Source organism: Paenarthrobacter sp. PH39-S1 (assembly GCF_030063245.1).
Taxonomy (GTDB): domain Bacteria; phylum Actinomycetota; class Actinomycetes; order Actinomycetales; family Micrococcaceae; genus Arthrobacter_M.
Genome location: NZ_JASISR010000010.1, coordinates 57,672 through 115,342 on the forward strand (window position 1 = coordinate 57,672; position 57,671 = coordinate 115,342).

Genomic DNA, 57,671 nt, shown 5'->3' on the forward strand with positions numbered 1-57,671 from the left:
GCCGCGTCCACCGCGCGGACGAAGTAGCGGTTTTCGCCGCCCTTGGGGAGCACTGCACTGGTGGCGTAGGTGGTCGCAACCACCCTGTCGTTGCGCAGGATCTGGTAGGAGACGGTGCCGCTGCTGTCGCTGGATGCCCCCCAGGTGAGTTTGACGGAGGTGGGTCCATCGGCGGAAGGAACCACGTTCGACGGCGTCGTAGGCGCCACCGCGTCGACCTGCGGGAAACGGGCAAAGCCGCCGGACCACCGGCCGGCCGCCGTCCGGGTCGCGACGGTGGTCATGTCGCCGCCCGCCCACAGGGTACCCTTGCTGTCCACCACGGAGGCCCAGATGCCTTGGCCCAACCGGAACTTCATGCTCGGGTTGAACGCCGGAATGATGTTGCCGCTGGCGGTGTCCCACGCTCCGACCCATTCGAACGAATCCGCTTCCGTCCACCCCGTTCCCACGTTGGACCAGGTGAAGGCGTTTGAATAGTTCCAGTCGTGGCCGTGGGATCCGGCGTACAGGACGCCCGTGGCGCTGGTGCTCATCGATTGGAAGTCGCCGTTGGCCTTACCGATATTGCCGGAAAGCCGGTCAAATGAGGCGGTCGAATAGCTGAAAAGGCTGTGCTCCGAACCGCCAACCCAGACACGGTCCCCGGCCTGCCCAATGGTCTGCTGGTAGTTGTTCGTTGAACTCCACACCGGGCTCCACGCTGGGGTGGCCAAGGGGGCTCCGGGTGCGGATTGCACGGCCGCTGCCCGGTAGGCCGCCGCGGTGCCGGAGGTGGAGAAGTACCCGGCCGCATAGAGCCGACTGCCGTCGTCGGCGGCATCTATCGCCACCACCGTGCCGTTGAAATCGGGGTTCCAGCCGCCGTCGGGCGTTCCGTCCGCCAATGCCACCCGTGCCGCGCCCCTGGCGTATACGGTCGAGTCCGGTTTGCTGCCGCCCGACAGATGGGTGAAAGCGCCGCCGAGATACAACCAGCCGCCGCTGACGGACAACGCACTCACGCGCAGCACAGCGCCGGTGAGCCGATTCTCCATTTTCAGGGGCCAGCTGCCCACCGTGGCACCTGTGGCCGGGTTTAGGGCAACTATCGCCGTGGCCGGCGCTCCGTTGGCGGTGCTGAACATGCCGGCCGCAACGATGTTTCCATTGGGCAGGGCCGCCAGGGCCATGACCGAGCCGTTGAGCTGCGGGGTGAATCCGCGGAGAAGTTCACCGGTTCCGACGTCGAAGGCTGCCAGGAACGGCTGCGTGACATTGTCGGTTCCGGTGGCGGTGGCGCTGCGCTGCACCGTGGTGAAGTTGCCGCCGACGTACATCACGTTGCCGCTTTGCACGAAGGCCTGTGCCTCCACGTCACCTTCGCGGGTAGGGGCCTTCGGGCCCGCCAGCCCCCAGGGGCTGTCAGCCGCGAGCGAGGCCGCCACCGGAGTGTTGGTTTTGGGAGCTGTTCCCGTGTCGCCGATGCGGACAAAGCCGGCGTCCACGGAGCGCAGCTGCGGGCGCAGATACACCTCCGTGTACGGCCGGGCGCTGCCAAGACCATCCGTCGCGGACCACAAATAGCTGGTGCTGCTGCTCGTGCCCGTGATGCTCTTCCCGAAGGAAAAACCGATGGTGTAGCCCTGGTCCTTGGCCTCGGACGTATTGGTGTTGATCCTCTTGTACGCGTCGTCCGGACCGAAACTGGACGTCAGACCGCCCGTTCCTCGGGCGCCGTCGAACGAATACCACGCCACCTTATGCTCGGCTCCAAAGGTCCACACCCAGCGGTCCTCTTTGTCCGTATTAAAACGAGACTCCTGCCATTGCGTCCCGCCGGCGTTCATGGCCCGCTTCAGCCGGATGCCGTCCGCCAGGGCGTCGGGGCGGCCGCCGTTCAGGAGCCCGCCTATGATCTTCGATGAGTACTGGCTCGTCAGGCCCGACATCGGGCTCAGTCCCGCGGTACGCAGGGCGCTTTGCGTCCCGGTGCCCTCGTAGTGTCCGCTCCACCCCTCCCGGCCCTTGCCGATCAGCACCCAGCCGCCGCCGTCGGTGGTCATATCGCAATAGAACTGCGCCGGCGCGTCCATGGCAGGCGTCAGCAGCCAGTACGTGCCGTCCGGCGCCGCTGCGTTGTTCGCCTTGATCTCCCAGCACGACGCCGCCGCCACGGCTGCCGCCGAGCCGTCCCGCAGCGCGGGCGCGGCAGCGGCGGGGGGCGAGACGGCAGCCAGCGCGGCGAGCACCACGACGGCCGTTGTCAACGAACTAATGACTTTTGTGACAATGCGATCGACGGACATGGCTTGCTCCCTGATGAAAATTAGCGCCGGTTCCGTCCGTGGACGGGTACCTGGAGACCCGGCGTTTGTCTGCCAAAGCCCCCCATGACATCCCCCAGTGGACATCGCCGACGAATGAAGAGTACGTCCCCGAGGGAGCCGCTGAAAAGAGCATTCCGCCGTGTCCGTTACCCGTCTTTGGGGTGCCGCTACGCGTTAAAAACCGGACACTACCTGCTCCGGAAGTAGCGGCGGGAGCGGCCGGCTTTTCCGCCGGACGCTCCCGCCCTCACGCACCACCCTCAAGCACCCTCCGGAGGTCCGGTACCGGCTATTTGGTGGTTGCCACCGCGTTCAGGTCAAAGCCCATGTCGGCGGTGGCGCGGTAGTTCACGTGCGTCTCCACCGCTATGGTGTTGATCCCGTCCACCAGCAGCGACGTCGGCACGTCGATCGTGAGCGGATTCGCTGCCGCCGTCGCGGAGCGGATGGCGGTCACGGCATACGTGCCGAAGGTCGCCGGCCCGGCGGGCATGTTGTTGCGGCCCACCTCGGTTCCGTTGACGTACACGACGACGCCGTCGTCGGCTGCGGTCTTCAGCGTCAATTTGGCCAGCTGCGCGGCCGAATCGACGTTGAATTGGCCGACGAAGTACGCTGCCAGCGGACGTGTGCTGGGCGCCCCGGCCACGTCGATATTGGTGCCCAGCCCCGCTGACCCGAAGCCCAGCGTTCCGGCGCCTACCGGCCAGGCGGAGGCGTCAAATCCGCGGTTCTTCCAGGCTGCGTCGGGAGCCCCCGCGCTGTAGCGCCAGCTCCACGATGACTTGGCCGGGACCACCACAATATCCACCGGACCGGTCGGCGCTGCCACCGTCACCGGTGCCGTGGTCACCGAGGTGGCGCCCTTATTGTCCGTCACGGTCAGGGACACCGTGTAAGTGCCGGCCGCCGCGTACGTGTGCTGCGCGTTCACCCCGGTGGCCGAACCCTGATCACCGAAGTTCCAGGCATAGGCGGCAATGGTGCCGTCGGGGTCGGTGGACGTCGACCCGTCCGCGGTAATACCCAGTCCCTTCACGGTTGTGGTGAACTTGGCCACCGGGGCCTGGTTCTCCACCGGACCCGGGGCGTCCCCCACCGTGGCGGTGGCGCTCAGGTCAAAGCTCAGGTCCTTGGTGGCGCGGTAGTTGACATGCGTTTCCGCCGCGATGGTATTGACGCCGTCGGTCAAAAGTGAAACCGGGACGTCCACGGTCACCGGATTGGCATTGGCTACGGTGGTGTTCGGCGCCGAGGCCGCGTAGCTGTTGAAGGTCACCGCTCCCGCCGGCATGTTGCTGCGCCCCACCTCGGTCCCGTTGACGTACACCACCACGCCGTCGTCGGCCACGGTGCTCAGGCGCAGCTTCTGCACCTTGGCGGCGGAGTCAACGGTGAACTGGCGGAGGAAATAGGCCGCCAGCGGCCGCCCGCTGGTCGGACCGGCGACGTCGACGTTGGTTGCCAGCCCCGCCGTACCGAATCCGAGCACTCCGGAGCCGGTTTTCCAGGATGATGAGTCAAAGCCCGGGCTCTTCCACGCGGCGGCCGAAGCCGTTGTCTCGTACCGCCAGGCCCAGCTGGATTTGGCCGGTACCAGCACCACATCCACCGACCCACTGGATGGCGCGGTGACCGTCACGGGGGCGGTTTTCACGCCCGTGGCACCCTTGTCATCGGTGACCGTCAGCGTCACCGTGTAGGTGCCGGCCGCGGCGTAGCTGTGCGTGGCCGTTGCGCCGGCAGCAGTACCGCCGTCGCCAAAGTCCCACGCGTAGGACGCTACGCTCCCGTCGGCGTCGGTGGAACCAGAGCCGTCCAGCGCCACGTTGAGATCCGCCACGGTTACCGTGAACGATGCGGCCGGTGGCTGGTTCGCCGCCGGCGGGGCCGTGACGGTGATCCGCTCGGTTTTGATCGCCGTGGCCCCCTGGTTGTCGGTGACCGTCAGCGTGACGTCATAGCTGCCCGCTGCCGCGTAGTCGTGCCCGGCGGTCGCCCCGACGGCCGTGGAACCGTCGCCGAATTTCCACGCGAACGCGGCAATGGTGCCGTCGGGATCGGCGGACCCGGACCCGTCCACCGCCACGTGCAGATCCTGCACCGCGGCCGTGAACGCGGCCGACGGCGGCTGGTTGGCCACCGGGGCCGAGGTCCCCAACTGGTAGTGCTTCGCCACCTGTCCGGATGTCAGGGCCGCCGGGTACACGGCCGCCTCATCAAGAGTGCCGGCAAAGTAGGGACTGGAGGAGCCCCAGGTGGTGTCCCCGCCGATCCGCCAGTAACCGGTGTAGGCCTGCGCGCCCTTCTGCGGATTGGTTCCCGTCTGGACGCCGTCCACATACAGCACCATGCCCGCGCCGGACTGCGTGGCCACCATCTGATGCCATTTGCCGTCATTGTAGGCGCTGGGGGTGGTGATGACGTTGCCGGTGCCGGTCCACGTGCCGAAGACCAGTTTGCCGTCGTCCTGCATGTACACATGCCGGTCGTAGTTGTTGGACTGCGCGGTGGCCTGATCCCCGAAGCCGATCAGCTTTCCGCCGCGGGTGGTGGTGGTGTTGAACCACAGCTCCAGCGAATAGGTGGACGGGTTGTCGTAGCTCTTCCGGCTGCTGACCAGGCCGGAGCTGCCGTCGAAGGTGGCCGCGGTATCCGCTACGCCGGGCAGCGCGCCGGCGACACCCTGGGTCACCGTGCCGGAATAGGTTCCGGGGCTGGCCGAGACACCGGCGTCATTGGCCGTGGAGCCCGTTGATTCACCAAGACGGTAGTAAAAGGTTGGGCTGTCACCGTAGACAGCCGCGCCGTAGCCGTCCGTGGGGGCCGGCTGGACCATGCTGACCTCATGCGTCACGGCCGCTTTTTCGCCGCCGTTGTCCGTCACGACCAACCGCGCGGCGTAGGTCCCGGCCGCGGCATAGGGATGCGAGGCCGTGGCCCCGGAACCGGTGGTGCCGTCACCAAAGTCCCACGCGTAGCTGGCGATGGTGCCATCGTCGGTGGAGCCGGCAGCGTCAAACGTTGCCGTGAGGCCGGTGACCTTGGAGGTGAACGCCGCCGTGGGTGGCAGATTCGCCCCGCTTGCCGTGATGACCGGCGAGCTGGCGGAGAGATTCCCGGCCGCGTCCACCGCGCGGACGAAGTAGCGGTTTTCGCCGCCCTTGGGGAGCACCGCACTGGTGGCGTAGGTGGTCGCAACCACCCTGTCGTTGCGCAGGATCTGGTAGGAGACGGTGCCGCTGCTGTCGCTGGATGCCCCCCAGGCGAGTTTGACGGTGGTGGGTCCATCGGCGGAAGGAACCACGTTCGACGGCGTCGTAGGCGCCACCGCGTCAAGCTGCGGGAACCGGGCAAAGCCCCCCGCCCAGCGACCCGCGGAGGTGGAGGTGGCCACCGTGGTCATGTCGCCACCGGTCCACATGGTGCCGTTGCTGTCCACCGTGGTGGCCCAGACGCCCTGCCCCAACCGGAACTTCATGCTGGGAGTAAAACCGGGAATGAGGTTGCCGGTTGCCGCGTCCCAGGCTCCTATCCACTCAAAAGAGTCCGCTTCCGTCCAGCCGGTCCCCACGTTCGGCCAGCTGAAGGCATTGGAGTAGACCCAGTCATGGCCATGCGAGCCGGCGTAGATCACACCTGTCCGGCTAACGGACATGGCCTGGAAATCGCCGTGGTTTTTGCCGATGTTGCCGGAGAGGAGGTCGAAACTGCTGGTCGAGTAACTGAAGAAGCTGTGCTCGGAGCCGCCGAGCCAGACCCGGTCCCCCACCTGGCCGATGGTCTGCTGATAATTGTTGCTGTTGCTGAAAGTGGGCGTCCACGCGGGCGTGGCCAGGGGCGCGCCGGCAGCAGATTGCACCGCGGCGGCTTTGAGGGCCGGTGCGGTGCCCGAGGTGGTGAAATAGCCTGCCGCATACAGTCGGCTGCCGTCGTCGGCGGCGTCTATCGCCACCACGGTGCCATTGAAGTCGGGGTTCCAGCCGGTCCCCGGCGTACCATCCGCCACTGCGACCCGCGCGGCGCCTTTGGCATAGACGGGTGAGTTCGGATTGGTACCGCCCGAAAGGTGAGTGAAGGCCCCGCCCAGGTAGAGCCAGTTGCCGTTGATGGAGAGGGAACTGACGCGCAGTACACCGTTGGTCGTCCGGTTTTCCACCTTCAGGGCCCAGTTGCCCACTGTTGCCCCCGTGGCCGGATTCAGCGCCACAATTGCGGAAGCGGGCGCGCCGTTGGCCTGGGTGAAGATACCGGCGGCCACTATATTTCCATTGGGCAGCGCCGCAAGCGCCTGAACCGGCGCGTTGAGCACCGGCGTGAAGCCGCGCATGAGCTCCCCCGTGTTCACGTCGAAGGCTGCCAGGAACGACTGGGACACTTTGTCTGCCCCGGTGGCGGTGGCACTGCGCTGCACCGACGTGAAGTTACCTCCCACATACATCACATTGCCGCTTTGCGCGAAGGCCTGAACCTCCACATCGCCTTCCTTGGTGGGGGTCTTGGGACCGGAGACGCCCCACGGGCTGTCGAGGGCCAGCGAGTTCGCGACGGCGGTGTTGGTCTTGACCGCGGTTCCGCCGTCCGCGATCCGGGTGAAGCCTGCGTCCAGGGAACGGATCTGTGGCCGCAGGTACATTTCGGTGTAGGGCATCGCATTGCCCAAGCCGTCCGTGGCCGACCACAGATAGCTGGTGCTGCTGCTGGTCCCCGTAACGGCACTGCCGTAGGCGAAACCGATTCTGTACCCCTGTGCGCTGAGCTCGGAGGCATTGATCTGCCGATAGGCGTTGTCAGGGCCGAAGTTGGAGGTCAGGCCGCCGCCGCCGCGGACGCCGTCAAAGGAATACCACGCGACCTGATGCTCGGCCCCGAAGGTCCATACCCAGCGGTCACCCTTATTGGTGTTGAACCTGGATTCCTGCCAGGCGGAGCCATCGGCGTTGGTGGCCCGCTTGAGCCGGATGCCGTCCGAGAGCGCATCAACCCGGCCGTTGTTGAGCAGGCCGTCGATGGCGGTCGCCGGAAGCTGGCTGGTGGCGCCGGACATGGGGCTCAGGCCCGCGGTCCGCAGCGCGGTCTGCGAGCCGGTCCCCCGGTTGGCCTCTGTCCATCCTTCGCGGCCCTTACCGACCAGCACCCAGCCGCCGCCATCGGTGGTCATGTCACAGTAAAACTGGCCCGGCGCGTTCATGGCCGGTGTCAGCAGCCAGTAGGTCCCGTCCTGCGCCGAAGCATTGTCCTGTTTGATCTCCCAGCAGGACGCGGCGGCCGATGCAGCGGTGGAGCCGTCGCGGACGGCGGATGCTGCGGATACGGGGGCGGCGATCGCCACCAGAGCGGAAAAAGCCACAGCAGCTGTAACCAACAAACCGAGAACTCTGGAAACGATATGAACCCTCGACACAGGGACCCCTCAGAAGTATTGCGGAGCGCCCAATCGATATGTTCACTCCAAGACCGTCATCCTGCAAAACTGCAGAATGAGGTAAGAGTATGTCCGGCACCAAGGGATGAGAAGCAGAATCGGCCGGTAAGCGTACCCGACTTATGGCCTGCCCTACGCGTTTCCGTTTCGGGGGTACCTGCCCGGGACGACGGGCCTGCCCCATGGTGCGCGTTCTGGCTTAACCCGGGCAGGAAACTGCGCCGCCACCTGACCGGCCGGATCGTTCCGCAGGGCCAAGGCACCGGCAACCATCACTATCACCAGCCCAGCGCCGAGAATGCCGTAATAGAACACCTCGACCAGGGACACAAGGATGATCGTGTTGCAGACCAGGCCGACCACGTCCGTGCGGCGCATTGTCTTAAGAAACAGCATCACCAGCCAGCCCAGGAACAGACCCAGACCGACGAACCCATGGGAAAACATCACCATCCAAATCTGCCCCTGGGTCCCTACTGAGGGCTGTCCCGCCCGTTCGGAAGGCCGCGGGGCACCATACCCGAACACGGGCGATTCCAGCGTCCTGTCAAAAGTTTCGACATACAGATTTCCACGGTCAACGATGCTTTCGACCTTGGCCGTGCGTTGATCCAGACGTTCCTGAACGGGAAGGACGTTGACAGCGATGCCCGCAATGGCAGTAATGCCGATAATGGCCATAATGATCTTGCCATGGCCTTGCAGAGCGGCCCGGATGCCGATATACACCAGCGCCACTCCGAGACCGAGGAACATGCCTCGGTTCAACGTCAGGAAGGCGGGAACGAATGATATCGGCAGGGCCAGCACCAGCAGCCAGAATTTCCGCTCCCGCCGGACCATTGATGCGTAAGCGATGACCACGGGCGTGAGCAGCGAGTACACGTTCCCCCAGCCGTTCGCGTACAGGAACGGGGCGCTGGGTCTTGGAGCAGCAATGACGTAGGCGTTCGGGTCGGGGTTGAACTGGGTCAGCCGTCTGAAAGCCATGTCATGCACATAGGAATTGTCCAGCAGCACCTGCGGAAACACATACGCCAGCGGTGTCTTGAGTTCAAAGACCGGGAACGCAAGTCCCGCATAACCGCCGACCACCACCGCCAGCCAGAATATCGTCAGAACGCCGAATATCTTGCGTTCGCTGAGTGAGTGGCGTGCATTGTAGACGTAGACAAACACGATCGTCGCGGCCAAATACAGCCCGTAACGGTAGAAAAAGCCGACAATCCGGATTGGCTCATCGATCTGGATCAGGGAGCAGAGCATCCACAGCATAAACAGCAGCCAGACGCCGAGCCCGCGTGGGGCTTTCACCTTTGAGAACCGCGCCAGAACATACACCATGACCGCGGCGAAGACCGGCCATGCCATGTCGCCCAGGCCCAGGAGCCACCACAACGGAAAACCGGCGAAGGCGACCAGAACGGGCCAGCCGGGCAGGTGCTCAGTCCGGAGCCGTCGGGCACGGCGTTCGCCGCCGTCGTTCCGGCCGGCAGCCGCCGGAGCATAACGATGAGCATGGGGCCGGGCTTTGGCCCGCGGCTGAACAGCCATCTGTATCCTCAAGGTAACGAGACCAGCCCGGTGAGCAAAGCACAGCCCGGGTTCCATTGTTCGCATTGTACCCACATCCTGGACGAAAGGCCGCTCCATGTCCTACCGGGCGCCCCGGCACGTCGTTTCCGCTACCCGGACGGGCCGATCCGCTACGCGGCCAGGCCCATCCGCTACCCGGAGGCAGGAAACTATTTCGCTGCTAGGCTCGCCCCAATATCATCTTGATGGAAGGGGGAATTGTGAGCAGCAACGCTGATGCCGGGGGGCACAGCCCGTCGGAGACCGACATTCCCGCCGGCGTATCTGGGCCGCAATTGCCGCATGTCGGCGTGGTTCTGGTGACGCATAACCGCCCCGAGCTCATGCGCCGGGCGCTGGATTCGATCCTGACCCAGGACTATCCTGGCCCCATCACCGTACACGTGGTCCATGACCGCTGCGCATTGGATTTCGGTCTAGTGCGGCAGGATCCGTTCCGGGAGGTCCGGGTGCAGGAAAACTCCAGGACCCCGGGTCTGGCGGGTGCACGCAACACGGGCATTGTCAGTTCGGTCACGCAATTGGTAGCCTTTTGCGACGACGACGACAGTTGGCTTCCGGGCAAGCTGCGGCTGCAGACCATCGCCCTGCTGCAGGTGCCGGGGGCTGCATTCGCCTCCACGGCAATGGTGGTCGATTACGGTGCTCATACGGCGGTCCGTCTGGCCGGTTCAAAAGCCATTCGGCACGAGGACCTGCTCCGATCCAGGATGTCCATGGTCCATTCCTCGTCATTTTTGGCCGACCGTGAGGCTTTGATCGGAATTGGCATGGTTGACGAGACGATTCCGAACAGCATGTGCGAGGACTGGGATCTGCTCCTGCGGGCCACCCGCCACGGGGCCATAGTGAACGTCGACCAGCCGCTCATCCGCGTCCTATGGGGCGGTTCCTCGTACTTTTACCAGCAATGGGAGGTAAAGAACGTCGCCCATCAGTGGATGCTCGATCATCACCAGGACATTCGCACGAACGGCGTTGGTGCCGGCAGGGTGTATGGTCAGCTTGCCTTTGGTCATGCGGCGCTGGGACAACGGCGCGCTGCCCTGCGATGGGCGGGACGCTCAATACGCGCCAACTGGCGCGAGCCCAGAGCGGTTCTGGCGTTGGCCGTAGCGACGGGGGTTGTTTCGGACAAACGTGTCCTGGATGCCCTGCAGCGACGCGGGCACGGGATCTGAACAATTGCGCAAAGGTCAGGGCGACAGATTACAACACGGCCACTTTTTGCCTCACGAGGACCTTCCTCGGAGATCTGGGCCATAGTCTCGTAGCAGTACAGCTCTGAAAGCTGGAAATGAGTTTTAGCTGGGGAAATTCCTGACTTCGGTCAGCGGCAGAATGAGGATGGCATGAATGAGAAACCTTCGGTGGGTATCGGCCACTATGTTGTAGTTTTGAAAAGGCAATGGAAGATCATTGTTGCCATGGCGCTGTTGGGCGTACTGGCAGTCGTCGCATTCCTCTATCTGGTACCCAGCAGAGTCATGGCTTCGACGCTGGTGAATGTTAACGTGATTGTTTCCGATCCGTTCAACCCCTCCCGTCCGGCGTCCGGATTGCTTGATGCCGCGACCGAAGATCAGCTGGCCAGTTCCTACGTCGTAGCGCATAATGCTGCGCAGACGCTCCAGGGCGGTGACGATGCTGCCGCTTTGCGCGACGGCGTGAGCGTGACCGCTGGTCTTAACGCCACGACCGTGCGGATCTCTTATACGTCCTCCTCGGCTGAACGCGCGCGGGCTGGTGCGGATGCGCTCGCCAATTCTTATTTGCTGTATAGGCAGAGCGAAGCGGACGCCCGCAAGACGAAGATGATCAACCAGCTCCAACAACAGCTGACCTCGCTGAACGCGGTGTTGGGCGCGACGGCACTGGCGGACCGGTCGGCCCTGAGCGGGCGTATCTCCAGCGTGGAGTATCAAATCAACCAGCTCACTGCCATCGACACGACGGGCGGCTCGGTTCTGACCCCGGCGGCGGAAAATCCTGTCTCGGTCCAGCCGCAGACATCAACGTTTCTGGCATCCGGTCTGCTGGTCGGCCTGGTGCTGGGTGTCATTCTTGCCTTCATCCGGAACGCCTTCAACCGGAGGATTTTGGACGGCTATGACGTCGGATTGGTCGGTGCAGGTCCCGTACTCGCGGAATTGGACGGATCCAGGGGCACTATCCCGGCACGCGGCGATGACGTGAACGAGTTCCGGATGATCCGTGAGCGGATGCTTGCGTCCGCCGGGACAAGTCTGGAGGCCCTCACCGTCATTGACGCCACCCAGGGCGGGCTCTCGGACGTTGCCCCGAATCTAGCCGTCGTCATGGCGCAGACCGGGGCCGACGTCGAACTCGTTGTCATGGGGACATCGGAAAAGTACATGACACTGCTGCGCGATGGGCTCCAGTTGGTCCCTGACACCACCGACTCGGACGAAGAAGCCGAGATTCTGGGGTCGCTGCGGATCCCGCATCTGAAGGTCACCAGGCCGGACCGGACGGGGACCCATGACGGAGCCGATGATTTGGTGACGGGAGTTGTGCGCCGTCGGACGGCGGGCCGCAAGCCGGGAACGGTCATTATCCTGGCGCTGCCCGCCGATGCTCCATACGCCAGCCGGCTGGCCGCCGGAAGGCTGGCGGGAGCGGGCGTGATGGTCGCGGAACGGCTGCGCAGCCGCGCGGATGACCTGGCTGCCGGAGCGGCGCAACTGGACGAGGTAGGTGCCGTCCTGCTCGGCGTCGTCCTGCTGCAGCGTGGCAGGACCATCACTGATACCCACGAGACATCACACCCCGCAACGCTGGAGGTCCCGGGCCGGGATGCGGTTTCTGCCCGGCGCTGAGGTGCCAGCGTTGATCCGCATGGGGAACACAGATGGGGGCTGCACCGATGAGCGATAGAAGCGCGGAACAGACAGTGGCTGGGAATCCCGGCAGTTCGATGCTGTCCTTCCGGATCGCACTGTCGGCGGCAATTGTCCTCGTGCTGCTGGCTCTTGTTCCGCTGGCGGCCGGCCGGGTAGGTTCAGCTCCCGCGGCATCGGTAGCCCCACCGGCTCCGTCCAGCGGGATTAACCACGTCTTTGTGATCAATCTGGAGAACAAGGGCTACAGCCGGGTCTGGGGATCGGATTCCGGCGCCCCATATCTTTCCCAAACACTCCGCAGCCAGGGCGTGCTGCTGTCGTCCTACTATTCGATCGCCCACAGTTCGTTGCCTAATTACATCGCGCAGATTTCGGGCCAGGCCCCCAACACCCGAACGCTCAAGGACTGCGCCGTATATTCCAAATTCGCTGACACCGGCACCGTGCCGCCGGGTCAATGGGTCGGCACCGGATGCGTCTACCCCGCAGCCGTTCCCACCGTGGCCGACCAGCTTACCTCAGCCGGGAAGACCTGGAAGGGGTATATGGAGGATATGAAAACCCCCTGCCGGCACCCCGAGCTGGGTGCGGCGGACGACACGAAGAAGGCCGTGGTGGGGGACCAATATGCCGCCCGCCATAACCCTTTCGTCTATTTCGCCGGGATCACGGGGTCACCGCAATGTGCCGCCAACGTTGTTGATCTCGATGCACTGACCGGCGATCTGGCCTCCGCCGCGACAACCCCCAACCTGTCCTATATCACGCCGAACCTGTGCAGCGACGGCCACGACAAACCGTGCGTGGATGGCCGCGCCGGCGGTCTCCAGGCCATCGACACCTGGCTCAAACAGTGGGTTCCCCGGATCACCGACTCCCCCGCGTTCCGACAGGACGGTGTCCTGGTCATAACCTTTGACGAATCCGATGAAAAGGACATCGTGGATCCGGATGCCTATACCTGCTGCACGGCCAGTTCGACCCCGGTCGCCACCGTGCCCGGCGGCATCGGCGGCGGCCTGGTGGGCGCGCTGGTGCTCTCACCGCACATCAAGGGTGGCACCACCTCGGACACGGTCTATAACCACTACGGCCTGCTGGCCAGCATAGAAGACATTTTCTCGCTCCCCTACCTCGGTTATGCGGGAGCTTTTGGACAACACCGGTTCGGCACTGACGTCTACAATTCGGTACCCTGACGGTCCCCCATGCACCGCGACGGACGAAGCGCAAGACAGCGTCAGCAGCGCAAGGCAGCCCAGGCAGCGCTGCCAGCGCAACGGGCTGACGTCAGCGTTGCACTGCCTGCCGTGCAGGTAATCGGGTCAGCGCATGAGCGTCCGGGCCGCAGCAAGAACGTCCATCAGGTCCTGCTGCGAGATCCAGGAGGAGGGCCAGCCGCCGTTGTGCACGGCAAGCGTCCAGGCACGCTCGGCGACCACCAGCGCGTACACGGCAGCGAGATCGCCCTCCGCCGACTTCGGTACACCGGCGGCCCGCAGGTACAGCGCCGAATCCTCAAGCGAACGCGCCAGGTTTCCTGCCACCGTGCCGGTTCCTGCTTCTCTGCGGACACTGATCGCCCAATGCAGAGCGTCGAGTCCCGCGATGGCATCCGGCTCCGCCGATTCCCAGTCCCAGCACCACAATTGTCCCCCGGGTTCGCGTGCGGCATTCCACGGCACCAGGTCGCCGTGCCAGCGGCGGGTGATGGGAAGGGTGGCGTCCCTGGCCAGAACCATACGCTCGGTCTGTGTTGCCGCTGCCCGCAGCGCCTGCTCCGCACCGTCGGGAAGAGCTCTCAGGCGTTGACTCAGCGCGCGGAAGTGACCGGTCGACGATACGGTCCCAATGCGCTCCACCGGGGTGAGCGCAAACATCTCCGCCGGCGTAGGTCGGCCGACGTTTCCGCGGACCGCTCTGACGTTCTCCGGCAGCGGTTCGGTGATCAGGTACGGAAATCCGTCCCACTTTCCGGTACCCAGAAGTCGGGGAACTCGGGTCGGGCCGGAAGCGGTCGCCAACGCTGTCAGGGCGACTTCCTCCGTCTGGATGTACTCGCGGCTTGTCTCATTCCACGCCAGCTTCGCGTAACCGGCCGGCCGGCCGTCGCCGTCGAAAAGCTGCAACGTCGGCTTGCGGTTGTCGCCCAGCCGGATCCCTATGGCCGCGGACAGCGGACCCAGTTGCAGGCAGGAGGTGATTTCCTCCAACGGCAGGCAAGCTTCTGCCCGTGGTGATCCGGCCACCACGGGCCTTTGAACGGAAAGCGTGTGCAACGCCGGCGGCAGCCCCGCTCTGGCGACCAGGCCCAAGGCGTTCCGCGCCCACCGGACCTTCGGTGGCCGCAGTGCGCGATAGCTCCTCAGTGCTGCCGCTGTGACCCGGGGATTGCGGCGCGGTATCAGCAGGCGTGCCTTCGCGGGCGACGGCAGGACCCAATACGTCTCCGCATCCGCCCAGTGGCTGTTCGGCGCCGCATCGACGACGACGCGCGCCTGCCCGGTCCGGACGGGTGTGGACCACAGCTGTTCCACCAAAGAATCCAGCGGTGTTCCGCCGGCGCCTGTGATAATCCGTTCCGTGCCTTGCATTTTCTGCATTTTCTTCTCCTGCCGGATCGGCGGCCTTGTGTTGCGGGTGGCTGACTCCGTGGCCGGGACCAAACTTCGGCGGCGCTGTTACGGAGCGGGGATTGAGCTGTTCAGCCGAAGCCGGCCGTAAGCGGGCGGCCCGTCGGCCAGGTAGCGACGGGCCAGCCTGCGGGGTTCGTGCACCAGCCGCCAGACCCACTCGAGACCGTGGCCGCTGACCCATTGGGGGGCCCGCGCCACACGACCGGCGAGAAAATCAACCGCGGCACCGAAGGCCAGCAGGACGCGGGCGCCTGTCAAGGCCCCGTACTGGCTGATCCACACTTCCTGCCGCGGCTTTCCTAATCCGACCACCAGGATGTCCACCCCCGCGTGCGAAATCTCCTCGGCGAAGCGCCGACAGGCCTGCGGATCGGAGAGCTCGGAACGGGCAGGCGCCCACCATCCGGCGACCACCAAATCGGGGCGGATAGCCGCGAGTTTGCCTTTGAGGAGTTCATGGGTTTCCTCGGTCCCGCCCAGAAATCCAACCCGAAGGCCCCGCGTGGCCGCCCGATCCAGCAGTGGTTCGATGAGGTCGCTGCCGGCCAGTCGGGGCCAGTTCTGCCCCGTCATCCGTTTGGCCTGCGCGACCAGCGGCGCGCCGTCCAGGAGGCTGAGCCACTGGACCGCCGGCTGGTCGGCCGGTCCGGCACTGGCGCGGGTCCCTCCGTCTCCGGTTCCCAGGTTGAGCGTGCCGCCGGCACCGAAGTGCTTGATGTGGTCCAGATTGACCGAGACGACCGCCATCGGCAGAGGGCCCGGAACAGCAGCCCGGTCGGACACCATGTCCACGGCGGCGTCAAAGGACATCAGGTCCACCTCCGCGCCGCCGAGAATGACGCGGGATGTGGATATTACTTTCACCATGGTGCTGCCCCCTGCTTCGATATGGTGCCAAATTCGAGCGTGTACAAACTTAGGGAGTGTCCCCTAGGCGTGCACGATCATGCCGGCACCGACGGTGTTGTTGGTGTGTTCGTCGATCAGGACGAAACCGCCCGTTTCACGGTTGCGCCGGTACTCATCGGTCAGCAGTGGTGTCGTGGTGCGAAGCCGTACCCGCCCGATGGAATTGAGCTTGAGCTCCGCACAGGATTCGTTGCGGTGCAGCGTATTCACATCAAGCTCGTACTGGACCGATTTCACCAGGGCCCGGGTGTTGCGGGTGGTGTGTTTGAGGGCAAGTTTTTGACCGGGCCGCATGGGTTCATCACTCATCCAAGCCACCATCGCGTCGATGTCCTGGGTGATTCTGGGTTGGTTATTCGGGCGGCAGATCATGTCGCCGCGGGAAATGTCAATGTCGTCTTCCAACCGGACCGTGACGGACATCGGCGCAAACGCCTCGTCCACCGGGCCATCAGCGGTTTCAATGGAGCTGATCCGGCTCGGCAGCCCGCTGGGCAGGACGATGACTTCGTCTCCCGTGCGCATCACTCCGCCGGCGATTTTCCCGGCGTATCCGCGGTAATCATGAAATTGGCTGGAATGCGGCCGGATCACATGCTGGACGGGAAAGCGCCCGTCCACCAGGTTCCGGTCACTGGCGATGTACACGTTTTCCAGGTGATTGAGCAGCGCGGCGCCCTCATACCAGGGCATGTTCTCCGAGCGGTCCACGACGTTGTCGCCGTGCAGCGCAGATACCGGAATAACCGTCAGATCTGCTATCTGCAGCTTGGCCGCAAATTCGGTAAATTCCCGCCGGATGTTCTCATATACTTCCCGGGAGTACCCCACCAGATCCATTTTGTTGACGGCCAGCACGAGGTGCGGGACCTGCAGCAGTGAGACCAGGAAGGCATGGCGGCGGCTTTGCTCCACCAGTCCCTTGCGGGCGTCAACCAGCACGATGGCCAGATCTGCGGTGGACGCACCCGTCACCATGTTGCGCGTGTATTGGATGTGGCCCGGGGTGTCGGCGATGATGAACTTGCGTGCGGGCGTGGCGAAATACCTGTAGGCAACATCGATGGTGATGCCCTGCTCCCGTTCGGCCCGGAGCCCATCGGTGAGCAGCGACAGTTCCGTGTATTCGGACCCCATCTCGCGACTGGCACGCTCCACGCCCTCAAGCTGATCTGTGAATATGGATTTGGAATCATAGAGCAGACGACCGATAAGGGTGCTCTTGCCGTCGTCGACCGACCCCGCTGTCGCAAATCTGAGCAGGTCCATTAGAAGTAGCCTTCTTTCTTTCGGTCTTCCATCGCTGCTTCGCTGACGCGGTCGTCTCCGCGGGTTGCGCCGCGTTCGGTGATGCGGGTGGAGGCAACTTCGTCAAGGACTTTCTCAACGGTGTCCGCCTGGGAGCGGACGGCTGCCGTCAGCGTGGCGTCGCCGACGGTGCGGTATCGGACCGACTCCACGAAGGTCGGCTCCGCGGCCATCGGCCGACAGAACTCGTTGGCGGCGAACAACATGCCATTGCGTTCGAACACCTCGCGTTCGTGGGCGTAATAGATGGACGGCACCTCGATGCCCTCTGCCGCGATGTACTCCCAGATGTCCAGCTCGGTCCAATTGGACAACGGAAAGACGCGGATGCTCTCCCCCACATGCACTCGTGCGTTGAACAGATTCCACAGTTCCGGCCGTTGTTTTTTTGGATCCCACTGGCCGAACTCGTCCCGGAAAGAGAATATGCGTTCCTTGGCCCGCGCCTTTTCCTCATCCCGGCGCGCCCCGCCCAACAGTGCATTGAATCCGTACTTTTCCGCCGTTTCCAGCAGCACCGGCGTCTGCGTACGGTTGCGGGTTCCGTTGGGCTCTTCCTTGACCGTCCCCCGGTCGATGGCATCCTGGACGGACCCCACCACCAGGTTCAGCGAATACTGCGCTACGATCTTGTCCCGGAAATCCAGCACCTCCGGGAAATTATGTCCAGTGTCCACGTGCAGGATGGCCATTGGCACGGCCGCCGGGGCGAACGCCTTCCTGGCCAGGTGCAGCATGACCAGGGAGTCCTTGCCGCCGGAGAACATCAGGGCCGGCCGCTCAATTTCGGCAACAACTTCCCGGATAATATAGATCGCCTCTGATTCCAATACCTCGAGCTGCGACAAAATCCGCCTGGGGCTCTCCATCACGTCACTCACCTGCGTTTCCTTTCGACCGGCTGCTGGTCAGCCTGGTCTCGTCGATGAGCCGAAGCAGCGCCCCGCTCAGTTCCGGTCTGCACACCAGCAGATCGGGTAAATAGGGATTAGGTTGGTTGTAGCGCAATGGCGACCCGTCGATCCGGCTGGCATGCAGTCCGGCACCCCGGGCCACCGCGACAGGCGCCGCCGAATCCCATTCGTACTGGCCGCCGTCGTGCAGGTAAATGTCCACTTCGCCGCTCGCCACTGCGCAGACCTTGTATCCTGCCGATCCCATCGGAATCAGCTGGGCGCCGATTTGTCCGGCCACCTGGGCCGCGAGTTCGGGCGCACGGCTGCGTGAAACCGCCATCCGCAACGGCGCATGCGGTGCGGACACCTGGCCTGGCCGCGCGGAGCTGCAGACCATGTCCAGTCGCGGCAATGCCACCGCCCCGGTGACCAGCTCGCCCGCTGACCAGAGCGCCACATGGACGGCCCAGTCCCCCCGTCCTTCGGAGAATTCCCGCGTTCCGTCCAACGGGTCGATGATCCACACCCGGTCGGCGTTCAGCCTCGCCGGGTTGTCTGTTGCTTCCTCCGAGAGCACCATGTCCCCGGGCCGCGCCTGCTGGAGCGCTTTTCTCAGATATTCCTGCGAGCGCTTGTCACCCACCACTCCCAGTGGATTCTTACCATCATGCGGCTCGCGGCGCTGCAGCGCGAGGAGTGCCTTTCCCGCACCTTCTGCAAGCTCACAGGCCAGATCGTCGTCGGACATTTTTGCGCTGCGAACGGTGTCCCGCTTGAGTAATAACATGTTCCCCCCTGGTTTTCGGTGCTGCGGTTAGTAGGCGCCAACAGGATTCTTGAGCATCCTTGCGGTGCGCCAGAGAATAATGAGATCGCCGGTGAGAGACCAGTTTTCGACGTAATACAGGTCCAGACGGACGCTGTCCTGCCAGTTCAGAGCGGAGCGGCCGTTGATCTGCCACATACCCGTCAGGCCCGGTTTGATGTACAGGCGGCGGTGGACCCGATCCTTGTATCCGTCAACCTCGCGCTGCAGAGGTGGCCTGGGGCCGACCAGGCTCATGTCCCCGCGCAGTACGTTCCAGAGCTGGGGAAGTTCGTCCAGCGAATACCTTCGCAGCCATTCGCCGGTGGTCGTCACACGCGGGTCGTCCTTCATCTTGAAGAGGAGTCCGGCGCCCTCATTGCGCTCGAGCAGCCCGGCCAGTTCCTCCTCCGCCGTCACGACCATGGATCGGAATTTGAACATCACGAACTTCTCCCCGGCCCGGCCGATCCGTTCCTGGCGGAAAAGCACCGGTCCCGGACTGTCACGGCGGATCAGCACGGCGAGGACCAGAAAAAGCGGAGCGAGAACCAGCAAGGCGCAGCCGGAGAGAACAACATCCAGCAGGCGCTTGACCACATGTTTTGCCCCCGCGTACTGCGGAAGTTCCACGTGCATCAGCGGCAGTCCCTCCACCGGGCGGGAGTGGATACGGGGTCCGGCCACGTTGGTCAGTCCGGTGGCCAGGACAAGTTCGGTTCTGGATTCTTCGAGCCGCCAGCCCAGTTTCTGGATGTAATCACTGCCGCCCTTCAGCGGGCCGGCCACGATGACGGCGTCCGCTTCGAAACGGCGGACGGCGTCCACCACCGAATCAATGGTGGACACGACGGGTACGGCGGTGGGGCCGACGACGACGCTCAGCCGCGGGTCACTGCCGGGCAGGGCCGCGCCCACGACATGATAGGCGGCCCCGGATTTCTTCTGAATCTGGTTGATGACGTAGCGGACGTCCTTGTGGCGGCCCAACACTATGACCCGGGAAAGATAGTGGCCGAAGGCGCGTTGCCGCATCAGCCAGTTCCGCAGCGCCCAGCGCGAAGCTATCAGCCCGCCCACGCCCAGCGGGACGGCCAGGGCGAAGTAGCCTCTGGCAATGTCAATCTTAAAAACCAGGAACGTGATGGCCAGCAGACCAAGCAGTGTGGTCGTAGCGCTGATGACCCGCTTGTATTCGTCCGAACCGATCCCCACCACACGTGCGTCCCGGCTGCCGTAAATGCCCAGCGCCAGCATCCAGGCCGCTGCTATCCCCAAGGAGAGGAATCCGTATCCGATTCCGAACTGGCCCACGCTGACGTCCGGGTTTCCGAACCCGAATCGGCCAATCTGCGCTCCGATGGCAACGCTGGTCAGTACCGTGGCGTCACTGATGCACAGCCGCAAGTGATACCTTGTGGCCCACTGCTCACCCGAACGGACGGTGGCGGCTCCTGCCCGGGACCGCACCGACCGGCTGGCGGGGTAGTAGCGTGCCGGCGCCGCGAGATCAAGCCCAAGGCCGAATGCACCCGAGTCCTCCAGGGGACTCATGCGGTGCGCCGGGAGCCGGTGCTGCTAAAAGGGGAGGCCGACGACGGCTGGGGGGAAGTCTTGGTCTCAGAAGACTCCACCGCCATCGGCCCCGAATGGGGGGCCCGCAGATTACTGTGCGGGCGGAGCTGCGGTGCAGCTGAAGGGACAAGCAGGATGAAGGTTGAAGGTAAGCACATAATTCGAGACCTGCTTCGTACCCGGTAGTTGATTGAGTGAATACCTCAACGCTATGGGCGTCGATCGCGCCGCACACGAGTAGCGCCTACGCGTCTTCTCAGCCGGGCCTACGTGGTCTTGCGCTGGGGTACTTTGTATCGCTCCCCGCTGAAGCAGGAGACTACTTGGTGCCGTGACGGACTACTCCTCCACCGCATATCACTACCCATGTGCACGCGCGCGGAGCAATGGCAAAATCTCCACTTATGGACTTAATGGTGGTATTCGCAGCCTTTGGCGTGGCGATAGTGGTCGGCTTGACCGGCATGGGCGGCGGGGCGTTGATGACTCCCGTCCTGGTGCTGATCTTCGGCGTTCCTCCGTTGGCCGCCGTATCCAGCGACCTGGTGGCAAGCGCCGTCATGAAGCCGATCGGTTCCGTTGTCCATTTGCGCCGTAAGACGGTCAATCTTGACCTGGTCAAATGGCTGGCTCTGGGCTCGGTGCCCGCGGCGTTTTGCGGGGTGCTGGTACTCAAGGCGCTCGGTCCCGGTGAAGCGGTCCAGGAAGGGGTCAAACTGGCCCTTGGCGTCGCGCTGCTGCTGGCCGCCGTGCTGCTGGTGGTGCGCTCTTTCCTGCGGCTGGTGGAACGGGCCCGCAGTCGGAACGGACAGGGGTCTACGCCACCCCAGGACCGCCCTTCGGTGCTGGCCCGGCCGTTGCCGACGGTGCTGCTTGGCGCCATTGGCGGCCTCGTCGTCGGAATGACGTCGGTAGGCTCGGGCTCCATCATCATCATTGGGCTGATGATGATTTATCCCGGGCTTAAGGCCAGCCAGCTGGTGGGCACGGACCTGGTCCAGGCCGTACCTCTGGTGGCCGCTGCCGCGTTGAGCCACTCCGTCTTTGGTGACCTGGATCTGGCCCTCACCCTGCCCTTGGTTCTGGGGAGCATCCCGGGCGTCTATCTGGGAGCGCAACTGTCCAGCCGGCTCTCCGGCGGATTCGTGCGGCGCGCCTTGGCCTTTGTCCTGCTGGCCTCCGCACTGAAAATGCTGGGATTGGGCAATGTCCCGACCGCAATTATTTTAGGCGCCGCTCTCATGGTGGCACCGGTGCTGTGGATGTATATCCGCAGATTCAACGGTCTGCCGGCACTGGCGGTCACCGAGAGCCGCCAACGCCGCAGCGCGGCCGTCAACGCAGACCATGCCTTACAAACCGGGAGATCAAATTGACCAGCTGGACCAGTCCCGACCCAACACCTGTTCATGCCCTGGATGGACCCGCACTCGACGAGTTGGAGCTCCTGCTCGGTGGGCTATTCGCGCCGGCGCATGGCTATTGCCTGCCGGGACAGGCGCCACCTTCCTGGCCTGACAACTTCACCTTGGCGGTGCCCGTCGGGCTGGGCGAAACGGCACGGATCCAAGGAGCGCTAGTCCTCTCCGATCCGGATGGAACACCCTTGGCCCGGCTCACTATCAGCGACTCCACCCACCTGTCCGCCACGGTAATGAACCTCGCCGGCGAGCTGGTCCCCTTACGCCCGGCCGAGCACCCGCCGGCCAGAGGATTGCGGCTGACGCAGCCGCTGCCAAAACCGGCGGGGCGCAGGACACTTCTCGCCGCCTTTTCTGGTCAACCGCGGGCGGCGCAGATGGCCATGACGGCTGCAACAGCGAGGAGGGAAGAGGCGGACATTTGGTTCGTCGCCGTTTGTGGACCCCAGCCACATGGCCGCTACACGGTAACGGGTCTGATGACCACGCTTGAACAATGTGCTGCCCAGCTTCCGGATTCCTCGGTCGGACTGGTGATTATGCCTACCTCCGTGGATGCGATGGACCGGCACGACCGTCTCCTGCGCGGGCATGTTCTGGCGAATCTGGGCGCGGACGTGCTGCTGGACTTCACGGAACTGGCGGAAACGCCGGACCGCGTCCCGGCGCAGCAAGCTGGCGTCCCTGGCATGGGTGCCGTGGTCTTCCTGACCGGGCTCTCCGGTTCGGGGAAATCGACCATCGCACGCGCGCTGGCCGGCCACCTGCAGCACAGCGACAGGCGGCCCGTGACGTTGCTGGACGGAGACGATGTCCGCCGGCTCCTGTCCTCCGGGCTGGGGTTCAGCAAAGAAGACAGGGAGATCAATATCCGGCGCGTTGGCTGGGTTGCCTCACTCATCGCCCGGTCCGGGGGGATCGCCGTCTGTGCGCCGATCGCCCCGTTTGATGCCACCCGTCAGGAGGTCCGCGCCATGGCTGCGGATGCAGGGACGTTCCTGCTGGTGCATGTCTCCACTCCGCTGCAGGTATGTGAACAACGGGACCGTAAGGGCCTGTACGCCCGGGCGCGGGCCGGCAACCTGCCCGACTTCACCGGAATCGATTCACCGTACGAAATACCCGAGGATGCGGACGTCGTCATCGATACCTGGTGCACCGGCGTCCAGGAGGCCGCGGAGCAGATCGTGGACGCACTGGCCCTGCGTGCAAAACCGGAGCGCTCGACACCTGAGCGATCAATGCAAGAGCCATGCCCCGCAGTCGCCGACAGCAGGCTCGACGGTGCCCGGCTCACCGTAGCCCGCTGACGCCGTCGCCCCCTCGTTACCTCCGCATTGATGACGCACCTGGCGCCCATATCCCCGAGGGACATGGGCGCCAGATGTGATATCGACGGGAACAGGGCTCAGGTTGCGGATTCTTCCACGCGTGCCGTGCTCCTGCGGCCAGGGCTCACGGTCTGCCCCAGTCAGGCGAAGGTGTCTTTGAGTTCCGCCCTTGACGTGACCTGGAGCTTGCCGTAAATCTGATACAAATGGCCTTCCACGGTGCGCACAGAAATGTGCATTTTGGCCGCGATGGCCCGGTTACTGACTCCCGCCGCAGCCCAGGCCGCGACCTCCTGCTCCCGCGCGGTCAAAGCCTCCCCGTCCTCGCTGGACCGCTTGACGCCACCGAGCTTCTCCAGACTCCCGCGGATGAACTGCTGGGCCACCCTCATCATGTTGCGGTCCGCGGCATCGGCGGCAAATTTCAGCGCGGCGCGGGCGGCGTCACGGGCGAACAGGTCGTCCCCGCTGCCCGAGGCGGCTTCCGCCACGGCGGTCAGTACGCCGGCGTCCATGCTCAGCAGTCCAGTGCCGTAGTCCTGACATTGCTGCGCAAACGGTCCATGGATGCCCGATGCCACATCGACCAGCCGCTGTGCACCGGTGGTGCTGCCAAGACGAACGGCCGCATGGACGAACAGCAGTTCGGCGGACGATGCCTGGCACCGGCGCTCCTGATCGGCAAGGCTGAACAGCCTCACGATGGCCTTTTCTTTGGAGGCCAGCTCCGCCGAGGCCAGTATTTGGAAATACGCACACCCGCTCGCCAGCATCCGCGATGTCCGGACTCTCGGTGGTTTGCCGCTGTTCAGGCACTCCAATGCCCGGTCATTGTCTCCTTGCAAGGCGTAGGCATACGCTGCCGCGGCACTCGCAAGCGCCGAAGTCCCGTCCGGATCCAGCTGCCGGAGCTGGCTGGCTGCCGGCAGCAGATGCTCCAGGGCCTCCTGCGTGCGGCCCCGGTAGGCGAAAAGCAGCCCGTCTCCAAGTTCGGCAAACGCCGCCGCGCGGGCACCCGTAAAGGTGCAGGAGTACATAGCAACGTCGGGAACTGCCCGGACCGGGGCAGCCGTTCCGGTCAGGATGGCCAGTAGTATGGCCGAGTCCGCAACCTCCCAGCGCGGCGGCAGGACGTCATACCCGGCAGACCGCGCGCCCACCTCATGAGCCAGCTTGACCGCTTCCGTCTGGCGTCCGGTAAGGGTCTGAATTTCGCACAGCAGGCTTCCCGCATGACGTCTTTGGTCCCTGCTGCGCCCTGACGCGTGGATTCTGGCCAATTCCGCCGCAAATTCGACGTAGCGGCCGCCATAAATCCCCAGTTCTGCCCGCGCCAGGATCAGCTCCTCATTAAAATTCGCCAGCTTGTCCGGGTCCAAGCCCTCACTCCCGCTGCACCGGTTCAGCCGCGCTCCCACCGCATCGAGGATTGCCTGCGGATCCGGTTGTTGTGTTTCCGAAGACCTGACGAGCCTGGAACGCATGAGCTGAATCTCCACCCATTGCGCCAGCGGCATGTGATCCGAGAGCAGGCCCTGGCTGAACAGGACGGAACGGGCCGATTCAATCTCGCCCAATGCCATCAGCGCGCGGGCCTCCTGCGCGACCGCCTCCAACCGCTGCGCCGGGTCCCGCAGGACGGCAACAAAGTTCAGCGCGGTTTCCGGGTTGCCGGAGCAATTGGCCAGCCGGGCCGCGCGCAACGCCAACTCTGGGGCAAGGGCCAGGCCGCAACTCAAAGCCCACGCTGCCATGGACAATTCTTCGGACTCTGTCACAACCGTCTTGACCAGTATCGCGGCCACCGTGTGATGGAGGTCCCTGCTTCTTCCGATCGCCACCTGGCTGCGGAGGATGTGGACGATCAGCCGGTTGGAGAGTCTGACCCGGGACGGCTCGCCCCGGGTGATGTCCAGATATCCGCGCTGCTCAAGTGAGTTGATGGCCAATGGATCACCGACGCCCAGCAGCCGGTCGAGAGTCAGGCCGCCGGAAAGCGCCAGAACGTCCATGACCAGACATTCCTGCTGTGAAAGCGAGTTAAGCGAAGTCATCACGGTGTCCGCAACCGTGGTGCTGTATTCGAACGGCTTACCGGTGAGGACCCAGATGCCATCCTGCTGCACGACCGTTTTGGCGGCTATCTGTTCCGGCAGGATGACTTCCGCGAAACGCGGATTTCCTCCGCTTGCTTCCCACAGCGCCTCGGACAGGGCTCGGGAGACCTTGGCATCGAGTGCGGCGACCAGCCACTGCGCCATTTCGTATTCATTGAAGGGCTGTACTTCCACCCTGCGCACCAGACCATCCTTCCACAGCCCGACGATGCCGCCGGGAGCCGTGGCCAGGTCCTCGCAGGCGGCCAACAAATGCACGGTTCCGTTGGCGGTCAGCTGACTGACGACCAGGGCCGTCAGCTCGTCAAGGTACTGCGCGTTATCGACACACAGGATGATGTCGCGCCCATGGGCCCTGGTCCGCAGCAGCTTGGTGAGTCCCCGCAGGACAGCCAATGGGTTTCCCACCACGTCTTCGTCAAGATCGTTAAGCAGTGAGCTGAACGCCCCGTACGGCATGTCGGAGGCCATCGAGCTGCCTCGCACCTGCACTATGTAAGCGTTCTCGCCCAACTGCGCGGCTGCTTTTCTGGTCAGAAACGTCTTACCGGCGCCGTACTCCCCGACGAGAATAACCCCGCACCTGGTGCTGCCGGTCAGAACCGTCACGATGTCGTCGACGAGCAGTTGCCGACAGTAGGAGGAGTTTTCAATCTTCTGCCGGATAATCCTAAATACGGAATCCTGTGAAATGGATTTGCCCGCGCCAGCAATACCTGAGTGCAACATGTTTGAGACCTTCATATCCAGTTGGGGGTGCTGCTAAACCAAACTTACGAAAGTCCCGCCTCCATGGCACGAGTAGAAAGTACTCCATTTCCCAGTATTTTCACAGGCGGCCCGGGACAGGTGTACTCAGTACTCTGGAGGATGCCTGCTTTTAGGGACCAAGTAGTCACGGCGCTACAGGGCAGGCGGACGGTAGCGGTCATCATCCAGGCCGCCATGGCGTGATGACAACCCTTTGAGTACAGGCAGCGGCAGCGACATTGAACGGCGCGTTACAAGGACCGGACCGGACCGCGAACGGGACCGGACCGCGAACGGGACCGGGACCGGACCGCGAACGGGACCGGACGGCGAAGGGCACGGCGAAGTTCACGCCCGTGCTGGGCGTCCAACAGGAAAGGGGTCTGGTCAGTGAAGGGCGTTTGGCGACGTCAGCCCGACCACGAAGCCCAGCTCCTGGCGCCCGGCAATGCCAAGCTTGGCATAGCTGCGGTACAGATGGCCCTCAACGGTACGCACGGACGAGTGCAGCTGATCGGCTATTTGCCGATCCGTCAGCCCCTCAAGTGCCAGTGAGGTAATGGCCCGTTCCCGGGGCGTCAGGATTTTTTGGATGTTCAAGGCTTCCGGAGACTGAGCCTGCGGCTGCCCCAGGTCATTGGAGCAGGCGTTCCGCCCTGCCTCCGCCCAGGCGGCGTTCCGGATGTCTCCATCCCGTTTTGACAGGCGGGACGCCACGCCAAAACATTCCGCGGCCAAAGGCGTCAGGGCTACGGCGCGCAGCGTTTCTGCCGCACGGATGAAAGCTGCAGCGCCGCCGTCGTCAAGTGCCTGCCCATATGCCAGCAGCGCGGCGGCCCAGGGACCTTCGCAGTCCGCCGCGACCGAAAGGAAGCGCGGCAGCCGGGATCTGTCATTAAGGCTGATGCACAGGAAGAGCGCCTGCAGCTCCACCGCCTTGGTTGCGTCATCGGAGAGCAGATCGGCCACGTCATGAAGCTCGTCAAGCCCGGTTCCGTCCTTGGCGCAATATTCCTTGCCTGCCGCCATAAAGGCGTCCGCGTACCAGCGCGTCAACTTTGGACCGCCGTGTCCGGCCACCTCGAATTCGGCCAGCAGCTGACGGGCGGCAGCTACCTGCCCCAGTGCAGCGGAAGCAAAGAATGCCATCGCTACGCACAGCTGGAAGAGCTGCTGGGGATCGTTGTTGCGGACGGCTTCCACCCCTGCCAGCACCACGTCCAGGGCCTGGGCGTACCGCTGCTGCCGAAGCAGGAGAAAGCACCGGGCAACGTAGAATCCGCCCCCGAAGGGGATCAGCCCACGGCCGGAGTCCACGACAAACCGTTCCAGGGCCGCGTCCACGCCTTTCCAGTCGCCGGCGTCGAGCAGGCACAGAACCAGCCGCAGGGAAATGAATTCGGCGAAGAAAAAGACCTGTTCAGACCCGCCTTGGAAGAGGCCGCTGGCCTGCTCCAGCTTGACGCGTGCCTGGAGGGGCAGTCCGCGGGCGCACAGCCACTCCGCGCGCATAACCAGGATGAAAACCTTGGTTTCCGTCGTCCGCAGGTGCGCCTGCGAATGGTGCTCCAATACCTGAAGCTTGTCTCCGAGGGCGCTGAAGTCTCCCGCGGCGGACAGCGCCATTAGTTCGTGCAGGGCGCTGTGGTCCTCGATCTTCCGCAGAATCAGCACCGACTCATCCTGGCTGGCCGCCGCGACCCTTTTCCCTGCGGCCCGCAGCCGTTGAGCATCCCGCAGGAGCTCCTCCGCCGGGTGCTGCAATGCGGAACGGGTGCTGCCCCACAGCAGGCTTCCATCGACCAGATCCTCCAAGGTGGATCCCGTCGCGAAGCCTGGCTCCAGCAAGGCGGCGGCCGCGCTGTAATCGCCCCGGTTATAGTGCGCCCTGGCCATAATGACCTGTGCCCGCAGCTGATATCCCGGCCCTGTCACCTGTGCGGCCGCCCGCTGGGCCAGATCATTGTCGAAAAGCTGACTGGCGAGGGTAGCCGCCCGGATCAGCAACCGATCTGGAACCGCCAGACCGCAATCGAGTGCCCAACTGACCCGCCGCAGCAAGCCTTCCGTATCCTCGGGTTCCTCTGCGAGCTCGGTGAGTAATTGTGCTCGGAGAACCAGGCTTCGCGGCACCGACACCAGGGTGCGGATGGCTTCCCCATAGAGTGGATGCCAAAGCCGCAGGACACGGACAGCATCCCCCGTGATGGTGATGAGCTGGTGCTCCACCAGAGCTGCGACCGCCGCCGCGCCACTGATGGCCACCACTGCCTGCTGGTCTACGGGCTCAGCCAACGCGACCAGCTGCAGGGCCTCGCGCTCCGCGTCGGAAAGGCGCAGAAAACGGCGTCGCATGACGTCCTTGAGCGCGCTGCCGCGTGGCAGATCGCCTGCAAAAAGCCAAACACCGCGCTGGAGCATCAGGCTGCCCGATTCGCGGGACTCGTCGAGAAGAACCTGCACCAACATCGGGTTTCCCTGCGAACTCCGCCACAGAATATCGCTGCTGCTGGCCGCCACAACGTCCCCGAGAACCGTCTGGCACATCTGGTTGACCTGGTCCCGGCTCAGCGGCGGCAGTTCAAACCGCTCGGCGATTCCGTCGTACCAAAGCCTGTTCAGGTCCTGCGGCGGCCCCGGCTGTTGCCGCGAGGTGATCAGGACCTTGGCCCAGCCGGCAGTGGCCAGCTCCGCGATGACCGTGGCGCTCCCTTCATCGAGGTGGTCGGCGTCATCGACAACGAGCAACAGGGGGTGTGACTTGAGGTGGTGGGATTGTTCCAGCCGCGTCCACATTGCCCGCAGAATGGACACCGGCGAATTGCCTTCGTCGATCTGCAGATCAGTCAAAAATGGTGCCAGTACGCCGAATGGAACCTTGGCCAGCGATGAGCTGGCATGGACGTTCATAACGGACATTTCCTGCTGCAGCAGCTCTGCCACCCGGCGGCTGGTCACCGACTTTCCGAAACCGGAATCGCCGATAAAAAAGACGCCGCCCATGCCGGGTGACCGGATGGCATTGATCGCGCCCTCAATAATATGTTCCCTGCCAATGAGCGTCCTCCCGCCAAGCTCCTTGGTGCCGATCATCCGGGATTCCTGTCACAACGGTTTGCCATGCTGCGCCCGATACGGTTACAGGCGCCCAACCAGTTCGCCCCTCGTCTTGACATTCAGTTTGGCAAAGATCTGATAAAGGTGTCCCTCAACGGTACGGATGGAGACGTCCAGAGCCAGCGCAATGTCTTTATTGGATGCTCCCCCGCCAGCCAGCAGCCCGATCTCGCGTTCCCGACCCGTCAGCGCGAGCGAACCGTCGGTGTGGACAACCGGACGCATGGGCAAGATGGCCTGGAGGGTGTCCAAGCGGTGCTGGGCGGCCCTGACCGTGGCCCGATCGCCGCGCTGACGAGCAAGCTCCACTGCGTGCGCCGTGAATTTTGCCTCCGCCGAATCCAGCCGGAGGCTTTGGGCCAGGTCCGCGGCCTTAAGGAAGGGCCGGGGGTCCTTCGCGCGGTTACCGGCCACGAAGAGCGTTCCGATGTCGGCCAGCGTTCCCTGCCGGCGGTTTGCGGTCTCTTCGATCAGCCGCTCCACTTCCTCGCTGCCGGCAACAGAGGCTCCCATCAGGGCAATACCTGCAGACACGACGAGCCCCCGGGCTATATCCACTTGGGCACTCCTGATCAGCGTGGCCGCGGCATTCGGATCTCCGGTCCAGAGCCTGGCCATCAGGGCACAGTTTTCGGCAAGCGAGCGCGCCAGCCAGGAGTACGGTCCCGTGCAAGTGCCCATACGGGCGAGATACTGCAGCACCCGCGGCCTGTCGCCGAGCTGGGCGTAGGCATATGCCGTCACCGCGTACGCGAGGTATAGATGATCGTTCCCGGACCTTAGTTCCAATTGCGCCACAGCGCCCAGCAGCGGTTCCAGCGCTTCGTTCGCGCGACCTGCGTACGCCCACGCCAGTCCCTTAAACAGTTCTGCCTGACCGCCCCGATATTGCAGCTTCGCGGCGGGCCCGGACATGGCCCCGGCAAGCATACGCACGCATTCCTCCCATCGGCCCAAAAAGAACCGGCACAGGAATTCGCGCCGGCCGAGCCGGTCGCGACGAAACGGCGGGCAATCGAGTGTCCCGATCAGTGAAGAAACTTCTCCGATCAGGGCAATAGCGTCAAGTTCCCGCCCGGTGAGGGCCCATGCCTCCGCGAGCAGGCTGCCCGCGGAAAGCCGGTACTCCACATCCGTTGAGTCCGAGCGGTAGATCTCTTCGAGCCTTGCAGCAATGGCGGCATAGTCGCCGAGGAAGACCGCCACCTCGAATTCCACGATTTCCAGCCGATGGGCGCCCCGTTCCAACTCCTCCAGCAGCCGGGGATCCGCCCCCGTCCGCCATGCCGCCATTCTTGCCCTCGCCGCCTGCAGGACTGCCAAGACCTCGACCGTGCCCCCGCTCCCCGGCATCAGCGCATCACAGAGTGCGACAATGTAGCCCACGTATTCCGCGGGGCGCAACGCATCCAATTGCCAGCTTGAAACATCCCGGAGCTCGCGCACGGCCGAATTCGCGTCGGAGAGCAGCAGGTGGCCGGCGGCTTTGACTTCCTGGCCCGCTACCCACAGGGGATCCAGCCGAGGGATATTTGCGGCTGTGCGTAAGGCAAACTGTGGGTTGTAAAGCTGGACGGCCAGCCGGGCCGCGGCCAATGCCGTGTCCGGCTCCAGGGCAGCACCGCAGTCCTGCGTCCACGCCGCATGGGCCAGAAGGTCATCCACATTCATCGCGGACATGTCTGGTTTGAGCTCACGGACAATCCTGGCGTGTAACTCGCGGCTCCGGGCGGCCGGGACCCATCTGCGGACAATGTCAGCAACATAATGGTCCCGCAGCGCGACCCATTGCTGCGTCGCGCCCTCGATGTTGATCAGCCCGTCATCCTCCATCCAGGAAAGCTCGGCGGCGCCAAACATATCCATGGCGACATCGAGCGGCAGCCGGCGCGCCAACGCCAGGACTTCAATAACCTCTCGGGTTGCTTCATCGGCGCGGGCCCACGTTGCCTTGAAAAGGTCCTCCACATTGCCACCAAAGGTGGGCATTTCCTTCAGCACCCAGGTTTCTCCGCGCAACACCAAATTTCCGGTGCGCTGTTGTTCCGAGGTGAGCGCAGACAGGACGCGCGAATTACCCCGCGACAGCGAATACAGCACCGCAGCCGCACCGGAGCCGACGTAGTGGCCCAGAGTTCCGTGCAGAATCGTCTTGGTCTGCTGGAGCGTGAAAGGGTCAAGATCGAGTTGGACAAGTTGGCCGGTATCCAGGAAGTAGAGCAGGTCCGGCGGCACCAGGCTGGCGTCGGTGGCCAAAACTATGAGGCGAACGGTTCCCGAGGCCACGAGATGAAGAATGACGGCTGTGCTCATCTCGTCCATGAACTGAACGTTGTCCAGGACGAGGTAAACGGGCTTGCCCCCGGCATCCTCGCGGATGGCTGCTGCGATTCCTTGAATGACGCACATCGGGTCGTCCAAGGCCTTCGGCGGTACCCGCGCCAGCATGAAGCCCAAATATCCATACGGAATATTCTTCGCGGATTGCTCGCCGCGGAAGTACACGGGGTGGTTATCGGTGGACTGGCCCAGACAAGCACGAGCGAACGCCGACTTCCCCACGCCTGCCTCGCCCGTGACAAGTACTCCCAGATTGTCGGGGTCCGCCAGGAATTGGCGCAGCGCAGCAATCTCGGCCTCGCGCGCTGACCCCACCGCCCTGGCGCGTTCATCGCCTGCGGACCATATAGTCCTGACATGTTCGATGGCGTCCGGTCGTCCCGGGAGTAAACCCGTTGCTCCCCGATCCCCGGACACGGAAATTTCTGCCCGCAACCTCATTCAAATATCCCCCCACTGCTAAAGAACCCCACGGGACCGCCACGACACCCCGCTTGTTCGAACACTACCCCGGCGGACCACCAGTAACCATAGAATGCGGGTAACTCGGCGAAACTAAACAACTTATCATGAAACTTGACAACTTTGTCAACTACGAAGACAATTTTTTGCCCAGCGAATAGATGATTTTACTGGTGGCTGCATCAAACTTCGCGCATGGCTCCGTGGAACTTCTGCTGCGCCTCCAGCAGACCGGCGGAAATCAGAAGCTCGGCGGCATCTGCCGCATCCTGGATCAGGAATGGAAGGTCCTTGGCCTCAGTTGCGGAGAAGTCCTTCAGGACATGGGTTGCGGCGTCCGCGCGGCCCGGCGGCCGCCCAACACCCACCCGCACGCGGTAGTAGTCCTTCGTACCCAAGGCTTTGGACATGTCGCGCAACCCGTTGTGGCCGCCCTCGCCTCCGCCGATCTTTAGTTTGATCGCGTCAAAGGGAATGTCAATTTCGTCGTGGACGGCGATGACATGTTCTGCATCCAAGTCAAAGAACTTTGCCAGCGCGGCGGCCGGTCCACCGGAGAGATTCATGAACGTCAAGGATTTGGCCAAGACCAGTTTCGGACTGCCGATGCCGAGCCTGCCCTCGGCCACCAATGCGCGTGCCTTGTGGGTGCGGAATCCGGAACCCGTCCGCCGGGCCAGTTCCTCCACGACAAGATAGCCGATATTGTGCCGGTTACGGCTGTAGCCGGGCCCGGGATTCCCGAGCCCGACTACAAGCCAGGTATTACTCATGTGGATCTACCGGTCGGGTTATTACTCGGCGGCAGCAGGAGCATCCGCGGCCGGAGCCTCAGTCTCTTCGCCCAGATCCTGCTCTTCCGGTTCGGAGATATTCACGATCAGCAGTTCCGGATCGGCCAGCAGGACGGAGCCGGCAGGCAGGACGAGGTCGGCGGCGTAGATGTGCGCACCGACTTCGCGACCGGCAATGTCAACCTCGACGTGCTTGGGCAGGTTGGTGGCTTCCGCCTCCAGGGAGATGGTGACTTCCTCCTGGTTGGTGACGGCGCCCGGGGCGACTTCACCGATCAGCACGACGGGAACGTCAACGATGACCTTTTCGCCCTTGCGGACTGTCAGCAGGTCAATGTGCTCGATGATCTGCAGCAGCGGGTCGCGCTGGATGTCCTTGACCAGGGCCAAGTGCACGTCGCCCTGAATGTCCAGGGTCAGCAGGGCGTTGGCACCGCGGACAGCGCGGGTGGTCTGGCGTTCCGGGAGGGCAATGTGGATCGGTGCGGCACCATGGCCATAAATAACCGCCGGGATCTGGTTGGCACGGCGCGCACGGCGGGCGGAACCCTTGCCGAATTCGGTGCGGACGACGGCGGCAAGCTTCTGCTCGTCCTTCTTGACAGCTTTCTCAGCCATGAGTGACTCCTTCATTTCGTTTTTCGTTGATCAGCGGGGCCCCGGCAGGAAACTAAGGGCCGGAACTGAGGCCTAAACCAAGCCGACACGCCAAACGCGAAGGAGTTTAAGACCCAGTCGATAACGGATCGGTGCCGCTGCGGCACCGATCCCTCGCCAAGGTATCGGGACAATCCTACCAGCCCGCTGGCCGCAGCAGCGCACCTCAGATCCGGGTGTTAGACCTGACCGTCGAACAGTGAGGTGACCGACCCATCCTCGAACACTTCGCGGATGGCCCGCGCGATCAGCGGCGCGATGGAGAGTACCGTCAGCTGCGGGAAGCGCTTCTCGGCAGGGATCGGCAGCGTGTTGGTCACTACCACCTCGCGGGCGCCGCTCTCCGACAGCCGCTTTGCCGCCGGCCCTGAGAACACGCCGTGCGTCGCCGCGATGATGACATCCTTGGCACCGGCATTCATGAGCACCTGGACCGCGCCGGAAATGGTCCCACCGGTGTCGATCATGTCATCAATCAGCACACAGGTCCGTCCCTGTATCTGGCCTACCACCGTTTTGGACATCGCCTGGTTGGGGACCGTCAGGTCGCGGCTCTTGTGCACGAACGCCAGCGGCGCACCGCCGAGGCGCTCCGCCCACTGCTCGGCAACGCGGACGCGCCCGGTGTCCGGGGAAACCACCGTGACGTTATCCCCGCCGACGCGGGTGCGGATGTAGTCGGCCAGCAGCGGGATGGCCATGAGATGGTCCACCGGGCCATCAAAAAAGCCCTGGATCTGGCTGGTGTGCAGGTCAACGCTCATGATGCGGTCGGCGCCGGCGGTCTTGTACAGGTCCGCCACCAGCCGGGCGGAAATCGGCTCACGTCCCCGGCCTTTCTTATCCTGGCGGGCATACGGGTAGAACGGCGACACCACCGTGAGGCGTTTGGCGGAGGCACGCTTAAGCGAATCAACCATGATCAGCTGTTCCATCAGCCAGTTGTTCAGCGGGGCCGGGTGCGCCTGCAGGACAAACACATCGGTGCCGCGGACGCTTTCCGCGGAGCGGACATAGATTTCGCCGTTGGCAAAATCATAGGCATCGATGGGCAGCAGCTCGGTGCCCAGCTCTTTGGCGATCTCCTGTGCCAGTTCCGGATGCGCCCGGCCGGCGGCAAGGACCAGTTTCTTCTCGCCATGTGCCGTAATTCCGCTCATACTTGTGTGCCCTCTTCTGTCGGTGCCTGGATGCTGGAGGAATCAGGGTCCGCACGGCGCGCGGAGACGGAGCCCGTGTGCCGGGCGGAGACGGAACCGGCGCGCTTGGCCAGCGTCCAGCCTTCCATGTTGCGCTGCGGGGAGACGTTGATGGCCAGGGCCCCGGCCGGCACGTCCCTGCGGATCACCGTGCCAGCCCCGCTGTAGGCGCCGTTTCCGACACTGACCGGGGCGACGAAGACGGTGTTGGAGCCGGTGCGGACGCCCGAGCCGATCACCGTTCGGTGCTTGTGTTCGCCGTCATAGTTCGCGGTGATGTTGCCGCAGCCGATGTTCGTGTCCTCGCCGATCTCAGCGTCCCCGGCGTAGCCGAGGTGCGAGAGCTTGGAGCCGCGGCCGATGGTGACGTTTTTGGTTTCATAGAAGGCGCCGATCTTGCCGTCCGCGCCCAAGACTGTGCCCGGCCGGAGGTACGTGAACGGGCCCACGTGCGCGTGCGCGCCGATCCTGGCGCCGCTGCCATGCGTGCGCGTCACCTCGGCGCCCTCCCCGATCTGCACATCCGTTAACGTGCTGTCGGGCCCGAGGACGGCGTCCCGGGCCACCGTGCAGGAGCCGTGCAGTTGGGTGCCGGGCAGGATCGTGACGTCCTCTTCGAGAAGCACCGTCGAGTCGATCCAGGTCGTGGCCGGGTCGATGACCGTCACGCCCGCACGCATCCAGGCCTGCACTGTTCGCCGGTTGTGTTCGGCGCCCAGCGCGGCCAGCTGGACGCGGTCGTTGGCGCCCTCGACCTGCCAGCGGTCCCCGGTCACAACGGCGGCGACCCTGCCGCCGTCGTTCCTGGCAATCGAGAGAACATCCGTCAGGTACATCTCACCTTGCGAGTTGTCCGCGGTGACCTGCCCGAGCGCGGCACGGAGCACGGCGGCGTCGAAGGCGTAAATGCCCGAGTTGATTTCCCGGACTTCCCGCTCGACCGGGTTTGCATCCTTGTGCTCCCGGATCCCCAGCACCGTACCGTCGCCGGCGCGCAGAATCCGGCCGTAGCCGCTGGCGTCGTCAAGCACCGCGGTCAGTACCGTCACCGCATTCCGGTCCGTGCTGTGCACGTCGACAAGCTCCGCCAACAGGGCAGTTGTGAGCAACGGCACATCGCCATACGTCACCACAACGGTGCCCTCGAGGCCTTCCGGCAGTGCCTCCAACGCCGACTGAACTGCCCGGCCGGTGCCCGGGACGTGGTCCTGGTCGACAATCAGCGCTTCCGGATACAGTGCCGAGATATGTTCGGCGACGAGGTCGCGTTCATGACGGACGACGGCGGCAAGGACCTTGGGGCGGAGCGCCCGGGCCGCGGCGAGGGCGTGCCCGACCAGCGAAATCCCGCCGATTTCGTGCAGAATCTTCGGTTTCCGGGACTTCATCCGGGTACCGGCACCGGCGGCGAGGATGATCACCGCGGCCGGCTGCGTTTCCGGTTCTGCCGCCGGCTGGACGGGCGGGGAAACGGCTGCTTCGAATGCCGACGCGTCCCCAACCGCGCCTTCACTGGTATTTCGGGGGCTCACTAAGTGGCACTCCTACCCGGACTGGATCCGTCGTCAAACTGAGCAAAGGGTTAACGCAATGTTACCTTCCCGGGAAGCCGCCCTCGGTCACCGGACCGCTGCGGATTCCGCTGCCATGCGGCGCACTTCACCGAAACCGCCGAGCGAACGCGGGTATTCTCTGTTCCGCCCATAGGATTCGAACCTATACTCCACAGCTCCAAAGGCTGGGGTGCTGCCATTACACCAGGGCGGACCATGCCGGCGCCGCTGATTCCGCTGCTCCAGTCAGCCGTAGGCGTCCGGAAGCAATGCGGGCGGCCGCACGAGTATCTAGTTTGCCACGCCGGTGACCGTGCCCGCGACTCGGGATGTGATTCATCCTAGGACCGAAGCAATCCGCGCCGACTTGCCCCCGGCGTGACGGGTGTACTTTCCCGCGTTCCGGGCAGAGGTATCAGCGCGCGAATGGATTGGCGACCGGCTAGGCGAGAGTGTCGGAGGCCTGCATCCATTCCTCCTCGAGGGCTTCCCTATCGGCCGCGAGGCCCTGCAGCTTGCGGTTCAGTCCGGTCAGCAGCTCGTGGTTACCCACGTTGGCTTCCATCTGCCCGTTGAGCTTCTCCTCCTGCGCGGTGAGCTTGCCCAGCTGGCGTTCGATCCGGCCCAGCCCCTTGCGGGCTTCGCGTTTCTCCGCTTCGCTCGGCCCGGTCTTGGCCGGCGCCGCTGCGTCCTGTCCAGCCGCTGCCGGGCCCGATGTCGCGGCTTTCCCGGCGAGTGCGGCCTCGCGCAGCTGAAGGTACTGGTCCACTCCGCCCGGCAGGTCGCGGATTTTGCCATCGCCCAGCAGTGCCATCTGCCGGTCGGTGACGCGCTCCAGCAGGTAACGGTCGTGCGAGACCACCACGAGCGTGCCAGGCCAGCCGTCCAGCACGTCCTCCACGGCGGCGAGCGTATCGGTATCCAGATCATTGGTCGGTTCGTCGAGCATCAGTACGTTCGGCTCCCCCACCAGCAGGCGCAGCAACTGCAGCCGGCGCCGCTCGCCGCCGGAAAGCTCGCTCACGCGGGTCCACTGCTTATCCTTGGTGAAGCCGAGCTGCTCCACGAGTTGGCCAGCGGTCATGTCCTTGCCGCCGACGGCGAAGGAGCGTTTTTCCCGTTCGATGACCTCGATGACCCGCATGTCCAGGACGTCGTCAAGCTCAGTGACCTCCTGGGTGAGGACGGCCGTCTGGACCGTTTTACCGCGCTTAAGACGGCCCTTGGTCGGCGGTACCTGTCCGTTGAGCAGCTTCAGCAGGGTCGTCTTCCCGGAGCCGTTGACCCCGACGAGGCCCAGCCTCTCACCCGGCGCCAAGCGCAAGGTGATGTTGTCCAGCAACGGCGCGCCGCCGTCGTCGTCCGTTGCATAGGAAAGGGTGACGTCCTCCAGATCCAGCACGTCCTTGCCCAGCCGGGCAGTCGCCATTTTGCTCAGCGAGACCGAATCGCGCGGCTCGGGCACATCGGAAATCAGCTCGTTGGCCGCCTCGATCCGGAACTTCGGCTTCGCCGTCCGGGCCGGAGCACCGCGGCGCAGCCAGGCCAACTCCTTCTTGACCAGCTGCACCCGTTTGCTTTCCATCACCGAGGCGGAGCGGTCGCGCTCGGCGCGCGCCAGCACATATGCCGCGTAACCTCCGTCGAACGGGTCAACAATGCCGTCGTGGACCTCCCAGGTCCTGGTACAGACCTCGTCCAGGAACCAGCGGTCATGGGTGACGACGACGAACGCGCCCTCGTTCGCGCGCCAGCGGGTCTTCAGGTGGCGGGCCAGCCAGGCGACGCCCTCCACATCCAGGTGGTTGGTGGGTTCATCAAGCATTATCACGTCGTCATCGCCAATCAGCAGCTTGGCGAGCGCCACGCGACGCTTCTGGCCGCCGGAGAGCGCATGCACGTTGGCATGCCAGTCGACCTCGCCGACCAATCCGCCCATGACTTCGCGGATCTTCGGGTTGGCGGCCCATTCGTGATCCGCCGCGTCCCCGACAATCGCCTCCCCGACCGTCAGGTCCGCGTCGAGCACGTCGGACTGGTCCAAGTACCCGACCTGGACGTTTCCGCGCAGCGTGACCCGGCCCTCGTCCGGGGTCTGGCGTTGGGCCAGCAGGCGCATCAGGGTGGATTTGCCGTCACCGTTCCGGCCCACGATGCCGATCCTGTCCCCTTCCTCCAGGCCTAGGGTAACGCCGTCCAGCACGGTACGGGTCGCGAACTGGACGGTGAGGCTTTCGCCGCCGAGAAGGTGTGCCACGGATCAACTACTTTCAATAAGATTCAAGGCCAGCCATTCTACCCCGCGGGCCCGGGCCGGCTCCGCATGCCTTGGAACGGCGCCCAGGAGGCTCAGCGGATGACGTCTGAGATGATTTTCGCCCCGTGCACCGGACCGTGTACCGGAAGCGCGTTGTGCCCGTCGTTCGCCAGCCGGTCCGCCAGTACCCGGGCGTCGGCCTCATCGGCTGCCAGCATCGCGATGGTGGGTCCGGAACCGGACACGAGGGAAGCCAGCGCACCGTGTTTCTTCCCTGCTGCGATCACGTCCGCGAGCTGCGGCGCCAGTGCGACGGCGGCGCGCTGCAGATCGTTGACGAGCACGGCGGCGAGGGCCCTAGCGTCCCCGGCGCGCAGGGCCGCGAGCACGGCCGGATCCACCTGCCCGGGCACCGACGGCTCGGCGTCGTCGTCCTCGCGCATGCGGTCCAGCTGCCGGAACACCTCGGGGGTGGGCAGCCCGAAGTTGGCCTGGACCAGCACCCAGTGCAGCTGCGACGGCGCCAGTGCCGGGGTGAGCTCATCCCCCACACCGAGCCCGACGGCGGCACCGCCGAGCAGCCCGAAGGGCACGTCGGCGCCGAGTTCGGCGGCCAGGTGGGAAAGCTCCTCGCGGGAGAGACCGCTGTCCCAGAGCGCCTCGCATGCCAGCAGTGTGGCCGCGGCGTCGGCGGATCCACCGCCCATCCCACCGGAGACAGGCACTCGTTTAGTGATTTCCAGCAGGACCGGGCCGGCGCCCTCGCTGACGTCGGACATCAGCCGCGCCGCCCGGACGGCGAGGTTCCTCTCGTCCAAGGGAACCGCCAGCGCACCCTCGGCCTGACCCGGATTACCCCTAAGCCGGACGGTGACCGCTGCCGGGGCCGTGGCGTCCGCAGCGGGTCCCGTGGTGGAGGTGGGTCCGTCGGGGCCGGCGATGGTGCCGGGCGTGGGTCCGTCGGTGAAGGCGGGGCCAGTGCGACCGGTGGTGGAGCCAGTGGTGCGACCGGTGGTGGAGCCGGTGCTGGCAGAGTCCGCGGCCCGCATCAGCTTGGCGGGGACGCTGGTCGCGGCGACCTCCTCATACAAGGAGACCGCCAGGTACAGACTGGCCACCGAGTGGTAGCCATCAGGCCGCAGCGGGCCAGCCCGGAAGAAGACGTTGATCTTTCCCGGCGCCCTGACCCGGACGGTCCGGCCGACCGGAAACCTGTGCACTGAGCTCATAGCCTCCAACTTAGGGTACGGCGTGGCCGGGGCCAACTGCCGCGAGCCCTGTCCGCAGGGTTCTGCCTCAACACCGGGACCCGTCACCGGCTTCCCGCCCGGCCCCGGCGATACGGTCTCCGCTGCCACCGTCGGGGGCGGACCGCTCCCTCCCGATTCAAAAATGACGGCGGTCCCGCCATATGACGGGCGCGTCCCGCATCATTTTCGGGGACCGCCGTCATTTTTGCCCGTGGTGCCCTCTGCCCGGGGCGTCGGCCCGCGACGGTTCAGACGATCAGGGGAATTTTCGCTTCCGCGATCCTCGCATATGCCGCAATATCGATGACCTCGCCGCGGGCCCGGGGGTCGACGCCGGCAACGGTCAGGCACCGCTCGGCTTCCGCGGCTCCCCCGGCCCACCCCGCCAGTGCGGCCCGGAGGGTCTTGCGGCGCTGCGCGAAGGCGGCATCAATGACGGCAAATACCTCTTCCCGGCTGGCCCGCGTGACAGGCGGCTGGTGCCGGGTGAAGGCCACCAGGCCGGAGGAAATCTTGGGCGCGGGCCAAAAGACGTTCATCCCGATTACGCCTGCCTTGCGCATCCGGGAATACCAGGCGGCCTTGACGGACGGGATGCCGTAGGTCTTCGAGCCGGGTCCGGCCGCAAGCCGGTCCGCCACCTCGTCCTGGACCATCACCAGACCATGCTGCAGCGATGGGAAGCGTTCCAGCAGGTTCAGCACCACCGGGACGGCCACGTTGTAGGGCAGGTTCGCGACCAGGGATGCCGGCTGGACGGGGAGCTCGGTGACACGCATCGCATCGGAGAGCACCACGTCGAGGTTGGCTACCAGATCAGGACGGAAGGCGGCGATCGTGTCCGGCAGTTTGGCGGCCAGCACAGGATCGATTTCCACGGCGACCACCCGGGCCGCTGCATCCAACAGTCCCAGGGTCAGCGAGCCCAGTCCGGGACCGACTTCGAGGACGGTTTCCGCCGGGTCGATCCGGGCTGTGGCCACGATACGGCGGATGGTATTACCGTCAATAACGAAGTTCTGGCCCAGCGTTTTGGTCGGTCGGATGCCGATCTCATCTGCCAGCCGGCGGATATCCGCCGCTCCCAGCAGGGGCCGAACGGGGAGGGCACTCTCGGGGCGGGAAGCTGGCTCTGTCACTGTGCCATCTTAGTCACTGTGCCATCTGAGCCCCCGGCCACCTGAGCCAACTGGGCTCAGCCGCGGTCGGGCTTCCCTAGCGTGCCGCCCCTGCGCAGCCCCATGGGGAGAGACCTGCCTTGGCGTAATAGGTGTTGGCGACGGCAATCTGCTGCTCGCGGGTGGCCAGGTCGGCGCGGGGCGCGTACTGCCCGCCGCCATTGGCCAGCCAGGAGGAGTTGTCGAACTGCAGGCCGCCGTAGTAGCCGTTGCCGGTGTTGATGGCCCAGTTGCCGCCGGATTCACACTGAGCGATCTTGTCCCACATCGCGGCGTTCATCACCGGCGGTGCGGCCGCAGCGGCGGGTGCCGCAGCCGCGGGTGCCGCAGCGGCGGGTGCCGCAGCGGCGGGTGCCGCAGCCGCAGGCGCGGCAGGCGCAACGGCCACCGGACGATCCTTGCTGCCCACGGTGACCTGCTCGGCGACGGGCTGAACCGTGACGGTCTCGCCCGATTCGGCCCGGTTCACTTCGCGGCCGTCGATGGTGGTCAGGGCGTAGGTCTTCTCCAGTTTGCCCACGGTGCCGGCCAGGGTTGTCTTCTGCTCATCCTTGAAGAGGTTCGGATCGACAGTGGTCTCGGTGGTGAAGGCTACGTCGGAGGCGACCGTGGTGCTGGTCCCGCTGACGACACGGGACACCTTGATCACCATGTTGTTCACTACGGGTGAGTCTTTGGGCTGGGACACCAGGTCCGCAGCTGCGGGGGTTACTCCCGCGGAAGCCAGGACTTCGGCCACGGTGGCTGCCGTCGTCGTCTGTTCCACGCTCTTGCCGTCGGCGAGGATCGTCACCGTCTTCGGCGTCACGATGTCAATGACATCCGTGCTGGCAAGTTTCATGTCCTTGGGGGCGGAAACCATCGCGTTGGCCGTCACGCCGAGCTGGTTGATCAGGTCGCCGACCTTGGCGGATGTGGTCTGGACCGTTGTGCCGGAGCCGTCCAGGTTGACCTTGATCTGCTTGGACGTGTTCACGTTGATGACGGTGCCGTCGTCCACCGCCGTGTCCAGCGCCGGGCTGACATTGTCAGCGGATTTAACGTCAATGTTGGCGTGCTGCAGCACCTGGCTGACAGAACCGCCGAACGTCTGCACGGAGCTGGCCTGCCCGTCCACATTGACGGTGATGGTCTTGTTGTTGCCGACGAAGGCCACAAGACCCAGCACGAGGGCCAAGAGCACCAACGCCTGTCCACCGATTTTCGCCAGACTTGGCTTGCCGCCGGCCGTTTTGAAGAAATTTGCCACAGGAACCCGTCACTACTCAAGGATCCGGGCACGGGGAATAGCGCTCATTCCTTCCGTGCGGCGGCCGCGAGGCATCCGCACGGCAGGCCTGGGCACTGCCGCACTTCCTGGTTTTAGACGTGCCCATGCGACGGTGTCCATGCGCTGCATGACGGCCGGCAAACGGCATAAGTGCACCGCGGAACGGTGCACAAAACTGAAGTGAACTTACCCGATGGCCTTCCCCGACCCCGGCTAATAGTTCCCCAGCGTAACCCAATCGTGACATTAACGCCAAGGCGCACAGCCCACTTTCGGCCCGAACAAGACCGCATGACAGCCGTTTGACAAAGAACTGACGGCCCGGTGTCAAGGGCTGCCGGGAGGGTGTCACGGACGGACGGGGTCGGATTCGGGGGCCGCGGTCAGCCCCAGGAGCCATAGACCGCTTCGGTGTTGGCGGCCAGCTCCGCACCGAGCAGACCAAGGTCTTTAGCCAGCAGTTCCGCCATCGAGCGGACCGTGTAGGGCACCATGTAGCTGGCGTTGGGCCGCCCGCGGTGCGGGTGCGGAGTCAGGAATGGCGCGTCGGTCTCGACCAGGACCAGCTGCGGGTCCGCTACGGTTAGCGCGGCCCTGATGTCATGCGCATTTTTAAACGTCACGGTGCCGGCAAAAGACATGTACCAGCCGTTGGCATTGCAGATCCGGGCCAGGTCGGCGTCGCCGGAGAAGCAGTGCAGCACCACCCTTTCCGGTGCTCCCTCCGCCTGCAGGGTCGCCACCACATCAGCGTGGGCGTCCCGGTCATGGATCTGCAGCGCCAGCCCCAGGCGCTTGGCCAGGTCAATGTGCCGGCGGAATGAGTACCGCTGGTCCGCCAGCCCGGATTCCGCGGTTCGGAAGTAGTCCAAGCCGGTTTCGCCGATGGCCCGCACCCGGGGGTGCGCTGCGAGCCGTTCAATCTCCGCGAGCGCGCACTCCAGCGCGCCCCGCGCCGCCAACTCCGGAGCGTCGTTGGGATGGAGAGCGACGGCGCCCAGCAGTCTGCGGTCCAGCTCCAGGGCCGCTACGGTAAAGCGGGACGATTCCAGATCGCAGCCGACCTGTACCGCGCCCTTCACGCCCACCGCTTCGGCCGCGTCCAGCGCCGCGGCCACGGAGACCTGGACCAGACCGTCACGCATATCCAGATGGGTGTGATTGTCGATCACGGGAACCGGCAACGGCTCAGGGGCACCGGGGTAGTCAAGCTTCCGGCGCCGTCCGTCGTCCTCCGTACTGCTGCGCGTCCCGCGGTCAGACGACGACGGCCGCCGGGCGCCGTCGTCGTCCGGCCGCGATCCAGGGCGGTACTGCACGGGAATCTCTGTGCTGCTCATGTGCCCAACTTTACCCAGCGGCGCACCTAGCCATCGACCTGGGACGTCGTGCACCGGCCGCCGGGAACCGGAACGGACATAACGGTGTTGAACTAGTAACCTAGGTCTCACGACCGACCTCGGACGGGCACTGCGCGGCTGCGGCTGTGAAGGTAACGGGAGGTCGGCGACGCGCGAAAGGTCGATGATGGACCAACAGAACCGCACCATCGCAGGGCAGTCATTGCCGCGCCCGGCAGCCGGGGACAACGGAACCGCCCGGCCCGGTGCGCTCGGCGACGCCATTGCCCCGGGCGGGACCACAGCGGCCCAGGGTCTCAGCGCGGCCGACGGACCCAGCGCGGCCGCAGCGCCCGGCGAGGGCAGTGCCATGGATCCGGCGCAATTCCAGCAGACAAGCCAACGGATACTGGCCACCATCAACACGGTCGTGGACGGCAAGGCCCGGGCCGCGGAGCTGGCCCTGACCGTGCTGCTGGCCCGCGGGCATCTGCTGGTGGAGGACGTGCCAGGGGTGGGCAAGACCCTGCTGGCCAAAACTCTGGCCCGGACCATCGACTGTTCGGTCAGCCGCATCCAGTTCACCCCTGACCTGCTGCCCTCCGATATCACCGGGGTGTCCATCTACAACCAGTCGACGCGGAAGTTCGAGTTCCGCCCGGGCGCCGTTTTCGCCAATATCGTGATCGGCGACGAGATCAACCGCGCCTCTGCGAAAACCCAGTCGGCGCTGCTGGAAAGCATGGAAGAGCACCGCGTTACGACGGACGGCACCTCGCACCGGCTGCCGGAGCCGTTCATGGTGGTCGCCACGCAGAATCCGATCGAGATGGAGGGCACGTACCCCCTGCCGGAGGCGCAGCGGGACCGTTTCATGGCCCGCATTTCGATGGGCTACCCGGACCGGGCTTCTGAGATCGATATGCTCCAGACCCATCAGTCCGTCTCGCCGCTCGAGGCGGTCAGCGCTGTCGCCACCGTGCAGGACGTCGCCTCGATGATGGGCGCCGTCGACGTCGTCTATGTTTCGGCCCCCGTTAAGGAGTACATCGTGGCGCTCGGCCGCGCGACGCGGGAGAGCCAGCAGCTGAGGCTGGGGGCGAGCCCGCGGGCTCTGCTCCAACTGCTGCGCGCAGCGAAGGCGCACGCCGCGCTGCAACAGCGCACCTTTGTCCTTCCCGACGATGTGGTGACCATGGCTGATGCGGTCCTGGCGCATCGGGTTATTCTGGAGCGCCGGTCCGCGAGTGCGGGTCAGACCGCGTCCGGCGTCATCGCCGCCATTTTGGAGGTGTTGCCGGTTGGCTCCGAGGCCGATTGGGCAGGGCTGCGGCCAAGCGGAACCGGACGCCTTGGCCCTGGCAGTACCGGCGCCGGCCGGTAGCGGGAGGATGCCATGGGCTTCGGCTGGTTTCCGTACAGGCTGCTCCTTCTCCGCGGCTGGGGTCTTGTGGGGGCCGGGCTCTTTGCCATGCTGCTCGCGCAGATCCTGGGCCGGCGCGATCTGCTGACCCTGGGCATTTTCCTGCTGGTGCTCCCGCTTTTGGCGGCGCTGGGCATAAAGCTGCTCCGGCCCGAATTCGTGGTCCATCGGGAGTTTTCGCCCGCGTCGGTGGAAACGGGGACGACGACGACGGCACATCTGGCGATCACCGGGGGCGGATTCGGCAGCGGGCGGATCCGCATGTCTGAGCAGCTTCCGCCACGCTTCGGCGATCCTCCGTCGTTCACGTACCCGGCCCGTTACCGCACCGACGGCGGGGTGAGCCGTTACGAATATCGGCTCCGCCCGTCCCGCCGCGGACAGTTCCGGATCGGCCCGGTGACGGCGGAATTCACCGATCCCTTTGGCCTGAGCGGGCACCGCCGGGAATTGGGCGTCACGGAACTGCTCACCGTCACGCCCGCCGCCGTCGAACTTCCCGCCACTTCCCTCACAGGTGCCCGCGGCGATGACGGAATGACCGCCACCCGGCAGCGTGCCAATCCCAGCGACGATGACGTGATGACCCGCCAATACCGCCACGGTGATCCAATGCGCCGCGTGCACTGGCCCGCGACCGCTCGCCATGGGGAGCTCATGGTCCGCCAGGAAGAATCCGTCACCACTCCGGAGGCCACCGTGCTGCTGGACAGCCGGCTGAGTGCTTACCGGAACGCCGGTCATGCCCCGGGCGGTGCCTTCGGTTCCGGCGCCCCGGACGGCAGCCATGCCGATCTGATCAGCAGCGAAACCTTCGAGTGGACGGTGGTGGCAGCCATGTCCGTTGCCGCGCACCTGATTGAACGCAGCTTTGACCTGCAGATTCTTGATCTCGGCGGTCAGCCGGGATTCCACACCTCGGGATCGGCTCCGCAGCCCTGGGAAGACAGCTATGAGGGCGGCGCCGGGCTGGCGTCCGTGGCCGCATCGCTGGCCGCCCTTGAACTGACGACGCCGGCGGGGCGGCGCGGGGGCGCCCCGCCGTCCGCCGCGGGGCCGGAGGCCTGGGCCGAGCCGCTGCTGGACAAGTTGTCCCTGCGCCGCCAGCACGGTCCGCTGATCGCTTTACTGGGTGGGCTCTCCTACGGCGAAGCGGCCGCGCTGGCTCCGGCGGCCGAGTACAGTGCCAGCGCATTCGCAATTGTCTGCACCGGGCAGCCGCTGGAAGCCGGCGAGCTGCTGGAGATCCTGCGGACCGGCGGCTGGCGGGCTGTCGCCGTCGGCAGTGGCACCCCGCTGGCCTCCGCGTGGGCATGTTTCGACGAGCCGGAGTTATCCGGCGCCGCCAACGGGCCCGTCCGGGGTGGCAGTCTGGGCCCCCCCCACGCCGGTCCACGCCGCGGCGTCCCAGTCAGCGGCGTCCCAGTCAGCGGCGTCCCAGTCAGCCACGGAAGATTCCGCTTCCACAACGGTTCCGGGGGGAGCCGGCCATGAGCACCCGTACGCAGGGCCCCGGGCTGGTTTCGGACCCGGGCAATGGCGCGGCCGGGACACGGCGCTCTTCCCGTCCCGCCGCCGGAGTGGCGCCGTGGTCTATGGCCGGAGCCATCTTCGTTGCCGTTATCGGCACTTCACTGGGTCTGAACGGAGTGCTGCGGGGCTGGAGCTGGTTGATCCTTGTGATCTTGACTGTGGCCGCGGTTCTGCTGGTGACCGCTGGCGCCCGTGCCTTCCGCCTTCCACCGGCAGCCGCCCAAATGCTGGGTCTGGCGGCCTTGGTCATGGTGCTGACGCTGCTGTTCCTTAATTCCTCCGCCCTGTTGGGATCTATCCCGGGCAAAGAGAGCTTCGAGGCCCTCCAACCGTTGATCAGCCAGGCCTCGGACACCATCATCACGGGGGCGGCGCCGGTGTACCCCAACGCGGGCATCGTTTTCATTGTCTGCGCCGGCATCGGCCTCGCGGCCCTGCTGACAGATTCGCTGGCCGTGGGTCTGGCCATGCCGGCCAGCAGCGGGCTCGGCATCTTCGCTATCATGCTCATTCCAGCCCTCATCAAACCCGACAGCCTTGGTCCGTTGGGTTTTCTCGGCGGAGCGGCCGGTTACCTGCTGATTCTGGGACTGAGCCAATGGTACGCACCGGCTGCCGACCTGGATCAGAGCGCCAGACGGTCAACCGGACAGCTCCGGCGGGCCGTCAGCGTCGCCGTCGCCGCCGTCGTCGTCACCGTGCTCGCGGCACTACTGATCCCCGGCTTCAACTCCGGGACGTTCCCGCAGGGAACCCGGCTGAACGCCTTCGGCAAGGTCTCCGGGCTGAATCCAATGCTGTCGCTGGGTAACGATCTGCGCCAGTCCGGCGGCCAGGGGATGATGGTCTATGCAACGGACGCGACCTCCGCACCCTATCTGCGGACCACGACGCTGGAGGATTTCAGCGGCAATTCCTGGGAGCCCACGAGCCGGAACACGATGCGCCAACTGGACGCCAACAACATCACCGGTGATTCGTCCCGCGCTTCCGGTGTTCCTACCGTCACGACCACCACGGTGATCGAGTCCACGGACTTCAGCGGCCCGTGGCTGCCGGTGCCGTATGCGCCGGTGAACATCACGGGGCTTTCCGGGCGCTGGGGTTGGGATCCGGAGACGCTGGCCATCCAAGGCATCAACTCGACATCCTTGAACCAGCAGTACATCGTCCGGAGCGTCATGCCGGCGCTCACCAAGGGCGCGCTGTCCCAAGTGGTCCAAAAACCGCCCAGCACACTGGACCCGGTGTTCATGTCGTTGCCGACCGACACGCCCGGCATCATCCGGCAGCGGGCCCTGGACATCACAGCGGGTTCCTCCACCTACTTTGACAGGGCACTGTCGATCCAGAATTATCTGCGCGGCCCGCAGTTCAGCTATTCCGAACAGACCCCTGTGACCAATGGTTACGACGGCAGCGGCATGGACGTTCTGGCTACGTTCCTCGACGTCAAGAGCGGCTATTGTGTGCACTATTCGGCCGCCATGGCGGTGATGGCGCGGGAGGTCGGGATCCCCAGCAGGATTGCGGTGGGCTACGCACCAGGGCAGCTCACCGGTCGGACCGTGCTGATAAACGGCGAGCAACTCACGGAGTACCAGGTGGATGGACATAGTGCCCACGCCTGGCCCGAACTGTACTTCGCCGGCCTCGGATGGGTTCCCTTCGAACCTACTCCCAGTCGAGGCCAAGTCCCCGCCTACGCGCTGCAGCTTGGCGTCTCCGGGGGCGCGGCCAACAGCCCCGATAATGAGCTGCGGCCAGGAGACAACGCGGCCAATACCGCTTCACCTTCCGCGGTGGCATCGCCCGCGCCGGTTTCCCCGCACGCCACCGGAGGACAGGCGGGTGGCACGGTCCAACCGCTGTGGTTCGTGCTGACGCCCGCCGTTGTTCTGCTGCTGGCCGCGCCCGGTCTAACCCGCATCAATTTGCGCCGGCGCCGCCGGCGGACCACCCGCCCCGGTGCGGGGGCAGCCCGGGCGCCAGAATCCGCAGCCTGGGCGCCAGAATCCGCAGCCTGGGCGGAGCTGACCGACCTCGCGTTTGACTATGGACTGCAGCCGATGGCCAGCGATACGCCCCGGACCTTCGCCGCCCGTCTGCTGCAGGGGCCGCTGCGCGGTGGCGCCGGGGGCGGGATTGGAGGCGGCGCCGGGGCCGTCAGAGCCGCCGGCACGGCAGGCAACACAACCGCCGCCGGACCGGTGCAGGTATTGCTCTCCGCCTACGAGCACCGTGCCTACGGTTCACCGGAGGAAGAGTCATTCGTGGACCGCAGCGATCCGGAGGCGGACGGGGATGAGGCCGCGGTGCGGAGCGGGCTCAGGAGCGCACTGACAGTGGCGCATCGGCTGCTGCGCGCGAAGGCACCTGCCGGCCGTCGGCTTCGCGCCGAGCTGTTGCCGCCGTCGACCCTGCGGCGCTGGCGCGGCGGGCCAGAGCGGTCCAGCCGGAAGCGCCCGCCGCCCCCTTCCCAACTGGGTAGCAGTTATGGCACTCAAACGACCGTTTGAGTGCCATAACTGCTACCCAGTTGGGTCAGGGGGAACCGCGGTGCTACGTCCTAGGATGCGTATGGGTCCGCGATGCCGATGTACTGGGTGTACAGGTATTCCTCAATTCCTTCCAGCCCGCCTTCGCGGCCCAGACCGGACTGCTTGACTCCGCCGAATGGTGCGGCTGCATTGGAGATGACCCCGGCGTTAAGCCCGAGCATGCCGGTTTCCAGCCGTTCGCCCATCCGCAGCCCGCGGTTCAGATCCCTTGTGAAGACATAGGCCACCAGCCCGAATTCGGTGTCATTGGCCAGAGCGACGGCTTCGGCCTCGTTCTTGAAGGTCACGATCGGTGCCACTGGCCCGAAGATCTCCTCGTCGAGAATGCGGGATCCGGGCTCGACACCGGTCAGGACGGTGGGCTGGTAGAAATAGCCGGGGCCATCCACGGCCGCTCCACCCGTGAGCGCCGTCGCGCCGTCGGCGAGCGCGTCCGTGACCAGCGAATGGACCTTGTCGCGGCTCTTGGCATCGATCAGCGGCCCTACCTGGGTGGCTTCTTCGGTGCCGCGGCCGGTGCTCATGGCGGACATTTTCGCGGCAAATTTTTCCGCGAATTCCGCGGCCACGGATTCGTGCACAATGAAGCGGTTCGCGGCGGTGCAGGCCTCGCCCATGTTCCGCAGTTTCGCAGCCATGGCGCCGGTGACGGCTGCATCCAGGTCGGCATCCTCGAAGACCACGAATGGCGCGTTGCCGCCCAGCTCCATGGAGGTGCGCAACACGTTGGTGGAGGCATCCGCCAACAGCCTGCGCCCCACCTCGGTGGAACCGGTAAAGGACATTTTGCGCAGCCGGGAATCCTTGATCAGCGGACCCGTCACGGCCGACGCGGAGGTGGTGGTGAGAACATTTAGCACGCCGTCCGGCAACCCGGCCTCCTGCATCACCTCGGCAAAAAGGAGCGAGGTCAACGGGGTGAGCGCGGCGGGCTTCAGTACCATGGTGCAGCCGGCGGCGACGGCCGGGGCGATCTTGCGGGTGGCCATGGCGAGCGGGAAATTCCATGGTGTGATCAACAGGCACGGCCCGACCGGCTTCTTGTTCACCAGCAGCCTGGACTTGCCGTCCGGCGAGATCGAATAGCGGCCAAAGGCGCGGACGGCTTCCTCGGAGAACCAGCGGAGAAACTCTGCTCCGTAGGCGACCTCACCGCGGGCTTCGGCGAGCGGCTTACCCATTTCGAGAGTCATCAGCAGGGCGAAATCGTCGGCGCGCGCCGTGACCATTTCGAAGGCTCGGCGCAGGATTTCGCCGCGTTCCCGCGGGGCGGTGGCCGCCCAGCCGTCCTGGGCGGCAACGGCGGCGTCCAGCGCCGCGACGCCGTCCTGCGGGCCGGCGTCGGCGATGGAAACCAGCGTTTTCCCCGTCGCCGGATCTTCCACGCCAAAGGTCCTGCCGCCCGTGGCCGGCCGCCATGACCCTCCGATCAGCAGTTCCGCAGGAATGCCGGCGAGCAGTTCGCTCTCACGGTCGGCGGTGATGGTCTGGGTGCTCGCGCTCATACGGACTCCTATGTCAGAGAGGAAATATGTCAGATAAGAAATACTTCTGCTGCCCACGGTAGTTCCCGGCCGCTGGGGATGTCTACGCATGTGAGCACCACCCTGACGGTATTCCGTTGTGCAGCTGCACAACTACCGTCGGACAGCTACCTCCGTGGATTGCAGCCCGCGTTGCCGGCGCCGCTCAGCGCGCGGCCAGCACCGCGCTGTACAGCTCGCGCTTGCTCACATGGACCTCCTCCGCGACAGCGGCCACCGCCTCTTTGAGCCGGATCCCCTGACCGATCAGCTCGTTGACGGCTGCTACGTGGTCCTCGGGACGGCTCGGAGCCGACTCCGCCGCGCCGGCAACGACGACGGCGATCTCGCCCCGGACCTCGGACGTTTCGGCCCATTCGAGAAGCTCACGCAAAGGTCCGCGCAGCACCTCCTCATAGGTCTTCGTCAGCTCGCGGGCCACCGCAGCCCGGCGGTTCGGTCCAAAGGCCTCCTGGAGCGCACGGAGCATCGGCTCCAGACGGTGCGGCGCCTCGAAAAACACCATGGTGCGCCGTTCCAGGCGCAGCTCTGCCAGCCGGCCAGCCCGTTCACCGCTCTTGCGGGGCAGGAAACCCTCAAAACAGAACCTGTCGGTGGGGAGTCCGGACAGCGCCAGTGCCGTCAGCACCGCCGACGGTCCGGGGGCGGCCGTGACCCGGATCCCGGCGGCAACGGCCGCTTCCACCAGCCGGAAACCGGGATCGGAAACGGCGGGCATCCCGGCGTCCGTCACCATCAGCAATGTGCGGCCCTCCCGGACCTGAGCCAGCAGATCTGCCGTCCTACTTTGCTCGTTGTGCTCGTGGTAACTGATCACGCGCCCGGTCACGGTGACACCCAGCGCCTGCACCAGTCGATGGAGTCTTCGAGTGTCCTCTGCGGCGATAAGATCGGCCGAGCCCAGCCATTCCATCAGACGCGCGGAGGCATCACCCATATTGCCGATCGGGGTCGCCGCCAGCACAATGTAGCCCTCGCCAGCCATCCGTCCGGTGGTCGGTGCGGTGGCTGCTGCGGCCGGTTGCTCTGTGTCCATGCTTCCAGCCTAGTGTTCGCCGCACCGGCTGATACCCGGCTCCGTCAAACGCGCACCGACGGTTCCGATGAGCATGTGGCGCGGCCCGGACCGGTGGGGAGCCAAAGGTAGCATTGGCAGGGTGAGCCTGAACGTTACCGATCCCGCAGCGCCCCCGCCGGTGCCGCCGCCTCCGGCACCCGGTGCGGAGCAGCGCTGGCTTAGCGATCCGAAGACCGCGTTCACCGTCGCTGCCCTGCGCGACCGGCTGTTGGGTTCGCGGTGGCGCTGGCTCGAGACCCCGCTGTCACTGCGCCTGTGGTTCTGGCTGGCACCGGCTCTGATGGCCACGATCGGCGGAATTCTGCGCTTTGTCCGACTGGGGGAACCGCATTCCCTGGTCTTCGACGAGACCTACTACGTCAAAGACGCCTATTCCCTGCTGCAGAGCGGCTACGAACGCAACTGGGCGGACAAGGCCAACGAACACTTCAATGCGGGCGACTTCAGCTCCATCCTCGGCACGCCCGAGTACGTGGTCCATCCGCCCGTCGGCAAATGGATGATCGCCTTCGGCATGTGGCTCTTCGGCCCTTCCAGCACCTTCGGCTGGCGCTTTTCCGCCGCCGCGGTGGGAACAGTCTCCATCTTCCTGCTGGCACTGATCGCGCAAAAAATGTTCCGCTCCAGCATCATCGGCGCCATGGCCGGGCTGCTCTTCGCCGTCGACGGACATGCGATTGTGCAGTCCCGCACCTCCCTGCTGGATAATTTTGTGATGTTTTGGGCGCTGGTGGCCTTTGGCGCCCTGCTGTTGGACCGCGACGACGGCCGGAACCGGCTCGCTGAACGGCTGGCCGCGCTGGCGGCAGCCCGGGGCGGCATTCCGTTCGGGAAGGATCTGGTCCACGGGCCGTGGCTGGGCGTCCGCTGGTGGCGGCTGGCTGCCGGCATCGCGCTGGGCCTGTGCATCGGGACCAAGTGGTCCGGGGTGTTCTTCCTGGTGGCCTTCGGCCTGCTCACCGTTTTCTGGGACCTCAGCGCCCGCCGCATAGCCGGCGTCCGCCATTGGGTCGCGGGCGGAATACTCAAGGATGGGATCTTCGCGTTCGTCTCCGTCGTCCCGGTGGCAGCCGCGACGTATCTGGCGTCCTGGACCGGCTGGTTCCTGGCCGCGGACTCCTGGGACCGCAACTGGGCCGCCACCGATACCGGCAGCGGCTGGGGCTGGATCCCCGATCCGCTGCGTTCCCTGTGGCACTACCATTTCACCGCCTACAACTTCCACACCGGGCTGGAATCGGACCACCCATACAAGGCCAATGCCTGGTCCTGGCTCGTGATGGGCCGCCCCACCTCGTTTTACACCGACTATCCAAAGCACGGTGAAAAGGGCTGCATGGCGGACAGCTGTGCAGCCGTCGTCTCCTCCGTCGGAAACCCTGTGATTTGGTGGTCGGCGGTCCTGGCCGCGGCGTTCCTGCTGGTCTATTGGATTACACGCCGCGACTGGCGCGCCGGTGCCATCCTGGCTGCCCTGGCTGCAGGCTACCTGCCGTGGCTGCTGTACCCGAACCGCACCATCTTTTTCTTCTACGCGATCGCCTATGAGCCGTACCTGATCCTGGCCCTGGTCTTTGTGCTGGGCCTGGTGCTGGGCAAATCAACCGATGCCCGGTGGCGGCGGCTGCAGGGCGCCCTGCTGGTGGGGATTTTCCTGGTCCTGACGGTGGTGGTCAGCGCCTACTTCTACCCGATCTGGACCGACCAGATGATCCCGTATGGGCAATGGCGGAACCGGATGTGGCTGCCCAGCTGGATTTAGCCCGCGCAACTGCTCGGACGGCAGCTGCTATATTCCGGCTGCCGCCCGCCGGCCCTGCCGCGGATTCCTTGCCCGTTTGCTCAGATTGCGGCGCTGTTTGGTCGGCCAGGTGAAGGCGAGCGTCAGCGTCGAAACCAAGAGGACGACGACGCCGATCAGGAGACCGGAATCGGTCCAGAACTGCTCAGGGAACAGTCTGATCAGGGAATCGTCGAGATAGAACGTCCAGGTCCCGTTCTTGAAGAATATTTGGTGGAAGTCCGTGAAGAACGTTTCCCAGCCCGCGAAGGCCAGAACGCCCAGGCCGATCACCAGCACCAGCGTGACAATGGAACCGGCGAACAGACCGCGGCGGACCCCACCGGTGCTGCGGCGCGTCAGGTACACGATGGCGACAATCACGACGACGGCGAGCACCGCGCCGGCGATGAACGCCATGGTGATGACCGATTTCACGTCCTCCATGTGGCTGACCTCGCCGACGGCAAACAGCTTCCCGCCGTCCGGTTTGACCAGGTCTGCCAGAAAGCGTGGACCGGCAAAATTGAGCAGATAATCCACCACATAGGATCCGTAAGTCATCCGGTCATCGGTACTGAAACCGAAGGTATCGGCGGGAAATCCGGGGCGGTGGTATTCCACCCAAAGAAACAGTGGGGTGGTGATCAGCCGGATGGCAAGCACCAGGAGCACCACGGGGTAACAGACGGCAAGCACCACCTGCAGTACGCGCGGCAACACTGGCTGGACCTTGGCGGCCTCCTCGCGCTGCGCGGCGCGCCGGTCCACGTCCTCCTGCGGCGGACGGATCTGCAGCATGCTGGTGGGAAGGGGCTCATGGAAGACAGCGGACCCGTCTACACTGGGGGCATCTACGGCGGAGCCGTCTGCGCTAGGACCGTCTGCGCTAGGACCGTCTGCGGAAGGGCCGTGCCGGGGCACCGGTGCGGCAGCGGTCCGTGCTCCGGACGATGGCCCAGCACCCGGCCGGACAGTGCTCGCCTGGGCGGCTGCGGAATGTGCGGCAGCCGGCGTCATCCAGGCGAATGCCGGCTCATCGTCCTCCGGCGTTTCGGGCGACAGCTCGCCGATGCTCTCATCGGGGGTCGCGGGCAGCCGAGACTCGGATCCAACGTTATCGTCCGCGGGGTCGGCTGAAACCGGCTTCTTGTTCTCACTCACATTTTCAGCGTACCTGCCGTCCGTCCCAGGGCGAGGCCGCCACCCCGCAACGCAGCCGAAGTCGGGCCGCATATCCGGCCCTGCGCTTGCCGGGTGCTGCTGCGGCAGCAGTGGGAAGCCCCACAGCCAGCGGCGTGCGGCGGCCAGCGGCGTGCGGCCAGGCGGAATTCCCCGGCGTCAGGCTGTGGCGAGGCTGTCTCCCGCGTCGGTGCCGTCCAGGTCACCGAGCTCCCCCGTCAGCACGGCCCGGCCCCCCAAAATCAGCACGTAGGCCCAGTACCCGGCCAGCACCAGTGCGCCGAGGGATATTTTGGCCCAGACGGGAAGCTGACTGGGGGTCACAAAGGCCTCCACCAGCCCCGAGACAAAGAGCACGATCAGCAGGCCGATCGCCACGGTAATCAGCGACCGCCCCTCCTGGGCCAAGGCCACCAGGCGGGGGCGCGGTCCCGGGGAAATCCAGGACCAGAAGATCTGCAGACCCGCCGCGCAGGCCACGAAGACCGCCGTCAGCTCCATCAGAGAGTGCGGCAGGATATAGCTGAAAAACACGTCGCCGCGGCCATACCCGAACATCACCCCGCCGGTGAGTCCGACGCCCATCGCGTTTTGGTGGAGCAGGAACGGAACGTACACGCCCGTGATGCCCAGTGCCACAGCCTGCGCCGCGATCCACGCGTTGTTGGTCCAGACCTGTCCGGCAAACGAGGCTCCCGGATTCTCCGAGTAGTAGTCGACAAAGCCGTGATCCACCAGCTGGCGCAGCCGGGCATCGTTGCCCAGGGCGGACAAAACCTGCGGGTTTCCAGCCGCCCATATCCCATACAGCACCGCGATGGCCACGAATACGGCGCCGACGCCAAGGGTCAGCCAGCGGACCCGATAGAAGGCGGCTGGCAGGGCCAGGACGAAGAAGCGCGCCAGATCTTCTGCGAAATTCGAGCGGGCACCGGTGAAGCGCGTTCTGGCCCGGGCCAGCCGAGTGGACAGGGAGGCGGAAAGGGCGCTTTCGGGCGCCACCGAGCGGATCATCGACAGGTGCGTGGACGTGCTTTGGTACAGCCGCAGCAGTTCATCCGCCTGCTCGCCGGTGAGCCTGCGCCGTCGGCCCAATTCGTTCAACCTGTCCCACTGCGCACGATGTACCGCGGTAAACGCATCCAAGTCCACCGTCCCACACTAACCTGCCCGCCGCCGTCGTACTCCTCATGGTTGCTCCGCCCACCCATCCGGGAATGGCTAGACTGGACAACGCACGGCGAGGGAGCGCGCCCGTGCGCCTTTGGACCGGTGTGGAAGGAGCGCGACCATCAGCTCAATCATCACCGGTGAGGCAGTGGTTCTGGAGCTGCGGGCCGCCTCTTTTGCCGCCCGTGGGGTGGGCGCGCTGATCGATTTTGCCGCCGCGGTTGTCCTGCTGGTCGGGCTGGGGCTGCTGCTGCTTTCCGGATTGGGCGACATTGATCCGGCCGCGGCCAGCGCGCTGGTGCTGGGCACCGTGGTTTTTGTCTTCGTGGCGCTGCCGATCGGTGTGGAAACATTGACCCGGGGAAAGTCGCTCGGCAAGCTGGTGATGGGGCTGCGCATAGTGCGTGACGACGGCGGCTCCATCCGTTTCCGGCAGGCCCTGATCCGGGGCCTGCTGGGTGTGTTCGAGCTGTACATGATGCTCGGGTCCGTAGCGTTTCTGGTTTCCCTGTTCAATTCCCCCTCCAAGCGGCTCGGCGACATGCTGGCCGGAACCTACTCGATGCGTGAGCGGGTGGCCGCGGCCCCGCCCTTGATCGTGACCACGCCGCCGCAGCTGCAGCCCTGGGCCGGACTGGCCGATATCGGGCGGATGCCGGACCCGCTGGGCCGACGGATCTCCGCGTTCCTGACGCAGTGGGCGAAAATGACACCGGAGTCCCGGGCGCAGCTGGCGGCGGCTCTGGCGACGGAGGCCGCCGCCTATGTCTCTCCGCCGCCGCCGCCCGGGACGGCTCCGGATGCGTACCTGGCTGCGGTGATGTCCGAACGCCGGGACCGCGAGCTGCGCCGCATGACCGCCCAGCGGGAACGCGCCGACGCAACCGCCCGCCGGCTCTACACGCTGCCCTTCGATCAGGACAACTGAGATCCGCTCCGGTCGAGGGATCGCCGGGATGACGGAGAGGGGTCGGGGAGGGGCAGGCAGAAGGCGGGAAGGAGTGCGCGGTTTAGCGGGAGGCGTACTGTGCCCAGGGGATGTTCCAGTCGCCGTAGCCGTCCGTCGGCGCAGCCGACTCGCCGACGCTGTTGATGACCTGGACCAGGTCGCCCACCCCCATGTTGTTGAAGACCCAGGAGGCGCCTGCCTCGTCCATGCCGATGCAGCCGTGCGAGAGGTTCAACTGGCCAATGTAGGCCACTGCCGAATCCGTGGCCTGATGAATGAACTCGCCGCTGGGGGTCAGCCGGGTGGCGTAATTGACGTCAAGTTCGCCGTAGTTGGCCGGATCACCTGGCTTGAGCCCAATGCTGGCGGCCACGAAGTGCGCGGTCCGCTGCCGGTCCATCAGCACCAGGTAGCCCGAGGCCGAGGGGAAACGCTCGTCACCCATGGTCACCAGGAAGTGCTGGGACGGCTGGTCGTTGACATAGACATCGGCAACGTGGTTGGCCGAATCCGCAACCATGACCTTCTTGTCGCCGATCCGGACGGTGACCGTCTTGTTGAAGTTACCAATCTGGCCTTTGCCCAGATCCACGCCGAACAGCGCCATCTCCATGGTGATGGTGCTGTTCGCGGTCCAGAAGCCTTCGGGCCGGTAGCGGACCATCGTGTCGCTGTACCAGTGGAACGCGCCGACCTGACCCGCCGTCGTCGTAATTTTAAGCGCCTTCTCGACGGCTTCCTTGTTGATCACCGGCTCGCTGAAGGTGATCTGTAGGGGCTGCCCGACGCCGACCTTCTGGCCGTTCTGCGGATACACGGCGGCGTCGGCTTCGTGCGAGGCTGGCACCGTCGTAAAGGTCTGCGCCTGGTGTTTTTCCCGGCCGGCACCGTCCACCACGGTGTACTCGTACTGATAGGCGGTGTCAAACTTCAGCGCACCACCTGCGGTCCAGGTCGATCCGTCCGCGCTGGTGGCCCCCTCAACGGCCGTGCCGGACTTGGCCTCGGTCAGCGCGACCGATTTAATCGTTCCGTAGGTTGCCTTGACGACGACGGGCGCAGCAGGGTTAACCTGCGCGGCACCGTCCGTGG

The 57,671-nt window shown here is 65.1% G+C and carries 36 protein-coding genes and 1 tRNA gene (2 of these 37 cut by a window edge); 10 read left to right on the top strand and 27 right to left on the bottom strand.

Translation table 11 applies throughout. The features are described from left to right. The 3 genes from QMG52_RS08390 to QMG52_RS08400 form a co-directional block, all read right to left on the bottom strand. A protein-coding gene (locus QMG52_RS08390) for a PKD domain-containing protein (protein ID WP_283559966.1) crosses the window boundary here: on the bottom strand, positions 1-2,288 show its 5' portion. The gene continues 2,023 nt to the left of window position 1, outside the view; the window shows 2,288 of its 4,311 coding nt (coding positions 1-2,288); its start codon is at positions 2,286-2,288; the stop codon falls past the left edge of the window. 310 nt (positions 2,289-2,598) lie between these two features. Further along, a complete protein-coding gene (locus tag QMG52_RS08395) occupies positions 2,599-7,659 on the bottom strand; it encodes a PKD domain-containing protein (protein ID WP_283559967.1) in 5,061 nt (1,686 codons plus the stop codon). A gap of 207 nt (positions 7,660-7,866) precedes the next feature. Beyond that, positions 7,867-9,288 (bottom strand): O-antigen ligase family protein, encoded by a 1,422-nt coding sequence (locus QMG52_RS08400; protein WP_283559968.1) that lies wholly within the window; start codon positions 9,286-9,288, stop codon positions 7,867-7,869. A 242-nt stretch (positions 9,289-9,530) separates the two neighbouring features. On the opposite strand from QMG52_RS08400, the gene QMG52_RS08405 reads away from it, so the two are divergent. From QMG52_RS08405 to QMG52_RS08415, 3 genes are all read left to right on the top strand, one after another. Beyond that, the gene (locus QMG52_RS08405) at positions 9,531-10,511 is read left to right on the top strand and encodes a glycosyltransferase family 2 protein (protein ID WP_283559969.1); all 981 of its coding nucleotides are present in this window, start codon (positions 9,531-9,533) and stop codon (positions 10,509-10,511) included. Between the two features lie 171 nt (positions 10,512-10,682). Continuing rightward, positions 10,683-12,170 (top strand): hypothetical protein, encoded by a 1,488-nt coding sequence (locus QMG52_RS08410; RefSeq protein ID WP_283559970.1) that lies wholly within the window; start codon positions 10,683-10,685, stop codon positions 12,168-12,170. Positions 12,171-12,217: 47 nt separating this feature from the next. After that, complete coding sequence (locus QMG52_RS08415) at positions 12,218-13,393, top strand: alkaline phosphatase family protein (protein WP_283559971.1); 1,176 nt, start codon at positions 12,218-12,220, stop codon at positions 13,391-13,393. A 126-nt stretch (positions 13,394-13,519) separates the two neighbouring features. On the opposite strand, the gene QMG52_RS08420 is transcribed toward QMG52_RS08415, so the two are convergent. The 6 genes from QMG52_RS08420 to QMG52_RS08445 all read right to left on the bottom strand — a co-directional run bounded on the left by QMG52_RS08420 (position 13,520) and on the right by QMG52_RS08445 (position 20,302). Beyond that, entirely contained in the window at positions 13,520-14,797 is a 1,278-nt protein-coding gene (locus QMG52_RS08420) for a hypothetical protein (RefSeq protein ID WP_283559972.1), read from the bottom strand. Positions 14,798-14,875: 78 nt separating this feature from the next. Continuing rightward, complete coding sequence (locus QMG52_RS08425) at positions 14,876-15,697, bottom strand: WecB/TagA/CpsF family glycosyltransferase (RefSeq protein WP_283559973.1); 822 nt, start codon at positions 15,695-15,697, stop codon at positions 14,876-14,878. Between the two features lie 63 nt (positions 15,698-15,760). Then, positions 15,761-17,008, bottom strand: coding sequence for a sulfate adenylyltransferase subunit CysN (cysN, locus tag QMG52_RS08430; protein ID WP_283559974.1), 1,248 nt, complete (start codon positions 17,006-17,008; stop codon positions 15,761-15,763). After that, on the bottom strand, positions 17,008-17,916 hold the full coding sequence (gene cysD, locus QMG52_RS08435) for a sulfate adenylyltransferase subunit CysD (protein WP_283560016.1): 909 nt from the start codon (positions 17,914-17,916) through the stop codon (positions 17,008-17,010). Before cysD ends, cysN begins: the two co-directional genes overlap by 1 nt. Before the next feature lie 4 nt (positions 17,917-17,920). Next, positions 17,921-18,730 carry a 3'(2'),5'-bisphosphate nucleotidase CysQ gene (locus QMG52_RS08440; protein ID WP_283559975.1) on the bottom strand — a complete coding sequence of 270 codons (810 nt, stop codon included), beginning with the start codon at positions 18,728-18,730 and terminating at the stop codon, positions 17,921-17,923. Between the two features lie 27 nt (positions 18,731-18,757). Continuing rightward, complete coding sequence (locus tag QMG52_RS08445; RefSeq protein ID WP_283559976.1) at positions 18,758-20,302, bottom strand: sugar transferase; 1,545 nt, start codon at positions 20,300-20,302, stop codon at positions 18,758-18,760. 434 nt (positions 20,303-20,736) lie between these two features. Between QMG52_RS08445 and QMG52_RS08450 the strand changes: the two genes are divergently transcribed. Together QMG52_RS08450 and cysC are read left to right on the top strand one after the other, a co-directional pair. After that, positions 20,737-21,699 (top strand): sulfite exporter TauE/SafE family protein, encoded by a 963-nt coding sequence (locus QMG52_RS08450; RefSeq protein ID WP_283559977.1) that lies wholly within the window; start codon positions 20,737-20,739, stop codon positions 21,697-21,699. Continuing rightward, on the top strand, positions 21,696-23,054 hold the full coding sequence (gene cysC, locus QMG52_RS08455) for an adenylyl-sulfate kinase (RefSeq protein ID WP_283559978.1): 1,359 nt from the start codon (positions 21,696-21,698) through the stop codon (positions 23,052-23,054). Before QMG52_RS08450 ends, cysC begins: the two co-directional genes overlap by 4 nt. A gap of 161 nt (positions 23,055-23,215) precedes the next feature. On the opposite strand, the gene QMG52_RS08460 is transcribed toward cysC, so the two are convergent. From QMG52_RS08460 to QMG52_RS08520, 13 genes are all read right to left on the bottom strand, one after another. Further along, a complete protein-coding gene (locus QMG52_RS08460) occupies positions 23,216-25,921 on the bottom strand; it encodes a helix-turn-helix transcriptional regulator (protein ID WP_283559979.1) in 2,706 nt (901 codons plus the stop codon). Positions 25,922-26,329: 408 nt separating this feature from the next. Then, a complete protein-coding gene (locus QMG52_RS08465) occupies positions 26,330-29,035 on the bottom strand; it encodes an ATP-binding protein (protein WP_283559980.1) in 2,706 nt (901 codons plus the stop codon). 45 nt (positions 29,036-29,080) lie between these two features. Continuing rightward, positions 29,081-31,714 carry an AAA family ATPase gene (locus QMG52_RS08470; RefSeq protein WP_283559981.1) on the bottom strand — a complete coding sequence of 878 codons (2,634 nt, stop codon included), beginning with the start codon at positions 31,712-31,714 and terminating at the stop codon, positions 29,081-29,083. 329 nt (positions 31,715-32,043) lie between these two features. Beyond that, a complete protein-coding gene (gene pth / locus QMG52_RS08475) occupies positions 32,044-32,634 on the bottom strand; it encodes an aminoacyl-tRNA hydrolase (RefSeq protein WP_283559982.1) in 591 nt (196 codons plus the stop codon). A gap of 21 nt (positions 32,635-32,655) precedes the next feature. Next, complete coding sequence (locus QMG52_RS08480; RefSeq protein WP_283559983.1) at positions 32,656-33,273, bottom strand: 50S ribosomal protein L25/general stress protein Ctc; 618 nt, start codon at positions 33,271-33,273, stop codon at positions 32,656-32,658. A gap of 218 nt (positions 33,274-33,491) precedes the next feature. After that, the gene (locus tag QMG52_RS08485; protein ID WP_283559984.1) at positions 33,492-34,472 is read right to left on the bottom strand and encodes a ribose-phosphate diphosphokinase; all 981 of its coding nucleotides are present in this window, start codon (positions 34,470-34,472) and stop codon (positions 33,492-33,494) included. Beyond that, a complete protein-coding gene (glmU, locus tag QMG52_RS08490) occupies positions 34,469-35,899 on the bottom strand; it encodes a bifunctional UDP-N-acetylglucosamine diphosphorylase/glucosamine-1-phosphate N-acetyltransferase GlmU (RefSeq protein ID WP_502920472.1) in 1,431 nt (476 codons plus the stop codon). Before glmU ends, QMG52_RS08485 begins: the two co-directional genes overlap by 4 nt. Positions 35,900-36,206: 307 nt before the next feature. Continuing rightward, positions 36,207-36,278, bottom strand: a tRNA-Gln gene (locus QMG52_RS08495). A 228-nt stretch (positions 36,279-36,506) separates the two neighbouring features. Next, positions 36,507-38,321 carry an ABC-F family ATP-binding cassette domain-containing protein gene (locus QMG52_RS08500; RefSeq protein ID WP_283559986.1) on the bottom strand — a complete coding sequence of 605 codons (1,815 nt, stop codon included), beginning with the start codon at positions 38,319-38,321 and terminating at the stop codon, positions 36,507-36,509. A 92-nt stretch (positions 38,322-38,413) separates the two neighbouring features. After that, a complete protein-coding gene (locus tag QMG52_RS08505; protein ID WP_283559987.1) occupies positions 38,414-39,550 on the bottom strand; it encodes a 4-(cytidine 5'-diphospho)-2-C-methyl-D-erythritol kinase in 1,137 nt (378 codons plus the stop codon). Between the two features lie 269 nt (positions 39,551-39,819). Further along, positions 39,820-40,710, bottom strand: a complete 891-nt coding sequence (gene rsmA / locus QMG52_RS08510) for a 16S rRNA (adenine(1518)-N(6)/adenine(1519)-N(6))-dimethyltransferase RsmA (protein ID WP_283559988.1) — start codon at positions 40,708-40,710, stop codon at positions 39,820-39,822. A 76-nt stretch (positions 40,711-40,786) separates the two neighbouring features. Further along, on the bottom strand, positions 40,787-41,998 hold the full coding sequence (locus QMG52_RS08515; protein WP_283559989.1) for a resuscitation-promoting factor: 1,212 nt from the start codon (positions 41,996-41,998) through the stop codon (positions 40,787-40,789). A 404-nt stretch (positions 41,999-42,402) separates the two neighbouring features. Further along, a complete protein-coding gene (locus QMG52_RS08520; protein WP_283559990.1) occupies positions 42,403-43,359 on the bottom strand; it encodes a TatD family hydrolase in 957 nt (318 codons plus the stop codon). A 184-nt stretch (positions 43,360-43,543) separates the two neighbouring features. On the opposite strand from QMG52_RS08520, the gene QMG52_RS08525 reads away from it, so the two are divergent. The 3 genes from QMG52_RS08525 to QMG52_RS08535 are packed head-to-tail and all read left to right on the top strand — an operon-like array spanning position 43,544 to position 48,834. After that, entirely contained in the window at positions 43,544-44,743 is a 1,200-nt protein-coding gene (locus QMG52_RS08525; RefSeq protein WP_283559991.1) for an AAA family ATPase, read from the top strand. A gap of 12 nt (positions 44,744-44,755) precedes the next feature. After that, on the top strand, positions 44,756-46,276 hold the full coding sequence (locus QMG52_RS08530; protein ID WP_283559992.1) for a DUF58 domain-containing protein: 1,521 nt from the start codon (positions 44,756-44,758) through the stop codon (positions 46,274-46,276). Next, on the top strand, positions 46,273-48,834 hold the full coding sequence (locus tag QMG52_RS08535) for a transglutaminase TgpA family protein (RefSeq protein WP_283559993.1): 2,562 nt from the start codon (positions 46,273-46,275) through the stop codon (positions 48,832-48,834). The genes QMG52_RS08530 and QMG52_RS08535 overlap by 4 nt, the downstream gene beginning before the upstream one ends. A 50-nt stretch (positions 48,835-48,884) precedes the next feature. Here the strand turns inward: QMG52_RS08535 and QMG52_RS08540 are convergent, their stop codons facing one another. Next, positions 48,885-50,381 (bottom strand): NAD-dependent succinate-semialdehyde dehydrogenase, encoded by a 1,497-nt coding sequence (locus tag QMG52_RS08540; protein ID WP_283559994.1) that lies wholly within the window; start codon positions 50,379-50,381, stop codon positions 48,885-48,887. A gap of 184 nt (positions 50,382-50,565) precedes the next feature. Continuing rightward, positions 50,566-51,405: a 16S rRNA (cytidine(1402)-2'-O)-methyltransferase gene (gene rsmI / locus QMG52_RS08545; protein WP_283560017.1), complete on the bottom strand. Its 840-nt coding sequence runs from the start codon at positions 51,403-51,405 to the stop codon at positions 50,566-50,568. Between the two features lie 124 nt (positions 51,406-51,529). Between rsmI and QMG52_RS08550 the strand changes: the two genes are divergently transcribed. Next, positions 51,530-53,260 carry a dolichyl-phosphate-mannose--protein mannosyltransferase gene (locus QMG52_RS08550; RefSeq protein ID WP_502920473.1) on the top strand — a complete coding sequence of 577 codons (1,731 nt, stop codon included), beginning with the start codon at positions 51,530-51,532 and terminating at the stop codon, positions 53,258-53,260. A 27-nt stretch (positions 53,261-53,287) separates the two neighbouring features. On the opposite strand, the gene QMG52_RS08555 is transcribed toward QMG52_RS08550, so the two are convergent. Beyond that, on the bottom strand, positions 53,288-54,442 hold the full coding sequence (locus QMG52_RS08555; protein ID WP_283559995.1) for a TIGR01906 family membrane protein: 1,155 nt from the start codon (positions 54,440-54,442) through the stop codon (positions 53,288-53,290). Positions 54,443-54,619: 177 nt separating this feature from the next. Then, positions 54,620-55,612: a stage II sporulation protein M gene (locus tag QMG52_RS08560; RefSeq protein WP_283559996.1), complete on the bottom strand. Its 993-nt coding sequence runs from the start codon at positions 55,610-55,612 to the stop codon at positions 54,620-54,622. Positions 55,613-55,778: 166 nt separating this feature from the next. Between QMG52_RS08560 and QMG52_RS08565 the strand changes: the two genes are divergently transcribed. Next, positions 55,779-56,558 (top strand): RDD family protein, encoded by a 780-nt coding sequence (locus QMG52_RS08565; RefSeq protein ID WP_283559997.1) that lies wholly within the window; start codon positions 55,779-55,781, stop codon positions 56,556-56,558. A gap of 82 nt (positions 56,559-56,640) precedes the next feature. Here the strand turns inward: QMG52_RS08565 and QMG52_RS08570 are convergent, their stop codons facing one another. Then, a protein-coding gene (locus QMG52_RS08570) for a L,D-transpeptidase (protein ID WP_283559998.1) crosses the window boundary here: on the bottom strand, positions 56,641-57,671 show its 3' portion. 199 nt of this gene lie beyond the right edge of the window; only the last 1,031 of its 1,230 coding nucleotides appear in the window; its start codon lies off the right edge, out of view; the stop codon is at positions 56,641-56,643.

Excerpts from the sequence above, each read along its gene's own strand:
- QMG52_RS08400 (WP_283559968.1), bottom strand. The coding sequence starts at position 9,288 with ATGGCTGTTCAGCCGCGGGCCAAAGCCCGGCCCCATGCTCATCGTTAT.
- QMG52_RS08410 (WP_283559970.1), top strand. The coding sequence starts at position 10,683 with ATGAATGAGAAACCTTCGGTGGGTATCGGCCACTATGTTGTAGTTTTG.
- QMG52_RS08415 (WP_283559971.1), top strand. The coding sequence starts at position 12,218 with ATGAGCGATAGAAGCGCGGAACAGACAGTGGCTGGGAATCCCGGCAGT.
- QMG52_RS08420 (WP_283559972.1), bottom strand. The coding sequence starts at position 14,797 with ATGCAGAAAATGCAAGGCACGGAACGGATTATCACAGGCGCCGGCGGA.
- QMG52_RS08425 (WP_283559973.1), bottom strand. The coding sequence starts at position 15,697 with ATGGTGAAAGTAATATCCACATCCCGCGTCATTCTCGGCGGCGCGGAG.
- cysN (WP_283559974.1), bottom strand. The coding sequence starts at position 17,008 with ATGGACCTGCTCAGATTTGCGACAGCGGGGTCGGTCGACGACGGCAAG.
- cysD (WP_283560016.1), bottom strand. The coding sequence starts at position 17,916 with ATGGAGAGCCCCAGGCGGATTTTGTCGCAGCTCGAGGTATTGGAATCA.
- QMG52_RS08440 (WP_283559975.1), bottom strand. The coding sequence starts at position 18,730 with ATGTTATTACTCAAGCGGGACACCGTTCGCAGCGCAAAAATGTCCGAC.
- QMG52_RS08445 (WP_283559976.1), bottom strand. The coding sequence starts at position 20,302 with ATGAGTCCCCTGGAGGACTCGGGTGCATTCGGCCTTGGGCTTGATCTC.
- QMG52_RS08450 (WP_283559977.1), top strand. The coding sequence starts at position 20,737 with ATGGTGGTATTCGCAGCCTTTGGCGTGGCGATAGTGGTCGGCTTGACC.
- QMG52_RS08460 (WP_283559979.1), bottom strand. The coding sequence starts at position 25,921 with ATGTTGCACTCAGGTATTGCTGGCGCGGGCAAATCCATTTCACAGGAT.
- QMG52_RS08465 (WP_283559980.1), bottom strand. The coding sequence starts at position 29,035 with ATGATCGGCACCAAGGAGCTTGGCGGGAGGACGCTCATTGGCAGGGAA.
- pth (WP_283559982.1), bottom strand. The coding sequence starts at position 32,634 with ATGAGTAATACCTGGCTTGTAGTCGGGCTCGGGAATCCCGGGCCCGGC.
- QMG52_RS08480 (WP_283559983.1), bottom strand. The coding sequence starts at position 33,273 with ATGGCTGAGAAAGCTGTCAAGAAGGACGAGCAGAAGCTTGCCGCCGTC.
- QMG52_RS08485 (WP_283559984.1), bottom strand. The coding sequence starts at position 34,472 with ATGAGCGGAATTACGGCACATGGCGAGAAGAAACTGGTCCTTGCCGCC.
- glmU (WP_502920472.1), bottom strand. The coding sequence starts at position 35,899 with ATGAAGTCCCGGAAACCGAAGATTCTGCACGAAATCGGCGGGATTTCG.
- QMG52_RS08505 (WP_283559987.1), bottom strand. The coding sequence starts at position 39,550 with ATGAGCTCAGTGCACAGGTTTCCGGTCGGCCGGACCGTCCGGGTCAGG.
- QMG52_RS08520 (WP_283559990.1), bottom strand. The coding sequence starts at position 43,359 with ATGAGCAGCACAGAGATTCCCGTGCAGTACCGCCCTGGATCGCGGCCG.
- QMG52_RS08525 (WP_283559991.1), top strand. The coding sequence starts at position 43,544 with ATGATGGACCAACAGAACCGCACCATCGCAGGGCAGTCATTGCCGCGC.
- QMG52_RS08530 (WP_283559992.1), top strand. The coding sequence starts at position 44,756 with ATGGGCTTCGGCTGGTTTCCGTACAGGCTGCTCCTTCTCCGCGGCTGG.
- QMG52_RS08535 (WP_283559993.1), top strand. The coding sequence starts at position 46,273 with ATGAGCACCCGTACGCAGGGCCCCGGGCTGGTTTCGGACCCGGGCAAT.
- QMG52_RS08540 (WP_283559994.1), bottom strand. The coding sequence starts at position 50,381 with ATGAGCGCGAGCACCCAGACCATCACCGCCGACCGTGAGAGCGAACTG.
- rsmI (WP_283560017.1), bottom strand. The coding sequence starts at position 51,405 with ATGGCTGGCGAGGGCTACATTGTGCTGGCGGCGACCCCGATCGGCAAT.
- QMG52_RS08550 (WP_502920473.1), top strand. The coding sequence starts at position 51,530 with ATGTGGCGCGGCCCGGACCGGTGGGGAGCCAAAGGTAGCATTGGCAGG.